At 70.2% G+C, this 40,854-nt stretch carries 36 protein-coding genes; 23 read left to right on the top strand and 13 right to left on the bottom strand.

The features are described from left to right. From FGD71_RS42835 to FGD71_RS42825, 3 genes are all read left to right on the top strand, one after another. The coding region (locus tag FGD71_RS42835) for a DUF5819 family protein (protein WP_240437045.1) at window positions 1-916 on the top strand (916 nt) is incomplete at its 5' end. Beyond that, window positions 913-2,214, top strand: a complete 1,302-nt coding sequence (locus tag FGD71_RS42830) for an HTTM domain-containing protein (RefSeq protein WP_119106003.1) — start codon at window positions 913-915, stop codon at window positions 2,212-2,214. The genes FGD71_RS42835 and FGD71_RS42830, both read left to right, overlap by 4 nt. Further along, entirely contained in the window at window positions 2,211-3,020 is an 810-nt protein-coding gene (locus FGD71_RS42825; protein WP_119106002.1) for a TrmH family RNA methyltransferase, read from the top strand. The genes FGD71_RS42830 and FGD71_RS42825 overlap by 4 nt, the downstream gene beginning before the upstream one ends. Before the next feature lie 16 nt (window positions 3,021-3,036). On the opposite strand, the gene paaN is transcribed toward FGD71_RS42825, so the two are convergent. Next, a complete protein-coding gene (gene paaN, locus FGD71_RS42820) occupies window positions 3,037-4,746 on the bottom strand; it encodes a phenylacetic acid degradation protein PaaN (protein WP_119106001.1) in 1,710 nt (569 codons plus the stop codon). A 169-nt stretch (window positions 4,747-4,915) separates the two neighbouring features. Between paaN and FGD71_RS42815 the strand changes: the two genes are divergently transcribed. Together FGD71_RS42815 and FGD71_RS42810 are read left to right on the top strand one after the other, a co-directional pair. Continuing rightward, the gene (locus FGD71_RS42815) at window positions 4,916-6,430 is read left to right on the top strand and encodes a 3-hydroxyacyl-CoA dehydrogenase (RefSeq protein ID WP_119106000.1); all 1,515 of its coding nucleotides are present in this window, start codon (window positions 4,916-4,918) and stop codon (window positions 6,428-6,430) included. Next, window positions 6,427-7,017, top strand: coding sequence for a TetR/AcrR family transcriptional regulator (locus FGD71_RS42810; protein ID WP_119105999.1), 591 nt, complete (start codon window positions 6,427-6,429; stop codon window positions 7,015-7,017). Before FGD71_RS42815 ends, FGD71_RS42810 begins: the two co-directional genes overlap by 4 nt. A gap of 66 nt (window positions 7,018-7,083) precedes the next feature. Here the strand turns inward: FGD71_RS42810 and FGD71_RS42805 are convergent, their stop codons facing one another. After that, complete coding sequence (locus FGD71_RS42805) at window positions 7,084-7,584, bottom strand: Lrp/AsnC family transcriptional regulator (protein ID WP_181359389.1); 501 nt, start codon at window positions 7,582-7,584, stop codon at window positions 7,084-7,086. A 173-nt stretch (window positions 7,585-7,757) separates the two neighbouring features. Here FGD71_RS42805 and pdhA (FGD71_RS42800) point away from each other — a divergent pair, with 173 nt between their 5' ends. From pdhA (FGD71_RS42800) to FGD71_RS42770, 7 genes are all read left to right on the top strand, one after another. Next, on the top strand, window positions 7,758-8,909 hold the full coding sequence (gene pdhA, locus FGD71_RS42800) for a pyruvate dehydrogenase (acetyl-transferring) E1 component subunit alpha (protein WP_119105997.1): 1,152 nt from the start codon (window positions 7,758-7,760) through the stop codon (window positions 8,907-8,909). Next, window positions 8,906-9,910: an alpha-ketoacid dehydrogenase subunit beta gene (locus tag FGD71_RS42795; protein WP_119105996.1), complete on the top strand. Its 1,005-nt coding sequence runs from the start codon at window positions 8,906-8,908 to the stop codon at window positions 9,908-9,910. Before pdhA (FGD71_RS42800) ends, FGD71_RS42795 begins: the two co-directional genes overlap by 4 nt. After that, window positions 9,910-11,427: a dihydrolipoamide acetyltransferase family protein gene (locus FGD71_RS42790; protein WP_119105995.1), complete on the top strand. Its 1,518-nt coding sequence runs from the start codon at window positions 9,910-9,912 to the stop codon at window positions 11,425-11,427. Before FGD71_RS42795 ends, FGD71_RS42790 begins: the two co-directional genes overlap by 1 nt. 25 nt (window positions 11,428-11,452) lie before the next feature. After that, a complete protein-coding gene (locus FGD71_RS42785) occupies window positions 11,453-12,412 on the top strand; it encodes an NTP transferase domain-containing protein (protein WP_119105994.1) in 960 nt (319 codons plus the stop codon). Then, window positions 12,409-13,791, top strand: coding sequence for a molybdopterin molybdotransferase MoeA (locus tag FGD71_RS42780; protein WP_119105993.1), 1,383 nt, complete (start codon window positions 12,409-12,411; stop codon window positions 13,789-13,791). The genes FGD71_RS42785 and FGD71_RS42780 overlap by 4 nt, the downstream gene beginning before the upstream one ends. Before the next feature lie 13 nt (window positions 13,792-13,804). Continuing rightward, window positions 13,805-14,908, top strand: a complete 1,104-nt coding sequence (locus tag FGD71_RS42775; protein WP_181359388.1) for a potassium channel family protein — start codon at window positions 13,805-13,807, stop codon at window positions 14,906-14,908. Window positions 14,909-15,024: 116 nt separating this feature from the next. Continuing rightward, window positions 15,025-16,005 (top strand): NAD(P)H-quinone oxidoreductase, encoded by a 981-nt coding sequence (locus FGD71_RS42770; protein ID WP_119105991.1) that lies wholly within the window; start codon window positions 15,025-15,027, stop codon window positions 16,003-16,005. Between the two features lie 58 nt (window positions 16,006-16,063). On the opposite strand, the gene FGD71_RS42765 is transcribed toward FGD71_RS42770, so the two are convergent. Continuing rightward, the gene (locus tag FGD71_RS42765; RefSeq protein WP_140936065.1) at window positions 16,064-16,576 is read right to left on the bottom strand and encodes a hypothetical protein; all 513 of its coding nucleotides are present in this window, start codon (window positions 16,574-16,576) and stop codon (window positions 16,064-16,066) included. Between the two features lie 201 nt (window positions 16,577-16,777). On the opposite strand from FGD71_RS42765, the gene FGD71_RS42760 reads away from it, so the two are divergent. Beyond that, entirely contained in the window at window positions 16,778-17,317 is a 540-nt protein-coding gene (locus FGD71_RS42760) for a bacterial proteasome activator family protein (protein WP_119105989.1), read from the top strand. 128 nt (window positions 17,318-17,445) lie between these two features. Here the strand turns inward: FGD71_RS42760 and FGD71_RS42755 are convergent, their stop codons facing one another. Then, a complete protein-coding gene (locus tag FGD71_RS42755) occupies window positions 17,446-19,077 on the bottom strand; it encodes a protein kinase domain-containing protein (protein ID WP_119105988.1) in 1,632 nt (543 codons plus the stop codon). A 325-nt stretch (window positions 19,078-19,402) separates the two neighbouring features. On the opposite strand from FGD71_RS42755, the gene FGD71_RS42750 reads away from it, so the two are divergent. Next, complete coding sequence (locus FGD71_RS42750; protein WP_420878399.1) at window positions 19,403-20,944, top strand: protein kinase domain-containing protein; 1,542 nt, start codon at window positions 19,403-19,405, stop codon at window positions 20,942-20,944. A 153-nt stretch (window positions 20,945-21,097) separates the two neighbouring features. On the opposite strand, the gene FGD71_RS42745 is transcribed toward FGD71_RS42750, so the two are convergent. Continuing rightward, window positions 21,098-22,123, bottom strand: coding sequence for a phosphotransferase (locus FGD71_RS42745; RefSeq protein ID WP_119105986.1), 1,026 nt, complete (start codon window positions 22,121-22,123; stop codon window positions 21,098-21,100). Between the two features lie 453 nt (window positions 22,124-22,576). On the opposite strand from FGD71_RS42745, the gene pdhA (FGD71_RS42740) reads away from it, so the two are divergent. The 3 genes from pdhA (FGD71_RS42740) to FGD71_RS42730 are packed head-to-tail and all read left to right on the top strand — an operon-like array spanning window position 22,577 to window position 26,176. After that, window positions 22,577-23,752, top strand: coding sequence for a pyruvate dehydrogenase (acetyl-transferring) E1 component subunit alpha (pdhA, locus tag FGD71_RS42740; RefSeq protein WP_119105985.1), 1,176 nt, complete (start codon window positions 22,577-22,579; stop codon window positions 23,750-23,752). Window positions 23,753-23,754: 2 nt separating this feature from the next. Further along, window positions 23,755-24,735, top strand: coding sequence for an alpha-ketoacid dehydrogenase subunit beta (locus tag FGD71_RS42735; RefSeq protein WP_119105984.1), 981 nt, complete (start codon window positions 23,755-23,757; stop codon window positions 24,733-24,735). 10 nt (window positions 24,736-24,745) lie between these two features. Then, complete coding sequence (locus tag FGD71_RS42730) at window positions 24,746-26,176, top strand: dihydrolipoamide acetyltransferase family protein (protein WP_119105983.1); 1,431 nt, start codon at window positions 24,746-24,748, stop codon at window positions 26,174-26,176. A gap of 112 nt (window positions 26,177-26,288) precedes the next feature. On the opposite strand, the gene FGD71_RS42725 is transcribed toward FGD71_RS42730, so the two are convergent. Both FGD71_RS42725 and FGD71_RS42720 read right to left on the bottom strand, forming a co-directional pair. Then, on the bottom strand, window positions 26,289-27,287 hold the full coding sequence (locus FGD71_RS42725) for a BRO-N domain-containing protein (protein ID WP_119105982.1): 999 nt from the start codon (window positions 27,285-27,287) through the stop codon (window positions 26,289-26,291). A 124-nt stretch (window positions 27,288-27,411) separates the two neighbouring features. After that, window positions 27,412-28,683 (bottom strand): MFS transporter, encoded by a 1,272-nt coding sequence (locus FGD71_RS42720; RefSeq protein WP_119105981.1) that lies wholly within the window; start codon window positions 28,681-28,683, stop codon window positions 27,412-27,414. An 82-nt stretch (window positions 28,684-28,765) separates the two neighbouring features. Here FGD71_RS42720 and FGD71_RS42715 point away from each other — a divergent pair, with 82 nt between their 5' ends. Then, window positions 28,766-29,242 (top strand): helix-turn-helix domain-containing protein, encoded by a 477-nt coding sequence (locus FGD71_RS42715; RefSeq protein ID WP_162931382.1) that lies wholly within the window; start codon window positions 28,766-28,768, stop codon window positions 29,240-29,242. Window positions 29,243-29,314: 72 nt separating this feature from the next. Here FGD71_RS42715 and FGD71_RS42710 read toward each other — a convergent pair whose 3' ends face one another. Then, a complete protein-coding gene (locus FGD71_RS42710) occupies window positions 29,315-30,214 on the bottom strand; it encodes a D-alanyl-D-alanine carboxypeptidase family protein (RefSeq protein WP_119105979.1) in 900 nt (299 codons plus the stop codon). Window positions 30,215-30,411: 197 nt separating this feature from the next. Here FGD71_RS42710 and FGD71_RS42705 point away from each other — a divergent pair, with 197 nt between their 5' ends. Together FGD71_RS42705 and FGD71_RS42700 are read left to right on the top strand one after the other, a co-directional pair. Further along, window positions 30,412-31,131, top strand: coding sequence for a GntR family transcriptional regulator (locus FGD71_RS42705; RefSeq protein ID WP_119105978.1), 720 nt, complete (start codon window positions 30,412-30,414; stop codon window positions 31,129-31,131). Continuing rightward, window positions 31,128-32,420: an MFS transporter gene (locus FGD71_RS42700; RefSeq protein ID WP_119105977.1), complete on the top strand. Its 1,293-nt coding sequence runs from the start codon at window positions 31,128-31,130 to the stop codon at window positions 32,418-32,420. Before FGD71_RS42705 ends, FGD71_RS42700 begins: the two co-directional genes overlap by 4 nt. 62 nt (window positions 32,421-32,482) lie before the next feature. On the opposite strand, the gene FGD71_RS42695 is transcribed toward FGD71_RS42700, so the two are convergent. Next, a complete protein-coding gene (locus tag FGD71_RS42695) occupies window positions 32,483-33,307 on the bottom strand; it encodes a maleylpyruvate isomerase family mycothiol-dependent enzyme (RefSeq protein ID WP_119105976.1) in 825 nt (274 codons plus the stop codon). 139 nt (window positions 33,308-33,446) lie between these two features. Here FGD71_RS42695 and FGD71_RS42690 point away from each other — a divergent pair, with 139 nt between their 5' ends. Then, window positions 33,447-34,217 (top strand): carbon-nitrogen family hydrolase, encoded by a 771-nt coding sequence (locus tag FGD71_RS42690; protein WP_119105975.1) that lies wholly within the window; start codon window positions 33,447-33,449, stop codon window positions 34,215-34,217. 63 nt (window positions 34,218-34,280) lie between these two features. Here the strand turns inward: FGD71_RS42690 and FGD71_RS42685 are convergent, their stop codons facing one another. The 4 genes from FGD71_RS42685 to FGD71_RS42665 all read right to left on the bottom strand — a co-directional run bounded on the left by FGD71_RS42685 (window position 34,281) and on the right by FGD71_RS42665 (window position 38,642). After that, complete coding sequence (locus FGD71_RS42685; RefSeq protein ID WP_119105974.1) at window positions 34,281-34,775, bottom strand: LURP-one-related/scramblase family protein; 495 nt, start codon at window positions 34,773-34,775, stop codon at window positions 34,281-34,283. Between the two features lie 212 nt (window positions 34,776-34,987). Beyond that, window positions 34,988-35,245, bottom strand: coding sequence for a DUF6458 family protein (locus FGD71_RS42675; RefSeq protein WP_119105973.1), 258 nt, complete (start codon window positions 35,243-35,245; stop codon window positions 34,988-34,990). Between the two features lie 152 nt (window positions 35,246-35,397). Further along, window positions 35,398-36,696 (bottom strand): M18 family aminopeptidase, encoded by a 1,299-nt coding sequence (locus FGD71_RS42670; protein ID WP_119105972.1) that lies wholly within the window; start codon window positions 36,694-36,696, stop codon window positions 35,398-35,400. A gap of 119 nt (window positions 36,697-36,815) precedes the next feature. Continuing rightward, entirely contained in the window at window positions 36,816-38,642 is a 1,827-nt protein-coding gene (locus FGD71_RS42665; protein WP_119105971.1) for an acyl-CoA dehydrogenase, read from the bottom strand. Between the two features lie 531 nt (window positions 38,643-39,173). Between FGD71_RS42665 and FGD71_RS42655 the strand changes: the two genes are divergently transcribed. Then, the gene (locus FGD71_RS42655; protein WP_119105970.1) at window positions 39,174-39,653 is read left to right on the top strand and encodes an SseB family protein; all 480 of its coding nucleotides are present in this window, start codon (window positions 39,174-39,176) and stop codon (window positions 39,651-39,653) included. Between the two features lie 111 nt (window positions 39,654-39,764). Next, entirely contained in the window at window positions 39,765-40,736 is a 972-nt protein-coding gene (locus FGD71_RS42650) for a pirin family protein (protein WP_119105969.1), read from the top strand. Window positions 40,737-40,854 lie beyond the last annotated feature (118 nt).

Genomic DNA, 40,854 nt, shown 5'->3' with positions numbered 1-40,854 from the left:
CGCGCCCGCGCCCGCGCCGGACAACGCGGGCCCCGCCGACTCCCCGCCCGACGACCGCGCGGTTCCCGCCGGGCCCGCGCCGAACAACCGCGCAGCTCCTGCGGCCTCCGCGGCATCTGCGGCTCCCGCAGATCCCGCGGCTCCGGCTCCCGCAACCCATGCGGCTCCGACTCCCCCAGATCCCGCTACCCCGCCGCCGGACACCCCCGCGCCCCCGCTCCTGCCTCCGCCTCCGCCTTCTCCGACCGGCATAGCGGCCCTTTCTCCCCGCTACCAAATCGTCGCCGCTCTCGCCTTCGCGGTCGTCGCGGTCGCCGCCTGTGTGCACCTCGGCACGGCGTTCCTGCACGTCGCGCCCTCGAACACGGTCACCAAGCAGCACGGGCAGGCGATCGACGAGTGGGTCTACCCCGAGTTCGAGCAGAACTGGAAGCTCTTCGCGCCCAACCCGCTGCAGCAGAACATCGCGGTCCAGGTCCGCGCCGAGGTGCGAGCCACGGACGGCGGCATCAGGACGACCCGCTGGTACGACCTCTCCGCCCTGGACGGCGCGGCCATCGACGGCAATCTGCTGCCCAGCCACACCCAGCAGAACGAACTGCGCAGGGCCTGGGACTTCTACGTGGCCACGCACGACAGCGAGAACCGTCCGGCCGGCCTGCGCGGCGCCCTCTCCGAGCGCTATCTGCGCCGCATCGTGGTGCTGCGCCTCGACCGGGAGCAGGCGGGCGGCCGTGGCGCGGTCGTCCAACAGGTCCAGGTCCGGTCCCGTACGACCAATGTGCCGCCTCCCAAGTGGAGCCAGGAGCAGGTGTCCGACAAGCCCGTCATCCGTGAGCTGCCCTGGTGGCTGTTGACCGAGGCCGACCGGGCGGCGGGGACGCGTGCCGTGGAGACGGGGGCGAGGGCCCGATGAGCGGTGGCTACGAGCGCGGGAGCCGCTTCGAGCGCGGGAGCCGCTTCGACCGGGGGACCCGCGTCGACGGGACGCTCGCGCGCGGCATCTCCCGGGTCACCGGTGTGGCCCTGGGCCCGTACCAGACCGCCGTGATCCGCATCGGCTTCGCGGTCACCTGGCTGCTGTTCCTGCTGCGCGAGTTCCCGCACCGGCAGGAGATGTACGGGCCCGACGGCCCGTGGAGCTGGGATCTCGCCCAGCAGCTCATCGCCGACAACCGGGCTTTCACGGCCCTGATGTGGTCCGACAGCCAGACCTGGTTCGAGATCGTCTACGCGCTGGCCGTGCTGTCGAGCGTCCTGCTGCTGCTCGGCTGGCGCACCCGCACCATGTCCGTGCTCTTCATGTTCGGCGTGCTCTCGCTGCAGAACCGCAGCGTCTTCATGGGGGACGGCGGCGACAACGTCATCCATCTGATGGCGATATACCTCGTGTTCACCCGTTGCGGTCAGGTGTGGTCACTGGACGAGCGGCGGGAACGTCGCGCGCGTGAGGCACGCGCGCGTGGCGTGTTGCCTGGACCCGACCGGGTCGGTCCCACCTTGTGGGGCCTGCTCGGAGTGATGCTGGTCGCGGCCACGCTCGCAGGCAAGATCACCAGCGGCTGGCTGGGCGGCTGGCTGACGCTCTTCTGGGGGCTCTGGGCGGTGCAGGGCCTGTGGTGGATCGTCGGACGCCGTGCGCGCACCCCGCAGCCGCGGGTCCTGCTCGACGTCATCGCGAACCTCGTCCACAACGCCGCCCTGTTCGTGATCATGGCCGAGGCGTGTCTGATCTACGCGACCGCCGGCTGGTACAAGATCCAGGGCTCGCGCTGGCAGGACGGCACCGCCGTCTACTACCCCCTGCACCTCGACTACTTCTCGCCCTGGCCGGCGCTCTCCGACGCGCTGACCGCGAACGGCACGCTGGTGATGCTGGTGACCTACGGGACGGTCATCGTGCAGGTCGCCTTCCCCTTCACGCTGTTCAACCGGCGGGTGAAGAACGTACTGCTGGCGGTCATGATCACCGAGCATGCCGTGATCGCCGTGGTGCTCGGTCTGCCGTTCTTCTCGCTGGCGATGATCGCGGCGGACGCGGTCTTCCTGCCGACGTCCTTCCTGCGACGCCTCGGCGGCGCGGTGGCACGGGTGCCGAGCCGATATGGAGGACGACTGTTCTCGCGCGGCGACCGCAGGCTGCCGGGGCCGCGCGAGGGCGATCCGCGCACCACGGAAACGGCCGAGCAGCCGCACGTAGGCTTCACGGCATGACGGCCACCCACGACCCCGTACGCGTCTGGCACCGGCTCGCCGACACCTCCGTGCTGCTCGACGGGTTCCACGCCCTCAAGCACGCCGTGCGTTTCCAGGCCCGGATCCCGGTGGCCGTCACCATCGACCGGGGGGCGGCCCTCGCGCTGGCCGAGGAGCTGGCCACGGACGTACGGGACGCGCTCGAGAAGCTGCTGGTGGAGGTCCCCGAGGCGACGTTCAAGGCCCTCGTCCCCCGCCCGCACCCCACCGCGGTCGCCGCTCTGGCGGTACGGCCCGCCCGTGCGGCCAACCTGGAGACGCTGGCCCGCACGCCCCGCCCCGCACCCGTCGTCGTCCTCGACAACCCCCGTAACCTGGGCAACGCCGGAGCCGTGATCCGTCTCGCCGCCGGCTTCGGGGCGACCGGTGTGGTCACGACGGGCACACTCGACCCCTGGCACCCCACGGTCGTACGCGGCGGAGCGGGCCTGCACTTCGCCACGGCCGTGGAGCGGCTGGCCGTGGCCGAACTGCCCCCGGGCCCGGTGTTCGCCCTCGACCCGGAGGGCGAGGACATCCGCGGCGTGAAGCTTCCGGACGAGGCCGTGCTGGCCTTCGGTTCCGAGCGCAGCGGCCTGTCCGCGGAACTGCGCGACCGCACCGACCACCTGGTGTCCCTGCCGATGCGCCCCCAGGTCTCCAGCTACAACCTCGCGACCAGTGTCGCCATGACGCTGTTCCACTGGAGCGCGACCGGGGGCGGGGCAGCGAGCGCCGAGGGGAGCGGGACCGTGCCGGGCGGCCCTGACATCCGCCCGGCATGACCGTGTGAACGCGGGCTCACGCCTCCCGTCGTACCTCCACCACCCGGAAGCGGTTGGCCACGAAGGCCCCGTCGCACAGGGCCGAGTTCGCCGCCGGGTTGCCGCCCGAGCCGTGGAAGTCGGAGAAGGCCGCCGTCTGGTTGACGTAGACACCGCCGGTCAGGTTCAGCGAGAGCTGGGCGCACTCCTCCAGGCAGGCCTCCTGCACGGCCTGCTCGACCTCCTGTGAGGTCGTGTACGCGCCGACCGTCATCGCGCCCTTGTCGCTGATCGTCCGGCGCAGGAGATCCACGGCGTCAGCGGCCGAGTCGACGGCGACCGCGAAGGAGACCGGCCCGAAGCACTCGCTGGTGTAGGCCGCCTCGGCGTCCGCCCCCTCCCAGTACTTCCGCGCGCCGTCCAGTTTCACGATCACCGGCGTCCGGACGACCGCGTCCGGGAACTCCGGGTTACTGATCTCCCGTGAGGCGAGGGCGACTTCGCCCAGCCCGGACGCGGCCTCCAGGCGCGCCTTCACATCCGGGTTCACGATCGCTCCGAGCAGGGCGCCCGCGCGGGCATCGTCCCCGAGGAGTCCGCCGACCGCCTTCGCCAGGTCGGCCACCACCTCGTCGTACGACTTGGGGCCCTCCTCCGTGCGGATGCCGTCGCGGGGGATCAGCAGATTCTGCGGGGTCGTGCACATCTGCCCGCTGTAGAGGGACAGGGAGAAGGCCAGGTTCGCCAGCATCCCCTTGTAGTTGTCGGTCGACTCCACGATCACCGAGTTGACGCCGGCCTTCTCCGTGTACACCTGCGCCTGGCGGGCGTTGGCCTCCAGCCAGTCGCCGAACGCCGTCGAGCCCGTGTAGTCGATGATCCGGATCTCCGGGCGTACGGCCAGGGTCTTGGCGATGCCCTCTCCGGGCCGCTCGGCGGCCAGCGCCACCAGGTTCGGGTCGAAGCCCGCTTCGGCGAGCACCTCGCGGGCCGCCTGGACCGTGAGCGCGAGCGGCAGCACCGCCCGCGGGTGGGGTTTCACCAGGACCGCGTTTCCCGTGGCGAGGGAGGCGAACAGGCCCGGGTAGCCGTTCCACGTCGGGAAGGTGTTGCAGCCGATCAGCAGCGCGATGCCGCGCGGTACGGGCGTGAACCGCTTGTCCAGCGCGAGCGGGTCGCGCTTGCCCTGAGGCTTGGTCCACTCGGCATGGCCCGGGGTACGGACCTGCTCCGCATACGCGTACGCCACCGCCTCCAGGGCGCGGTCCTGGGCGTGTGGGCCGCCCGCCTGGAACGCCATCATGAAGGCCTGGCCGCTGGTGTGCATGACCGCGTGCGCGAACTCGTGGGTGCGGTCGCTGATCCGCTTGAGGATCTCCAGACAGACCGCCGCGCGTGTCTCCGGGCCCGCGTCACGCCATGCGCGCCCGCCCGCGCGCATGGCGGGCAGCAGCACGTCGATGTCCGCGTGCGGATACGTGACGCCCAGCTCGATGCCGTACGGGGAGACCTCGCCGCCCACCCAGTCGTCGGTGCCGGGCTGGCCGAGGTCGAGGCGGCTGCCCAGCAGGGCGTCGAAGGCGGCCTTGCCCTCCGCCATACCCAGGCTGCCGTTCTCGCCGTATGCCTTCGGGTGCTCGGGGTGCGGTGACCAGTACGCGCGCGTGCGGATCGCTTCCAGCGCCTGATCGAGGGTGGGTCGGTGCTGGGCGATCAGCTGGGGCGCGGTGCGTTCGGCGGCGGCCATCAGGGACCAACTCCTCGTCTCAAGAGCTCTCCATTGAGCTCGCGACCTGGGCAGGATTACCGGTGGTGGGCGACGGATGGGCAGTCAGAGTTAGAGTAACCGAACGATCGGTCGGGACAAGGGGGGTCCGCCGAACCTGTGGAAAACCCTGTGCGGGAGGATCGCGAGCATGACAGCACTCGACCTCGCCGACCCGGTGGCCGTCGTCGGCACCGGCACCATGGGCCAGGGCATAGCTCAGGTCGCGCTGGTCGCGGGCCACCCCGTGCGGCTGTACGACGCCGTGCCGGGCCGCGCCCGGGACGCGTCGGAGGCCATCGGCGCACGCCTCGACCGGCTCGTCGAGAAGGACCGGCTGAGCGACGCCGAGCGGGACGCCGCGCGCGCCCGGCTCCACCCTGCCGAGAACCTGTCCGAACTCGCCGGCTCCGCCCTCGTCGTCGAGGCCGTTCTGGAGCGGCTCGACGTCAAGCAGCAGCTCTTCCGTGAGCTCGAGGAGGTCGTCTCGGCGGACTGTCTGCTCGCCACCAACACCTCCTCCTTGTCGGTGACCGCCGTCGGTGGCGCGCTGCGCCATCCGGGCCGCCTCGTCGGGCTGCATTTCTTCAACCCCGCGCCGCTGCTGCCCCTCGTGGAGGTGGTCTCCGGGTTCGCGACCGACGTCACGTCGGCCACGCTCGCGTACGAGACGGCACGCCTGTGGGGGAAGACTCCGGTGGCCTGCGCCGACACCCCCGGCTTCATCGTCAACCGCATCGCGCGGCCCTTCTACGCCGAGGCCTTCGCGGTGTACGAGGCGCAGGCCGCCGATCCGGCCACCATCGATGCCGTCCTGCGCGAATCGGGCGGCTTCAAAATGGGTGCCTTCGAGCTGACGGATCTCATCGGGCAGGACGTCAACGAGTCGGTCACGCGCTCCGTGTGGGAGGCCTTCTTCCAGGACGTGCGTTTCACGCCCTCGCTCGCCCAGCGGCGGCTCGTCGAGTCGGGCCGGCACGGCCGCAAGACGGGACAGGGCTGGTACGCGTACGGCAGCGACGCCGAACGACCCGAGCCGCACACCGCCGAAAAGGCCCGGCCGCCCGCGTACGTCGTCGCCGAGGGCGGTCTGGGCCCCGCGTCCGAGCTGCTCACGCTGATCCGTGAGGCGGGCATCCAGGTCCGCGAGGACGAGGAGGACCACGGCACCCGTCTCGTGCTGCCCAGCGGCGGTCAGCTGGCGCTCGCGGACGGACAGACCTCCGTGGAGTTCCGTGACGTCGTCTACTTCGATCTGGCGCTTGACTACAGGAAGGCGACCCGGATCGCCCTGTCAGCCTCGCAGGACACCAAGCCACAGACCCTCGCGGAGGCCACCGGACTCTTCCAGGCGCTCGGCAAGGACGTCAGCGTCCTCGGGGACGTCCCGGGGATGATCGTCGCCAGGACCGTGGCGCGCATCGTCGACCTGGCGCACGACGCCGTCTCCAAGGGAGTGGCCACCGAGGAGGACATCGACACCGCGATGCGGCTGGGCGTCAACTACCCGCTCGGGCCCTTCGAATGGAGCCGCAGGCTCGGCAAGACCTGGGCGCACGACCTCCTGGAGGAACTGCATCTGCGCGAACCCTCGGGCCGCTACGCGCCCTCTCTCGCGCTGTACCGCCACGGGCACGCCGCCGACAAGCGGGAGGGCACCTCATGACCACCGCCAAGCGTGACACCTACACCCCGGAGACGCTGCTCTCCGTCGCCGTGCGGGTCTTCAACGAGCGCGGCTACGACGGTACGTCCATGGAGCACCTCTCCAAGGCGGCCGGGATCTCCAAGTCGTCGATCTACCACCACGTGGCGGGCAAGGAGGAGCTGCTGCGCCGGGCGGTCAGACGGGCGCTCGATGAGCTTTTCGGGATCCTCGACGAGGAGCACGCGCGCGTGGGGCGTGCCGTGGAGCGGCTGGAGTACGTCACCCGGCGCATGGTCGAGGTGCTCACCGCCGAACTGCCGTATGTGACGCTCCTGCTGAGGGTGCGCGGCAACACCGACACCGAGCGGTGGGCCCTGGAGCGGCGCCGTGAGTTCGACCACCGGGTGGCCGAGCTTCTGAAGGCGGCCGCCGCGGACGGAGACGTCCGCGCGGATGTGGAGTTCGGGCTCGCCACCCGGCTGGTCTTCGGGATGATCAACTCGCTCGTCGAGTGGTACCGGCCCGACGGCCGGGGCGCGGGCGAGCGGGAAGTCGCGGACGCGGTCGTGCGGTTGGTCTTCGAGGGGCTGCGCAAGGAGGGCTGAGGCCTCCGGTTCCACGAAGGGTTCCCCCTGGCTCACGGAGGGCTCAGCCCCAGGCTCACGGAGGGCTCAGCCCTCCGGCTCCACGTCCTCCTCCTCGAAGACGAGGAGGGTCCGTGTGCTGAGCACTTCGGGGATGGACTGGAGCCGGGTCAGCACCAGTTCGCGCAGGTTCCGGTTGTCCGGTGTGTGCACCAGGAGCAGCACGTCGAAGTCGCCGCTGACCAGGGCGATATGGGCCACCTCGGGGAGCGCGCGGAGCTGTGCGCGCACGGCCCTCCAGGAGTTCTGCACGATCTTCAGGGTGATGTACGCGGCGGCGCCCTGACCGGCCCGTTCATGGTTGATCCGGGCGCCGAAGCCCCGGATCACGCCGTCCTCGATGAGCCGGTTGATGCGCGCGTACGCGTTGGCCCGTGACACATGGACCCGCTCGGCCACGGAACGTATCGAGGCGCGGCCGTCCGCGCGCAGCATCTGCAGGATGTCCTCGTCGATGGCGTCCAGTGGGCGCGGAGGAAGGTCGCCGCGGCCGCTCTCCGATCCCTCGGCCATTTGTTCAGGTGCCATGTCCCCCCGCCTCCCTACCATGGACGTACTGCGTCCATCCCAGGTTGTGGAGAACCGTTTGTCCACAGCCTGGAGGTGCCTGTAGCCAAAATGTGCCGACGACCGAACAATCGGTAGGTGAGGCGCATCACAACCGGTGCGCCGACGAACCACTCCCTCGAGGAGGTGCCGTCATGACGGTCATGGAGCAGCGGGGCGCCTACAAGCCCACCCCGCCGCCTGCCTGGCAGCCCCGCACCGACCCCGCTCCGCTGCTGCCCGACGCGCTGCCGTACCGCGTCCTCGGCACGGACGCGGCGGCCGAGGCCGACCCGGGTCTGCTGCGCCGCCTGTACGGGGAGCTGGTGCGCGGCCGTCGCTACAACGCGCAGGCCACGGCCCTCACCAAGCAGGGCCGACTCGCGGTCTATCCCTCCTCCACCGGCCAGGAGGCCTGCCAGGTCGCCGCCGCCCTCGTCCTCGAAGAGCGCGACTGGCTCTTCCCCAGTTACCGCGACACGCTCGCCGCCGTGGCCCGCGGCCTCGACCCCGTCCAGGCCCTGACCCTCCTGCGCGGCGACTGGCACACCGGATACGACCCCCGTGAGCACCGCATCGCGCCCCTGTGCACGCCCTTGGCGACCCAGCTTCCGCACGCCGTGGGCCTGGCGCACGCCGCGCACCTTCAGGGCGACGACGTGGTCGCGCTCGCCCTGGTCGGCGACGGCGGCACCAGCGAGGGCGACTTCCACGAGGCGCTGAACTTCGCCGCCGTCTGGCAGGCCCCGGTCGTCTTCCTGGTCCAGAACAACGGCTTCGCGATCTCCGTCCCGCTGGCCAAGCAGACCGCCGCGCCCTCCCTCGCCCACAAGGCGGTCGGCTACGGCATGCCGGGCCGCCTCGTCGACGGCAACGACGCCGCCGCCGTGCACGAGGTCCTGAGCGAAGCCGTGGCCCACGCGCGCGCGGGAGGCGGTCCGACGCTCGTGGAGGCGGTGACGTACCGCATCGACGCCCACACGAACGCCGACGACGACAAGCGCTACCGGGGCGACTCCGAAGTCGAGGCCTGGCGCGCGCACGACCCGATCGGCCTACTCGAGCACGAGCTGACCGAGCGCGGGCTCCTCGACGAGGACGGCATGCGGGCCGCGCGCGAGAAGGCCGAGGAAATGGCCGCCGACCTGCGCGAACGCATGAACCGGGACCCGGAGCTCGACCCCATGGACCTGTTCGCACACGTCTACGCCCGGCCGACGACCCAACTCCTGGAGCAGGAGGCGCAGTTGCGGGCCGAGCTGGACGCCGAGGAGCGGCACCACGAGTCGGAAGGAGCCGCGCGATGACCACTGTGGCGGTGAAGCCGGCCACCATGGCGCAGGCCCTGGGGCGTGCGCTGCGCGACGCGATGGCCGACGATCCGACCGTCCACGTCATGGGCGAGGACGTCGGCACGCTCGGCGGTGTCTTCCGGGTCACCGACGGGCTTGCCAAGGAGTTCGGCGAGGACCGCTGCACGGACACGCCGCTCGCCGAGGCGGGCATCCTGGGGACGGCCGTCGGCATGGCCATGTACGGGCTGCGGCCGGTCGTGGAGATGCAGTTCGACGCCTTCGCGTACCCGTCCTTCGAGCAACTGATCTCGCATGTGTCGCGGATGCGCAACCGCACGCGGGGCGCCATGCCCCTGCCGCTCACGATCCGTGTCCCCTACGGGGGAGGCATCGGTGGTGTCGAGCACCACAGCGACTCCTCCGAGGCGTACTACATGGCGACTCCGGGGCTCCACGTCGTCACGCCCGCGACGGTCGCCGACGCGTACGGGCTGCTGCGGGCCGCCATCGCCTCCGACGACCCGGTGGTCTTCCTCGAACCCAAGCGCCTGTACTGGTCGAAGGATTCCTGGAACCCCGACGAGCCGCCGGCCGTTGAACCGGTGGGCCGCGCGGTGGTGCGGCGCTCCGGCCGGAGCGCCACGCTCATCACGTACGGTCCGTCCCTGCCCGTCTGCCTGGAAGCGGCCGAGGCGGCACAGGCCGAGGGCTGGGACCTCGAGGTCGTCGATCTGCGCTCCCTGGTGCCGTTCGACGACGAGACGGTCTCCGCGTCCGTGCGGCACACGGGGCGGGCCGTCGTGGTGCACGAGTCCGGGAGCTTCGGCGGGCCCGGCGGGGAGATCGCCGCGCGGGTCACCGAGCGGTGTTTCCATTACCTGGAGGCACCGGTGCTGCGCGTGGCCGGGTTCGACATCCCGTACCCGCCACCCATGCTGGAGCGGCACCATCTGCCCGGCGTCGACCGCATCCTGGACGCGGTGGCGCGTCTGCAGTGGGAGGCGGAGAACTGATGGCCCAAGTCCTCGAATTCAGGCTGCCCGACCTCGGCGAAGGGCTGACCGAAGCCGAGATCGTCCGCTGGCTCGTCCAGGTCGGCGACGTCGTCGCCGTCGACCAGCCGGTCGTCGAGGTCGAGACGGCCAAGGCGCTGGTGGACGTTCCGTGCCCGTACGGCGGTGTGGTCACGGCCCGCTTCGGCGAGGAGGGAACGGAACTTCCCGTCGGAGCGCCGCTGTTGACGGTGGCGGTGGGCGCGCCCGCCTCCGATCACGAGGACGAAGGGTCCGGCAACGTACTGGTGGGGTACGGCACGGGAACGCCTCCTGCGCGGCGCGGGAGGGTGCGGCCGGCCGGCCCTGCGGACTCCCGGCGGCAGCCGCCGGAGGGGCCCGAGGCCGGGACCAAGGACGGACGCAAGAACGGTCCCACGGATACGCGCCAGGACGGGCCCGGCAGTGCGGAGGCGTCGTCACCCGGCGGCGAGGCGGACAGCGGCGCCGGCGTCGAGGACCGAAGCCGTATCGACGGTCCCGTGCCGGTGATCTCCCCGCTGGTGCGTCGGCTGGCTCGGGAGTACGGCCTGGACCTGCGGGAGTTGGGGGGCTCCGGCCCCGATGGACTGATCCTGCGCGCGGACGTGGAGTACGCGGCACGCGCCGCCGGCGCACGCGGCCGGGTGACGGAGACCAGGACGGCGCCGTACGCGCCCGTGGCGCCGGAGCCCTCGGCTGCCCCTGGCACGCGCGCGACCGACGTACCCGCGGCCGAGGTTCCCGCGGTCGGCGTTCCTGCGGCAGGCGTTCCTGCGGCAGGCGTTCCCGCCGCCGGCGCTGCTGTCCCTGGCACCCGCATCCCTCTGCGAGGCGTTCGTGGCGCCGTCGCCGACAAGCTCGCCCGCAGCCGTCGCGAGATCCCCGACGCGACCTGCTGGGTCGACGCGGACGCGACGGAGCTCATGCGCGCGCGGGGGGCGATGAACGAGGCCGCCGGCCCGAAGATCTCGGTCCTCGCGCTGCTGGCCCGGATCTGCACGGCCGCCCTCGCCCGCTTCCCCGAGCTCAACGCGACGGTCGACATGGAGGCCCGGGAGCTCGTCCGGCTCGAGGAGGTGCACCTCGGATTCGCGGCGCAGACCGAGCGGGGGCTCGTCGTTCCGGTGGTGAAGGACGCGCATGCCCGCGACGCGGAGTCGCTGAGCGCGGAGTTCGCACGGCTCACCGAGGCCGCGCGGACCGGAACGCTCACGCCCGGTGAACTCACCGGCGGGACATTCACTTTGAACAACTACGGCGTGTTCGGTGTGGACGGATCCACACCGATCATCAACCACCCCGAGGCGGCCATGCTCGGCGTGGGCCGGATCGTCCCCAAGCCCTGGGTGCACGAGGGCGAGCTGGCCGTGCGGCAGGTCGTGCAGCTCTCGCTCACCTTCGACCACCGGGTGTGCGACGGCGGCACGGCGGGCGGTTTCCTGAGGTATGTGGCGGACTGTGTGGAACAGCCTGTGATGCTCCTGCGTTCCCTGTGATCGCGGTGGCACGCATACTCGGAGGGTGACCGCGTTCGAGCCCCTCGGCGACCCCCGCGCCGACGTCTATGACGCCGTTGTGCTCGCCGGGGGTGCCGCCCGGCGGCTCGGCGGGGCGGACAAACCCGGTCTGCGTGTGGGCGGCCGCCCACTGCTCGACCGGGTCCTGGCCGCCTGCTCCGGTGCCGCCACCACCGTTGTCGTGGCCGGCCGCAGGACCACCGCGCGTCCGGTGGAGTGGGCGCGCGAGGACCCGCCCGGCGCGGGCCCGCTGGCCGCGCTCGACGCCGGGCTGCGGCGGACCACCGCGCGGTATGTCGTGGTGCTCTCGGCCGACCTGCCGTTCCTGGACGAGGGGACGGTACGACGGCTGCTCACTGCCCTTCGGACCACGGCCACCGAAGGCGCGCTGCTCACCGACCCCGGTGGCCGCGACCAGCCGCTCGTGGCCGCGTACCGGAGCACGGCGCTGCGCCGCGAGCTGGCCGCGCTCGTGGCCGAGCACGGCGGTCTCGCCGGGCTGCCGCTGCGGCGGCTCACCGGTGCGCTCGACCTCACCCGTATCGCCGACCCTGTCGCGTCCTTCGACTGCGACACCTGGGACGACGTCGCTGTCGCCCGGGCACGTATCAGGGAGCATGGGCACGTGTTGGACGAATGGATTTCCGCAGTCAAGGACGAACTGGGCATCGACCTCGACGTCGACACCGGCGCCCTGCTGGATCTTGCCCGGGACGCCGCACACGGTGTGGCCCGGCCCGCGGCGCCGCTGACGACGTTCCTCGTCGGGTACGCGGCGGCGCGGGCCGAGGGAGGGCCCGAGGCGGTCGCCGAGGCGGCTCGCAGGGCGACGGCGCTCGCGCTGCGCTGGGCTGCCGAGGACGCCACTGCTGCCGGGGAGACCACCGCTCCCGGGGAGATTCCCGGGGAGCCCACCGCTCCCGGGAACACCACGGCCCCCGATACCCGCCCGGACGCGGGATGACCGCCCGTCGGCAGCACGAGGACGTCGACCTCGACGTCGAGGAGGCCCTCGCCTTGGTCAGGGACGGCGACGCCCAGGTGCCCGACGGCTCCGGGGCCGCAGGCGGTGCCGGTTCCGGACCGCCGCCCTCGTCGCGGTCCGGGGGGCGGGAACACCGGGAGCAGGCGCGCGAGACGCACCGCCACAAGGCCACCCCCTGGCCGGAAGCCCGCGTCATCGCCGAGCGGTCCCCCCGCACAGCAGCCGCTCCCGTGTCCGTCCCCCTCGACGCCGCGCTGGGCCTCGTCCTCGCCGCTCCTCTCACCGCGCTCACGGACCTCCCGGCGTTCGACACGTCCGCGATGGACGGCTGGGCGGTGGCCGGACCCGGCCCGTGGGACGTCCGGCCGGAGGGCGTGCTCGCCGGGCATGCCGAGCCGGAGCGGCTGACCGACGGCGAGGCGGTCCGGATCGCGACCGGCGCGCGCATCCCACAGGACACCACCGCTGTCCTCCGCAGCGAGCACGGCCGCACCGACGACAGGAGCCGGCTGCAGGCGACCCGGGAGGTCGTGCACGGGCAGGACATCCGCCCGCGCGGCCAGGAGTGCCGCTCCGGTGACGCCCTCCTGCTGCCCGGGACGCTGGTCACCCCGGCCGTGCTCGGGCTCGCCGCGGCAGCCGGATACGACACTGTTGCCGCAGTCCCCCGCCCGCGCGTGGAAGTCCTCGTCCTGGGCGACGAGTTGCTCACCGAGGGCCTGCCCCACGAGGGCTTGATCCGGGACGCGCTCGGCCCGATGCTGCCGCCCTGGCTGCGTGCGCTCGGCGCGGACGTCGTCGCGGTGCGCAGGCTCGGCGACGACGCCAGGGCGCTGCACAAGGCGGTCACCGGCTCCGACGCCGACCTCGTCGTCACGACCGGCGGCACCGCCGCGGGCCCCGTCGACCACGTTCACCCCACCCTGCGCCGTATCGGCGCCCAACTGCTGGTGAACGGTGTCAAGGTGCGCCCCGGCCACCCCATGCTCCTGGCCCGCACCAAGGAGAAGCAGTATCTCGTCGGCCTGCCCGGTAACCCCCTCGCCGCCGTCTCCGGTCTGCTCACGCTCGCCGAACCTCTGCTGCGTACGCTCGCGGGACGTGCGGCCCCGGAGCGGTACACGTTGCCCGTTCATGAAGCGGTGCAGGGGCACCCGTACGACACTCGGCTGATCCCGGTCGTGCTCCGGGAGGACCGGGCCGTGCCAGTGCACTACAACGGCCCGGCCATGCTGCGCGGTGTCGCCGTGGCCGACGCGCTCGCGGTCGTCCCGCCCGGCGGCGGGCGCGCCGGTCAGGAGCTGGAGATCCTCGACCTGCCGTGGGCGACGTCAGGGATCGGGGCATGCCTCACATGAACCGGATCGGGGGGTGTTTCACGTGAAACTTCCGGGCCAGGACGCCATCGCACGCCAGGCGGACGAACGCATAGTGACCCATCGGGTGAAACTGCCTCGTCGAACAGTGCAGCGACCGTGGCGTCAGGTCGCCAGACGGGTCGTGATGGCGCTGCTGTGCCTGGTCGCGACCGCCCTCATCGTCTATTTCGACCATGACGGCTACACGGACAATTCCGACGGTGGCGCGGTCGACCTGCTCGACGCGTTCTACTACGCGACCGTCACCCTCTCCACCACCGGATACGGCGACATCACACCGGTCAGTGACGCCGCCCGGCTCACCAATATCTTCGTGATCACGCCGCTGCGCGTGCTCTTCCTGATCATCCTGGTCGGCACCACGCTCGAGGTCCTCACCGAACGGACCCGGGAGGAGTGGCGACTGAACCGCTGGAGGACGGCTTTGAGGGAGCACACCGTTGTCATCGGGTTCGGGACGAAGGGCCGGTCGGCGATTCAGACCGTGTGCGCGACGGGGCTGAAAAAGGAGCAGGTCGTTGTCGTCGACCCCAGCACGAAGGTGGTCGACGCGGCGACGGCGGACGGGTACGCGGGTGTGGTCGGTGACGCCACACGCAGCGACGTACTGCTGCGGGCCGAGGTGCAGAAGGCACGGCAGATCATCATCGCGACGCAGCGCGACGACACCGCCGTGCTCGTCGCCCTGACGGCCCGGCAGCTCAACCGCGGGGCGAAGATCGTGGCCGCGGTGCGCGAGGAGGAGAACGCTCCGCTGCTGCGCCAGTCGGGCGCCGACGTCGTCATCACCAGCGCGAGCGCGGCCGGACGGCTGCTCGGGCTCTCCGTGCTCAGCCCCAGCGCGGGCATGGTCCTGGAGGACCTCATCCAGCAGGGCAGCGGGCTCGACATCGTCGAACGGCCGGTCGTGAAGGCCGAGGTGGGGCGCGGGGTGCGGGAGACGGACGACCTGGTGGTCAGTGTCGTACGAGGGCATCGGGTGCTCGGATACGACGATCCGGCCATTGGGAAGCTCCAGTTGACCGACCGGTTGATCACGATCGTTCGCGCCACACCGAATACACAGGTCGCGCCGGACACCAAACGCCTGACCTAGGACAGACCCTGGGGCCTGTCCTAGGTGTGCTGTTCGGGGACGTCGGTGACGGGCCCTGGGCCCGCCGAAAGGCCCTGGGCCCTGACCTGCCGAACTCCCGGGAGTAGCCTCGCCGCATGCGTGCGATCACGATTCCTGAACCTGGCGGGCCCGAGGCACTGGTGTGGGACGAGGTCCCGGATCCCGTGCCCGGCGAGGGCGAAGCGCTGGTCGAGGTGGTGGCCGGGGCGGTCAACCGCGCCGATCTGCTCCAGCGGCAGGGGTTTTACGATCCGCCGCCCGGCGCATCCCCGTACCCCGGACTCGAATGCTCCGGACGGATCGCGGAGGTCGGGCCCGGTGTCTCGGGGTGGGCCGTCGGCGACGAGGTGTGCGCGCTGCTCGCGGGCGGCGGGTACGCCGAGAAGGTCGCCGTACCGGCCGGCCAGCTGCTGCCCGTGCCCAAGGGCATCGAGGTCCAGCAGGCTGCCGCGCTGCCCGAGGTGACGTGCACGGTCTGGTCCAACGTCTTCATGATCGCCCACCTTCGCCCCGGTGAGACCCTGCTGGTGCACGGCGGCGCGAGCGGCATCGGAACCATGGCGATCCAGCTGGCGAAGGCGGTCGGCGCGAAGATCGCCGTCACGGCGGGCAGCAAGGAGAAGCTGGCGTACTGCGCCGAGCTCGGCGCGGACGTCCTCATCGACTACCGCGAACAGGACTTCGTCGAGGAGATCAAGACCGCCACGAACGGTGCCGGCGCGGACGTCATCCTCGACATTATGGGCGCCAAGTATCTGGACCGGAACGTCAAGGCCCTGGCCACCAACGGCCGACTCGCGATCATCGGTATGCAGGGCGGCGTCAAGGGCGAGCTGAACATCGCCACGCTCCTCGCGAAGCGGGCCGCCGTCACCGCGACCTCACTGCGCGCCCGCCCCGCCACAGAGAAAGCGGCGATCGTCGCTGCCGTACGCGAGCATGTCTGGCCGCTGATCTCCGGCGGTCACGTACGCCCGGTCGTGGACCGTGAGCTGCCGATGGCCGAGGCGGCCGCGGCGCACCGTGTGCTGGAGGAGGGCGGCAACATCGGGAAGGTGCTGCTGACGCTCCCGTAGCCTCTCCCTTCGACCCTTCGGTCTCTGCGGCCCTTCGGGACTTACGTCGGACAGGGCCTCAGCCGCGCCGCACGCGCAGCGCGAGCAACGCGAGCCCGATGCCGAGTCCGATGAGGACCAGCCCGCTGCCCAGGGGCAGGATCCGCAACATGGGTTCCGTGGAGCCCACGGGGTGGGCGACGGCCGGTTTGTCGGACGCGGAGGACGACGGCGCGGCGTCCCGCGACGGCTCGGAGCCGACGTCCGAGCCGGTGTCGGAGCCGGTGTCTGAGTCGGAGCCGGTGTCGGAGTCGGCGGTCGCCTCTGGGCTGTCCGGGGTCACCGGCGCGTCCGGGACGCCGGGGTCGAGCTCCGGGCGGTGCGCGCCGGCGTCCTCGTCCCACCACGGCGCAGCCTCCCGCCCCGGCCTCTCCCGCCCCTCACCGGGACGGCTGCCCGCGCGGGAGTCGGCGGGACGGGGCTCGTCCGGTCGGGGCTCGTTGGCGTACGCAGCGTGGACCGGGGGCGTCGCCGTCAGGACCACCACCAGCAGCAGGCCGGCCGCATGCGGCGTGCGGAGCCTCGGAGTCACGTCGGTGACCTCCTCCCGGAGCTCGGGCGCCAAGATCGTCTGTGCGACGGAACAAGCCTCACATGCGCTACTGATTCCGGCATCTCGGTCACTTCCGGTGACCTTGGGTGCCCTTGCCTGCCTCCTGCGGCCCGCGGAGGTGGCGGCCACGGAACCGCCCCCTGCTTGAGGCCTCTCCGTGCGCCGCGAGAGAATGGCGGCATGGAGATGCCGAGGAACGACAGGTCGCCGGAGAACCCTCAGATCCTGGTCGTGGGCCAGGACGGAATGGCTCTCGGCGGCGGAGGAGACGATGACTCCCGCGAAGTTCCGGTGACGGAGATGGTGGAGCAGCCCGCCAAGGTCATGCGGATCGGAAGCATGATCAAGCAGTTGCTGGAGGAGGTGCGCGCGGCTCCTCTCGACGAGGCGAGCCGGGTTCGTCTCAAGGAGATCCATGCCAGCTCGGTGAAGGAGCTGGAAGACGGTCTCGCTCCCGATCTCGTCGAGGAACTGGAGCGGCTCTCCTTGCCGTTCACGGACGACGGGGTCCCCTCCGACGCCGAGCTGCGCATCGCGCAGGCCCAGTTGGTGGGCTGGCTGGAGGGTCTCTTCCACGGGATCCAGACGACGTTGTTCGCCCAGCAGATGGCGGCCCGGGCCCAGTTGGAGCAGATGCGCCGCGCCCTGCCGCCGGGTGTCGGCGGCGAGGGTGACGAGGAGCAGCGGTTGGGCGGCCGGTCGGGCGGGCCGTACCTCTAGGGCCAAAAACCCGTATCCCTGGGGCCGTACACCCCTAACTCCAGGGCCGGACAGACGAAAGGGGCCCGGCATCCGTGCCGGGCCCCTTCGCGTATGCGGCGGCGTATCCAGTCAGCGCGTCCGGAGGATCAGGCGGGGTCGCCCGTCGAGACGTAGAGCTGGATCTTGGGCATTTCCTTGGGGTCGACGTCCGTGTCGGCCGCCGGAATCTGCTGCATGACGGTGTCTTCGCCGTACGTGTTCTCGTTGACTTCCTTCTTCTCGTACTCCCAGCCCGCCGCCTGGAGGCACTTCTTCACCGAGTCGAGGTTCTTGTAGGTGAAGTCCGGGATCTTGACCTTTTCGGGGTCGTTGTACGACTCCTCCGGTTCCGAGCACTCCTCGGCCTCGATCGTCTTCGTCGTGTCCGGCCCCCTGTGGCCGGCCACCTCGGACGCCGACGCGGTGGCGTCGCCACCACCGCCACCCTCGGTGTTGCTGTCGTTATTCAGCGTCAGGGCCGCGATCAGACCACCGATGGCGGCGAGCGCGACGACGATCGAGCCGATGATCACCGGCGTGTTGCTCTTGCGGCCGCCGCCCGAGGCGGGCGTCGTGGGCTGCGGGGAGATCGTGTACGGCGGCGGGGTCGAGAGGCCCTGCTGCGGGGAGTACGCCGCGGTCTGGGGCGGCGTCTGGTAGCCGCCCTGCTGCGGATAGCCGTACGACGGGGACGGAGGCGGTGTGGAAGCCGGCGGGCCGTACGGACCCGGGGTGTACGGCGTCTGTACGTTCCCCGACGGTCCCGGGGGCGTCTGGTCGATCGGCGGGAACACCGCGGAGCCCACGCCGGCGCCGCTCGACGTCTGCGCGCCCGGGACGATGCTCGGCGCGGCCGCCTGGAACGACTGGGCCACGCGCAGGCATTCGTCGCGCATCGACTCGGCGCTCGGGAAACGCTCGTTCGGGTTCTTCTTCAGTGCGCGGGCCACCAGCGCGTCCACCGCCGGGGGCAGCGACCGGTTCACCGAGGAGGGCGCGACGGGCTCCTCCTGCACATGCGCGTAGGCGATGGCGAGCGGCGAATCCGCGTCGAACGGCAGCCGCCCCGTGACCAGTTGGAAGAGCATGATGCCGACGGAGTACAGGTCGGAGCGCGCGTCCACCCCCCTGCCGAGCGCCTGCTCCGGGGAGAGGTACTGCGGCGTGCCGACCACCATGCCGGTCTGCGTCATCGAGGTGACGCCGGACTGCATGGCGCGGGCGATGCCGAAGTCCATCACTTTGACGACGTTCCGCTTCGTCATCATCACGTTGCCCGGCTTGATGTCCCGGTGGACCAGGCCCATTTCGTGGCTGATCTCCAGGGCCGCCAGCACGTCCGCGGTGATCTTCAGGGCCTTGTCGGCGGGCATCGCGCCGTACTGCGCGACGTCCTGGTCGAGGACCGAGCCGAGCGGACGGCCTTCGACATACTCCATGACGATGTACGGAGTTGTCTGGCCTTCGAGATCGTCCTCGCCGGTGTCGAAGACCGAGACGATGTTCGTGTGAGTGAGCTTGGCCACCGCCTGGGCCTCGCGGCGGAAGCGCTCGCGGAAGGCCTGCTCCCGCCCGAGCTCGGTGTGCAGTGTCTTGATCGCGACCTGTCGGTCCAGCACCGAGTCGTACGCCAGGTGCACTGATGCCATGCCGCCTTCGCCGAGCAAGTCGCGCAGCTGATAGCGCCCGCCGGCGACCGAACGCCCTGCGTATCGGCCCTGTGCGCCGTCCTGGCTCATGTGTCTGCGTCCCCCATCGGCGCGGGCGAAAGCTGCTGGCGCGCTCGCGCGATCGCTGATCCTTTGACTTATTCCCGGCCAAGTCTGCCCGAGGGCACTGACACGTCAAGTTCGGTGCCCGATCCGTGACCGTACGCGAAAGAAGCGTCGCGGAAGCGTTACAGCCGACGTGCGATCGGCACACATAATTTGCACCCGAAGACCTGCTCCGGGTTTCATGGCCGGTCCATCTCGGACCGGTGCCTCACGCGGAGGCTGTAGCGTGGCCCGACGGAGACCGTAACAACCACCGCGCGGACGCGGGCAGAAACGACGGCGAGGACTGATGGCACAGCAGCGCGCTCAGGGCCCGTCCGACCCCGAGGCGACTGGCGGCGGTATGTCAGACGCGCCGGACATGTGGGGTAACGGCGGACTGGTCGGTGACGGCCGATACCGATTGACCCGCAGACTCGGCAGGGGCGGCATGGCCGAGGTGTTCGCGGCCGAGGACGTCCGTCTCGGACGTACGGTCGCGGTCAAGCTGCTCCGATCCGACCTGGCCGAGGATCCGGTCTCCAAGGCGCGTTTCACACGCGAGGCGCAGTCGGTCGCGGGCCTCAACCACCATGCCGTGGTGGCGGTCTACGACTCCGGCGAGGACGTGGTCGGTCACCAGACCGTCCCCTACATCGTGATGGAGCTCGTCGAGGGCCGGACGATCCGCGACCTGCTGATCAACGCCGAGGCTCCCGGGCCGGAGCAGGCGCTGATCATCGTCTCCGGCGTGCTGGAAGCGCTCGCGTACTCGCACCAGCACGGCATCGTGCACCGCGACATCAAGCCCGCGAACGTCATCATCACCCAGACCGGCGCGGTGAAGGTGATGGACTTCGGCATCGCGCGCGCCCTGCACGGAGCACAGTCGACGATGACCCAGACCGGCATGGTCATGGGCACGCCCCAGTACCTGTCGCCCGAGCAGGCGCTCGGCAAAGCGGTCGACCACCGCAGCGACCTGTACGCGACGGGCTGTCTGCTGTACGAGCTCCTCGCACTGCGGCCGCCGTTCACGGGCGAGACCCCGTTGTCCGTGGTCTACCAGCACGTTCAGGACATCCCGGTGCCGCCCTCCGAGGCCTCGGACGCGTCGCCGCCGGAGCTGGACGGCCTGGTCATGCGCTCGCTGGCGAAGGAGCCGGACGACCGGTTCCAGACCGCCGAGGAGATGCGCGGGCTCGTCCAGTACGGGCTGCAGATGCTGTACGACCAGGGCGGCCACACCGGCACCTGGAACACCGGTCCCGTGGAGATGCACGAGGGCGGGAGCACCCCGGCGATGGGCGTCGCGGGCACCACCGCGCTGCCGCACCCGGGCGACTCCGGCACCACGCAGATCCCGTCACCGATCCTGCCGAACCGCGGCGGTGGGGACGACGGAGGCTTCGACGGCAGCGGAAACCGGGGCAGCGGCCGCGGCAAGCTTTGGGTCCTGGCCGTTCTCGCGGTGATCGCCATCGCGGCGGGTGTCGCGCTGGCGCTGCAGGGCAAGGACGACGGCGGCGGTGGGAGCAGTACCACGCAGTCGCCGACGGCCTCGCAGACCGAGAAGGACCCGAAGCCGACCAAGAGCGCCTCGGAGGAGCCGTCGGACGAGGCCACGGACGACGGCACCAGCACGGGCGACGACCCGGACTACTCGCCGTCGTACACGCCGTCGCCGAGCTACACCGACGAGCCGACGCAACAGCCGACCCAGCCCACGAACCAGCCGACGACCACGGAGCCCACCGAGACGCAGCCCACGGAGGAGCCGTCGGACGAACCGACCGACGACACGTCGGCGGAGCCGACTCAGACGAACAACACGGGCGACGAAGAAGGCTGACCGCGACTCAGCCCACCCACGCGCGCGTGTGGCCCGAAAACGGGCTCCACGTGCGCGTGCTGCTTTTGCCGGCCTCGTGGTGCGGGCCTCGAGGCAGGGCCCAGAAGCGCCGGATGCACGGGGACGGCGGCCTCAGGCCGTCCTGAGGCGGCATCACCCCACGAACGCCCGGCACACCGCGCCGTACTGCCGTGTCCACCACACCGCCAGCGCGGAAGCGGCGGGGAACTGCGGGTCGGCGCGGGTGTCCCCGCGCTCGTAGTGCCAGCGCAGTATCCAGAAGTCGTTGAGCCGCTCCCACCACACGCGGTGCACGGCGGCGGAGAGTTCGGCGGGAGTGGCATGTGCGGAACGCCGGTACGCGCGCGCGTAGGCCCGCACTTTCGGCAGGTCCAGCGTGCCGGCGGGACGTACGAAGAAGATCACCGCGGCGCGTACCGCCTCCTCGGCCCGCGGCTGGACGCCGAGGCGGTCCCAGTCGACGATCGCGGCGGGAGCGTGCCCCTTGTAGAGCACGTTGAAGGGGTGGAAGTCCCCGTGCACCCAGCCCACCGAGCCGCCCTGCGGGGGCTGCCGGTCGGCGTGCAGCTCCAGGAGCGCACGGCGTTCCAGAAGCCGGTGGTGGGCCAGCTCGTCGAAGGCGTCCGGCGGGCGGTGGCGGCGTACCCGGGCGAGCAGGTCGTCGATGAGCGCGAAGGTGTCGGCGGGATCGGCGCTCTCCGCCCGCCCCTCGGACTGCCGTGACGGCATCACCCGCGCCAGGGACGCGTGTACGACGCCCAGGAGCGCCCCGAGGCGCCGGCACTGCCCCGTGGTCAGCTGGGCGCCGCCGCGGTGGCGCCCGTCGATCCACGGGTGCAGCGCGTAGGCGTGACCGCCGATGACGGCGACCGTGCGGCCATCGGTGCCGGTCAGGGCCGGGGCCACGGGGACGCCGAGGTCGGCGAGGCGCTGGGTGGCGTGGTGCTGGCGGGTGATCGCGGCAGGGTCGGCGGTCTCGGGGTCGAAGTGGTGCTTGAGGAAGTACCGGCCGCGGGTCGTGGCTAGCCGGTAGCCGCGGTTGAGCAGCCCCTGGTCGACGGGTTCACAGGCGAGCGGTCTCCCGGCGGCGTACCGCCGCAGGAGAGCGCCCAGAGGGGGCACCGGGGAGGGGGCGGCGAGTACGGATGAGCGCGGCACGCGCAGATGCTAGGGCACCGGCGACCTCCTTGACCTCGCGCTTGTCACAGACAGTGCGCGCGTGAACGTGTCTGGTATATGGCCGACACTCGTGTGAGCGTGTCGGTCACCGTGCCGACCCTTCCCGTTCCCGGGGTGACCGGGATAACGTGCCGGTGTTCCGGCCCCCTGCAAGGCTGTAACCAGTGCTGTGACCTGGGACTGTTCCCGACTTTCGTGATCTGTTCGGAAATCCGAGTAGAAAATACTTGGATATCCAAGCAAAAACGCAGGTCAGGAGGGGTTTCCCAGAAATGTGGGGCACTGGGTAACGTGCCTACTGCGGGGCGCTCGCCGGGGCACCCACCACGCCTGTTCCCGGCCGAGGGCACCCACCCCGTGCACGGGTACGGATCAGGCGAGCCGCACTGGCCACCCGGCAACCCTGGGGGCCGGACCGACGGAGGAGCACACGTGACCGTGGAGAGCACTGCCGCGCGCAAGCCGCGACGCAGCGCCGGTACGAAGCGCACCAGCGCCAAGAAGTCACCGGGCCAGGACGCCGAACTCATTCAGCTGCTGACGCCGCAGGGCAAGCGCGTCAAGCACGCCAAGTCCGCCGAATACGCGGCGTACGTCGCCGACATCACCCCCGATGAGCTGCGCGGTCTGTACCGCGACATGGTGCTCACCCGCCGCTTCGACGCCGAGGCGACCTCGCTGCAGCGCCAGGGCGAGCTGGGCCTGTGGGCCTCGCTGCTCGGCCAGGAGGCCGCCCAGATCGGCTCCGGCCGGGCCACCCGCGAGGACGACTACGTCTTCCCGACCTATCGCGAGCACGGCGTCGCCTGGTGCCGCGGGGTCGACCCGACCAACCTCCTCGGCATGTTCCGCGGCGTGAACAACGGCGGCTGGGACCCGAACGGCAACAACTTCCACCTCTACACGATCGTCATCGGCTCGCAGGCCCTGCACGCCACCGGCTATGCGATGGGCGTGGCCAAGGACGGCGCGGACTCGGCCGTGATCGCGTACTTCGGGGACGGCGCGTCCAGCCAGGGCGACGTCGCCGAAGCGTTCACGTTCTCCGCGGTCTACAACGCTCCCGTGGTGTTCTTCTGCCAGAACAACCAGTGGGCGATCTCCGAACCCACCGAGAAGCAGACGCGCGTTCCGCTCTACCAGCGGGCGCAGGGCTACGGCTTCCCGGGCGTGCGGGTGGACGGCAACGACGTACTGGCGTGCCTGGCCGTCACGAAGTGGGCGCTGGAGCGGGCCCGCCGGGGCGAGGGACCCACGCTCGTCGAGGCGTACACATACCGCATGGGTGCCCACACCACCTCTGACGACCCCACGCGCTACCGGCACGACGACGAGCGGCTGGCGTGGGAGGCGAAGGACCCGATCCAGCGCCTGCGCACCTATCTCGAGTCCGAAACCGACACGAACGAGAGTTTTTTCGCGGAACTCGAAGCCGAGAGCGAGGCGTTGGGAAGGCGAGTGCGCGAAGTGGTACGAGCCATGCCGGACCCGGACCACTTCGCCATCTTCGAGAACGTGTACGCGGACGGGCACGCGCTCGTCGACGAGGAGCGGGCCCAGTTCGCCGCCTACCAGGCGTCGTTCGCTGAGGAAGGGGAGGGCAAGTAGCGATGGCGGCAGAAAAGATGGCGCTGGCCAAGGCGATCAACGAGTCGCTGCGCACGGCCCTCGAAGCCGATCCCAAGGTCCTGGTCATGGGCGAGGACGTCGGCAAGCTCGGCGGCGTCTTCCGGGTCACGGACGGGCTGCAGAAGGACTTCGGCGAGGGCCGGGTCATCGACACCCCGCTGGCCGAGTCGGGCATCGTCGGCACCGCGATCGGACTCGCGCTGCGCGGCTACCGCCCGGTGGTGGAGATCCAGTTCGACGGATTCGTCTTCCCCGCCTACGACCAGATCGTCACGCAGCTCGCGAAGATGCACGCGCGGGCACTCGGGAAGATCAAACTGCCGGTCGTCATCCGCATCCCCTACGGCGGCGGCATCGGCGCGGTCGAGCACCACTCCGAGTCCCCGGAGGCGTTGTTCGCGCACGTGGCCGGGCTGAAGGTGGTGTCACCGTCGAACGCGTCGGACGCGTACTGGATGATGCAGCAGGCCATCCACAGCGACGACCCGGTGATCTTCTTCGAGCCCAAGCGGCGCTACTGGGACAAGGCCGAGGTCGACCCCGAGGCGATCCCCGCCCCGCTGCACAAGGCTCATGTGGTGCGCGCGGGCAGCGATCTGACGCTGGCCGCGTACGGGCCGATGGTGAAGGTCTGCCAGGACGTCGCGGCCGCCGCCCAGGAGGAGGGCAGATCCCTCGAGGTCCTGGATCTGCGCTCCCTCTCGCCGATCGACTTCGACACCGTGCAGGCCTCGGTGGAGCGGACCGGCCGGCTGGTGGTGGTGCACGAGGCGCCGGTGTTCTTCGGCTCCGGTGCGGAGATCGCGGCCCGGATCACCGAGCGGTGCTTCTACCACCTGGAGGCGCCCGTGCTGAGGGTGGGCGGCTACCACGCCCCGTATCCACCGGCGCGCCTTGAGGACGAGTACCTGCCTGGTCTGGACCGGGTGCTGGACGCCGTCGACCGCGCGCTGGCGTACTGAGGAGAGGGTCGTGACGACTATGACTGAGACTGCCTCCGGCCTTCGCGAGTTCAAGATGCCCGACGTGGGCGAGGGGCTGACCGAGGCGGAGATCCTCAAGTGGTACGTCCAGCCCGGTGACCCGGTCACCGACGGTCAGGTGGTCTGCGAGGTGGAGACCGCCAAGGCGGCCGTCGAACTGCCGATCCCGTACGACGGGGTGGTGCGCGAGCTCCGCTTCCCCGAGGGGACGACGGTCGACGTGGGCACGGCGATCATCACGGTGGATCTGTCGGGAGGCGCCGACGGGGGCGGTGGGGGCGCTGAGACCGCTCCGGCCGCGGAGCCCGGGACGCCTGCCGAAGCCCAGACCCAGCCCCAGGCCCCGGTTTCGCCGGAGGAGCCGCCCAAGCCCGAGGGCCGCAAGCCGGTCCTCGTCGGGTACGGCGTCGCCGAGGCGTCGACGAAGCGGCGTGCCCGTAAGGGAGTTCCGGCCCCGCAGGCCGAGGCGACGGCCGCGGTCCAGGGCGAGCTGAACGGGCACACGCCCCCGCCGGCCCGCCCACTGGCGAAGCCACCGGTGCGCAAACTCGCCAAGGACCTCGGCGTGGACCTGGCGACGGTCACGCCGTCCGGGCCGGACGGGATCATCACGCGCGAGGACGTGCACGCGGCGGTGGCTCCCCCGACGCCCGAGCCCGAGCCCGTGGCAGCTCCCGCTGCCGTCCCGGCCCCGGCGCCTGTGGTGTCGTACGGGGGCGACCGGGAGACCCGTATCCCCGTCAAGGGCGTCCGCAAGGCGACGGCGGCGGCGATGGTCGGTTCGGCGTTCACGGCGCCGCATGTCACCGAGTTCATCACGCTCGACGTGACGCGCACCATGAAGCTGGTCGAGGAGCTCAAGCAGGACAAGGACCTCGCCGGCCTCCGGGTCAACCCGCTCCTGCTGATCGCCAAGGCGCTGCTGGTGGCCATCAAGCGGAACCCTGAGGTGAACGCGTCCTGGGACGAGGCGAACCAGGAGATCGTGGTCAAGCACTACGTGAACCTGGGCATCGCCGCGGCCACCCCGCGCGGCCTGATCGTCCCGAACATCAAGGACGCCCACACCAAGACCCTGCCCGAACTGGCGGCGGCTCTCGGCGAGCTGGTGGCCACGGCCCGCGAGGGCAAGACGTCCCCGGCGGCGATGCAGGGCGGCACGGTCACCATCACCAACGTCGGCGTCTTCGGCGTCGACACCGGTACGCCCATCCTCAACCCCGGCGAGTCCGCGATCCTCGCCGTCGGCGCCATCAAGCTCCAGCCCTGGGTCCACAAGGGCAAGGTCAAGCCCCGTCAGGTCACCACACTGGCGCTGAGCTTCGACCACCGCCTGGTGGACGGCGAGTTGGGATCCAAGGTGCTGGCGGATGTGGCGGCGATCCTGGAACAGCCGAAACGGCTGATTACTTGGGCGTGAGGCCGTCGGCCGGATAGATTCAACGCGAAGGGGGCGCCGCAAGCTTGGGATGCGGCGCCCCCTTTGTTGCTGTTGCCGGTTCCCGCTGTCGCGGTGTCGGTGTCGGTATCGGTCAGGACCGGTTGAGCACGTACACCGGTGCTCCGTCCTCCGCTCCGCCCTTGGAGTGGATGCAGGCGTGCTTGCGCAGCAGGCGCAGGCATTCGTTCACCCGGTGCACCGAGAGTCCGGTACGGGCCGCGATCGACTCGAGCGGCTGGCGCAGCTCGCCCTCCTCGACCAGGACCGGGGCGATCACCACCGCCACCGCCCAGACGTCCGCCGTCACGGACAACCGCTGCCGCCAGTCGGCCAGTACGGACTCCGTGGTCGGATGCGCGGACAAGGCGGCGGTGGGCGTCGCACGGTCGAGGGCCAGGACGTCGAGCCGGTTCGCGATGCGTTCCATGGCCTGGGCGATGGCTTGCTGGGCGGTGAGCGTCTCACGCTGCATCGCCAGCATCTCCCGTTGCATCGTCAGCATCTCCCGCTGGGTCTCCACCGTCTCCCGTTGCAGAGCGAGCGACTCATGCTGAGCGACGGCGAGTTGCTCATCCGCCTGAAGGTTGCGCTCCTCGAGCCGGACGATGGCTTCGGCGACCTGCTCGGGCATGGCGTACGCGATGGGGGCGGCCGGGTCCGCGGGTTGCACTTCGGCTTCCTCAAGCGTGTAGGAGCCCTCTCGCTGGACGGTCTCGATCACCTCGGCGACCCACTGCTTGAAGGGCGCGCAGGCGGGCTTCGTGCAGCCGTTGACGAGAAGGATCAGGCCCTGGAGATCGATGAGATTCAGATCTCGGCGCCACTCTCTACCAGCAGGAATGCTGAGACAGTGACTTCCAGTCACTGTCTCGAGAAAGTCTCGATGCTCCTCTGGAACATGGTCGAGGAGCGCCTTTCGAGGGGTGGTGTACCCCAAGTGCTTGCACACATCCACCGCCGGGAACCAGTGGGTCCCGTCCGGCATGGTCAGCCTGCGGACCCGGGCTCCCGTGGCCGCGTAGACGAAGTCACCGACGTCGATCGCATTGCGCTGCTCAGCCGCGTCGGGCTGCTTACTGGGTTCGATCATCTGAACCACCTCCGCTGCGGAACGTAAAGCGGAGAAGTCCGCATATGCCAGCCAGGGCAACGATGTTCACGATTGCGAGCGAAGAACGCTGATTCGCCTGTGTGCGGGCATCGGTGTGTGTATGTCAGGGGCGGCGGACAGTCCTCTTCGAGATCGAGACGGGTACCGCGAGGAGCGCGAGTGCGCTGATGGCGTTGAGTGCGGGGGTGAGGCCGAGGATCGCGACCAATGCCGGTGCGCAGAGTGCGCCGACGACGGCGGCGAGGGAGTCCACGGCGAAGAACAGGGCGCTGACGCGGCCGAGCATGGCGGGTGGGGCGGTGCGTTGGACGTGGGTTTCCACCGCGATGAGCAGGATGCTGCCTGGTAGGCCGAGCAGGGCCGCGGCCGCGATGGCGAGCGGCAGGTTCGGCGCGTTGAACAGGGCGAAGTACGCCGCGCCGTTGGCCAGTTGAGTCGCACCGAGGATGTGCCGGGTGCGGAACCTGGTGAGGATCCGGCGGCTGATCACTGAGCCCGCGATGAAACCGGCGCCCAGCCCCGAGATCAGGTAGCCGACGGCGTATCCGGGTGCATTGAGATGTCCGGTGACGAACGGGACGAGGAGCACGGTAAGGGCCGCGTTCGCGGTCAGGAACACTCCGTTTGCGGCCAGCGGGCCGCGCAGGGCAGGGGCCCGGATGACGTGCCTGAGGCCGGTGCGAAGGTCGGCGCGCACCCCGGCCAGGGTGCCCCGTTCGCTCTCGGGCACTTTCGCTTTGGCCGCGGTGGCGTGGCGGCGATGTCCCACCCTGGTGATCAGGAGGGCCGACAACAGATAGCTTCCGATGTCGACGAGCAGAACCGAGGTGATGCCGGGACCCGCCAGGAGCAAGGCGCCGAGCGGAGGCACGGCCAGGCGGAGCACGCTGCCGGTGAGTGCGTTGAGGGAGTTCGCCGCGACGAGCTCGGGCCCGGTGCCGAGGACGGCCGGCGTCAGCGCACGGGCGGCGGGCCGGAAGACCGTGGTGGCCAGGTTCTCGCCGAGTGCGGCCACATAGATCAGCCAGACGTCTGCCGCACTGTCGGCCAGCAGGATCAGGGCCACGGCGGCCGCGCTCGCGAGGTCGGCCAGCCACATGGCGCGGGTCAGGTCCCAGCGGTCGAGCAGAGCGCCGATCCAGGGGCCGAGCAGCAGTGCGGGCAGTGCCTCAAGGGCCAGGGTGAGTCCTGTCGCGGCCGGTGAACCGGTGAGCTGGAAGACATGGAAGGGCAGGGCGACCACGAGCAGCCAGGAGCCGAGCCCGGAGATGGTGCTGCTGGTCCACAGGAGGCGGAAGCTGCTGTTTCTCAGTGCGGGCTTGGAGGTGGGTGTGGAAGCGGGCGTGGAGGCGGGCGTGGAGGCGGACGCGGTCATGCCGAGCAATGTATTCCTGTAGAATAACGAACGGCAAGAGTGTTCTACTGAGATAGTTCAGACGGTGGGTGGGGTGGTCGGGTTGGACAAGGCTGAACTCGGGCGGACGCTGCGAACCCGACGGCAGGAAGCCGGGCGGACGATCGCGTCCGTGGCCGTGGACGCCGGCTTGTCGGTGCCCTACATCGCGAACCTGGAGAACGGCCGGGGCAATCCGACAGTGGCCGCGCTGCAACAGCTGGCGGCCGCGCTCGGCTTTCGGCTGGAGATCGGCCTGCGCGGCGAGGACGAGGGTGCGGGCGAGGGCGCGGCGGAGCCCGAAGTGCCGGACGCGGTGCGCGGGCTCATGGCCTCACCGCGCGTGCGCGCGGTGGCTCGGCGGCTGGCCCACGATCGTCGGGCGCATGTGTCGCTCGTGGCGGAGCGTCTGCAGGACGCGCTGCTCGCCCTGGGTGCGGTGACCGGTCGGGACGTCGGTGAGCGGGACCTGGAGCGGCTCCTGGACCTGCTTCTGCTGTCCGGGGCGGGGCTCGAGGATCAGGGGAGGGCTGAGAGCTGACGGGGAAACAGGAGCAACGAAAAGGGAGTTGGACGGGGATGGCGGTCCCGTCCAACTCCCTTGGACATACGCCTACTTCTTGAAGCCGTAGTCCATCAGTTTCTTCGCGTCCGTCGTGCGCTGGGTCGCGGACGTGGACGCCAGGACCGTACCGATCACGGTCTTGCCGTTGCGGGTCGCGGCGAAGACCAGGCAGTACTTGGCCTCCGGACCGGAGCCGGTCTTCACGCCGATGGCGCCGCTGTAGGTGCCGAGCAGCGAGTTCGTGTTCTCCCACGGCGCCATCGTCCGGGTGCCGCCGGACTTCGTGGTGGTCTTCGCCGTGTACTTCTTCGTCTTGACGATCGTGCGGAACGTCGAGTTCTTCATCGCGCTGCTGGCGATCTTCGTCAGGTCGCGCGGCGTCGAGTAGTTGGCGCCCTTGCCGATGCCGTCGAACGAGTCGAAGTGGGTGTTCGTCAGACCGAGGTCCTTGGCCTGCTTGTTCATCTTGCCGATGAACGACTTCACGCGCGCCGCCCGCGTCGAGCCGGAGCCGAACTTGTCGGCGAGCGCGTACGCGGCGTCGCAGCCGGACGGCAGCATCAGGCCGTACAGCAGCTGGCGGACGGTGACCTTGTCGCCGACGATCAACTTGGCGTTCGAGGCCCAGTTGTTGTCGACGATGTAGTCGCTGTACGCCTTCTGGATGGTGACCTTGGCGTCCAGGTTGACGTTCGGCTGGGACAGCACGACCTTCGCGGTCATGATCTTGGTGGTCGAACCGGTGGAGCGCCGCGTGTCCGCGGCCTTGGTGTAGAGGGTCTTGGCGGTGCCGTTGTTCATCACGTAGCCGCCCTTGGCGGCGATCGTGGGCTTCGTGAGCGCCTGCGCGGGCGCAGCGGTGAGGGCCCCGGTCGCGAGCACGGCTCCGGTGGTGATGACCACTGCGGCAGCTCTGCGAACCCGGATGCGCTTAATGCCGGTTATCAAGTCGAGTACCCCGATTACGTTAAATGCCCCTGGGGGGTGGCCACTTGAGAGAGCGGCCAACTCATGAGACACGTGGATAGCACAAAGGGGTGTGCTGTTGCGCGGCGGGGTGCCCCTGGTGTCACACCTCTGGTGTCACGCGTCCGCATCCTGGATGGTCCGTGCTCATGCGTACGTGTTGTATCTAAGGTGTGTGCATGGCTTCCGCTCCCTCTGCGTCCCCGACCCCGACCTCGGCCTCAGTTCCGCCCGCAACTCCCGCACTCGCACCCGAACCCGTCAAACAACCCCCCGCTGCCGAGCGCGTCTACGCCCACGTCAAGCAGGGAGTTCTGGAGCGCCGTTACGAGGGCGGGACGCTGCTCACCGAGGGCGAGCTGGCCGAGGCGGTCGGGGTCTCGCGCACCCCCGTACGCGAGGCGCTGCTGAAGCTCGAGGTCGAGGGGCTGATCAAGCTCTACCCGAAGAAGGGCGCGCTCGTCCTGCCCGTCTCCGCGCAGGAGATCGCGGACGTCGTGGAGACCCGGCAGCTCGTCGAGGAGCACGCGATCCGCAAGGCGGTGCCGGCCTCCCCGCGGCTCATCGCGCGCCTCACGGAGCTCCTGGAGAAGCAGAAGGAGCAGGCCACGGCCGGAGATCTGGCGGGGGCCGCCGTCACCGACCGCTGCTTCCACGCCGAGATCGTGCGCAGCGGCGGCAACGAGATCCTCTCCCGCCTCTACGACCAGCTCCGCGACCGCCAGCTGCGGATGGGTGTCGCCGTGATGCACGCCCACCCCGACCGGATCACCAAGACGCTCACCGAGCACCGGGAGATCCTCGAGGCGCTGCGCTCCGGAGACGCGGAGGCGGCCGTCGCGCTGGTCCACGGGCATGTCAGCTGGTTCTCCGCCCTGGCGCGGGGTGACGTTCGATGACCGCGTCCCTCCCGGGCGATCCGCCGGGCGGCCGCCGGGCCGTCGTCGTCTGGTCCGTCGGCGTCGCCGTCTACTTCGTGGCCGTCATCTTCCGTACGTCGCTGGGGGTGGCCGGACTCGACGCCGCCGACCGCTTCCACGTGGGTGCCTCGGCCCTCTCGACCTTCTCGATCCTCCAGCTCCTCGTCTACGCGGGCATGCAGATACCCGTAGGCCTGATGGTCGACCGGCTGGGCACCAAGAAGGTGCTGACGATCGGCGTGCTCCTGTTCACGGCGGGGCAGTTGGGCTTCGCGTTCTCTCCCTCGTACGGGATGGCGCTGGCGTCGCGCGCGCTGCTCGGGTGCGGTGACGCGATGACCTTCATCAGCGTGCTGCGGTTGGGCACGCGCTGGTTCCCGGCCCGGCGCGGGCCGATGGTCGCGCAGTTCGCGGGCCTGGTGGGCATGGCGGGCAACCTCGTCTCGACGCTCGTCCTGGCCCGGCTGCTGCACGGCGTCGGCTGGACAGCGGCCTTCGCGGGCAGCGCGCTCGCGGGTGTCGTCGTCCTCGTCCTGATGCTGCTGTTCCTGAAGGACCACCCCGAGGGACACGAGCCGGAGCCGTTCCCGCACCAGGGCGCCGCGTATGTGCGCCGGCAGATCGTCGCGTCCTGGCGGGAGCCCGGGACGCGGCTCGGGCTGTGGGTGCACTTCACCACGCAGTTCCCGGCGATGGTGTTCCTGCTGCTGTGGGGCCTGCCGTTCCTCGTCGAGGCGCAGGGGCTCTCACGGGCGACGGCCGGCGAGCTGCTGACCCTGGTCGTGCTCTCCAACATGACCGTCGGCCTGGTGTACGGACAGATCGTCGCCCGGCACCACGCGGCGCGGCTTCCGCTGGCTCTCGGCACGGTGCTGTCTACGGCGGTCGTCTGGGGCGCCACGCTCGCGTATCCCGCCGACCACGCGCCGATGTGGCTGTTGATCGTGCTCTGCGCGGTGCTCGGTGCCTGTGGGCCCGCTTCGATGATCGGCTTCGACTTCGCCCGCCCCGCGAACCCGCCCGAGCGTCAGGGCACGGCCTCCGGAATCACGAACATGGGGGGTTTCGTCGCCTCGATGACGACGCTGTTCGCGATCGGGGTGCTGCTGGACGCCACCGGGGACGACTACGTCGTCGCGTTCTCCGCGGTGTTCGTGCTTCAGGCGCTCGGCCTCAGCCAGATCCTCCGCCTGCGCCGCCAGGCGGCCCGTCGCGAGCGCGAACGGCTCGTGGCCAGCAGGGTGGAGACGGTCCACGTACCGGCGTAAGGGACGGCCGAGGGCGGTGGAGCAGGGCCGAGCCTTACGGCTTACGGCTTACGGCTTACGGCTTACAGCGTGACGACGAACGACCTCAGGATCGCCGCCGCCAGGTCCTGGTCACCCTCCGACTTGATGCGGTCCGCCACGGCCGCCGGCGACACGCGCCCGCAGGCCAGCCGTACGAACGTCTCCCAGTCCGTGCTGAGCGAGACGAGCGGCCCCAGCGACGGCGAACCGTCCACCGACCCGCGCCCCTCGGCGTCCACCCGCACCGTGCGCAGGAACTCGACCGGCCCGTGCACGTCGATGACGATGGCGGAGTTCGCGGGAGCCTGGGCGTCCTTGGCGACGATCTTCGGCAGGACGTCCAGCAGCATGTCGCGCGTGACGTACGCGCCGGGGGAGTCCAGATTCCCCGGCTTGTTCAGGGCGGTCCGCAGATCCTGTTCGTGCACCCAGATGTCGAATGCCCGCCTGCGCATGGCGTAGTCGAGGGTCTCGTCGATGCCGCGCGGGCCGCGCACGATCGTGTCGGGGGCGCGGTTCTCGTTCCGCAGCTGCCGGGAACGGCGGATGATCGTGTACTCCAGCTCGGAGACCATCTCGGGTCCCGTGTGGTGGCGGCGTACGTCGACCTGAATCTCCTGGTAGCGCTGGGCCTCGGTCTTCACGTGGTACAGGTCGCGCGGCAGCGTGTGGATCGGGCGCGGATCGCCCAGCATCTCGCAGTCGACACCGATGACATGGGAGACGATGTCGCGCACCGACCAATAGGGGCACGGTGTCGGGCGGTTCCACTCACCCTCCACGAGCGGTTGCACCAGCTCGGCTATCGCTTCGACGGAGTGGGTCCAGGCGTCGGCGGAGGTTTGCAGGCTGGGATGGAGACTCACGGGACCCCTCGGGCGGTTGGTGCGCGGGCATGGGTGTCTTGGAGCGCTAAGTTACGCTGCTCCAAGGCACCCCGGCAGTGCTTTCGTGTGACGATCGTAGGCCCGTCTGCGGCGGGTCGAATGCCAGGACGGTGGTAGTGTGCGCGCCTCCCTCATCCAGATCGGTGTGAACGAGGACGAATCGGTCGAAGCGCGCCGACGGCGTGTGGCGTCCCTCGTCCGTGAGCAGGCCGGTGCCGATCTTGTCGTCCTTCCCGAACTGTGGACGACGGGCGCGTTCGCGTACGAGTCCTTCGAGGCGGAGGCCGAGCCGCTCGAAGGGCCGACGTACGAGGCGATGGCCAAGGCGGCGAGCGACGCGGGCGTGTGGCTGCACGCGGGCTCCATTCCCGAACTCGACCCGGCCGGCCTCTACAACACCTCGCTGGTCTTCTCACCCTCCGGTGAGCTGGCCGCCGCGTATCGCAAGATCCACCGCTTTGGCTTCGACAAGGGCGAGGCGGTGCTGATGAGCGCGGGCACCGAAGTCGTCACCGCACGGCTGCCGTCGACCACGCTCGGCCTCGCGACCTGCTACGACCTCCGCTTCCCCGAGCTGTTCCGGCGGCTGGTCGACGCGGACGCCGAGATGTTCGTCGTCCCGGCCGGCTGGCCCGAGCGCCGCCGATCCCACTGGACGCTGCTCGCCCAGGCCCGGGCCATCGAGAACCAGTCGTACGTCGTCGCCTGCGGGACCGCCGGTACGCATGCGCGCGTCCCGCAGGCTGGGCACTCGATCGTGGTGGATCCGTGGGGCGAGGTGCTCGCGGAAGCGGGCGCGGACGAGGAGATCCTGACCGTCGACCTCGACCCCGCGAAGGTGGCGACGACGCGGGAACAGTTCCCGGCGCTGAAGGACCGAGTGCTCTGAGCCTGAGTGCTCTGAACCCGTGCGCCCCGAAACCGAGTGCTCCGAAGGGGCGGGAGCGACGGCTCAGTCCACCCCCCGCTCCTTCTCCGCCAGGTGAATGACGCACACCGCCACGGCGATCAGCAGCGCCGGGTCCGCGTCCTCCCGTACGACCTCCACGCCGTACGTGTCCCGCAGACGCAGCCAGCGCCGCGAGATGTGGGCCAGCATCTCCCCGTCGTACTCGACGACGAACTCACGGTCGAGGATCTTGCCGCTGACGTCGAGTTCGGTGCTGTCGGCGAGGGTCACTTTGTAGTGGTCGCGCAGGAGCGACAGGCGTTTGCGCCGGACGGTGGCCAGCGGCTCGCCGTCCCGCTCGATCACCATCGCCTCCCGCAGGGCGAACATCTTCTGGTGGATGTCGATCAGGACGCGCCCCTGCGTGTCCTTCAACTCGAAGGTGTCCCGCAGGCGCATCGCCTTGCCGTCGACGAGGAAGGCCTTGCGGCCGTGCTCGTCCTCGATCCAGTAGTCGTCGCCGATGCCCAGGATCCGGTCGCGTACGAGGAATTTCATGCCCTTAGCGGTTCCCCGGCCTCCGGTCCGAAACGCCGCCGGTAGGCCGATGGGCTGAGCCTCGTCACCGGCCGAGCACACCGGGGCGGGGCCTCGATCCTGGTGTTCGAGCCCACGGGCACGTGGTCCGTGGGCGACCGCCAGGACGAGGCCCCGGCCCATGTGGACGCCACTACCGGGCACGCCCTCCACTGGACGGAGCACGCCGGGGCTCAGTACTCGCCGTATCCCTCGCGGTACCCGCTCCCGTGATGGTGGTGGTGGCGCTCCTCGTCTATCACCGGTGTCGCGGGCGGCACCACCACGCGCCTGCGCTTGGCGATACTGCTGAACGTCGCGACGCCGATCAGTCCGACCGCCATCAGAATGAGCCCGACCAGGTCGAGGTTGACCCCCTTCATGTCCCAGTCGGTCGCGAACGTGAGGATGGCTCCCGCCGCGATGAGAATGATGCATCCACCCAGACCCATGAGTCTGGCCTCCCTGTCCTGTCCGTATGCACGGCTGTTGCGGACCTGGGCCGAGTACCCGGCGTCGGGCCGGCCATGCGGAGACGGACTTTCCTCACCTCACGGACAGGGCGCCCCACACACGGACAGCCGTGGGGCCGGGGCGGGAGGCGCTACCCCTCGAGGAACGCCACCAGCGCGTTCGCCAGGAGGAACGGGTCGTCCGCGCCGCACAGTTCGCGGGCGCTGTGCATGGAGAGGATGGCCACACCGATGTCGACCGTCTTGATGCCGTGGCGGGCCGCGGTGATGGGGCCGATGGTGGTGCCGCAGGGCATCGAGTTGTTGGAGACGAAGGACTGGAAGGGGACGCCGGCCTTGTCGCAGGCGTCGGCGAAGAGCGCGCGGCCCGAACCGTCCGTGGCATAGCGGTTGTTGACGTTGACCTTGAGGATGGGGCCGCCGCCGGCCCGCGGGTGGTGCGTCGGGTCGTGCCGCTCGGCGTAGTTCGGGTGGACGGCGTGCCCCGTGTCGGAGGAGAGGCAGACCGTGCCGGCGAAGGCGCGCGCCTTGTCCTCGTAGGAACCTCCGCGCGCGAACACCGAACGCTCCAGCACGCTGCCGAGCAGCGGCCCGTCCGCCCCGGTGTCCGACTGCGAACCGTTCTCCTCGTGGTCGAACGCCGCGAGCACCGGGATGTACGAGAGGGCACGGCCGGAGGTCGCGACCGCCGACAGCGACGCCGTGCCGGCGTGCACGGACAGGAGGTTGTCCATGCGCGGGCCCGCGACCAGCTCCTTGTCCCGGCCCAGGTACGACGGCGGCTCGATCGAGTGCACCATCAGGTCCCAGCCGGTGACCTCGCCCTCCGGCAGCCCCGACTCCCGCTCCAGGAAACGGATCAGGTCCCCGTCGCGTACGTCGTTGCCCAGGCCCCAGATCGGCTGGAGATGGCGCTGCTTGTCGAGCTTGAGGCCCTCGGAGGTGACCGAGCGGTCCAGATGGATGGCGAGTTGGGGGACTCTGAGCAGTGCGCGGTCGATGTTCACCAGGTGGGTCGTGCCGTCGCGCAGCGACAGCCGGCCGGCCAGCCCGAGGTCGCGGTCCAGCCAGGAGTTGAGCAAGGGGCCGCCGTAGACCTCGACCGCGATCTGGCGCCAGCCGTGCGCACCGCTGTCGGGCAGCGGCTTCACCCGCAGGTTGGGGGAGTCGGTGTGCGCCCCGACGACCCGGAAGGGCGTGTGGGGATCGGCCCCCTCGGGCACGTACCACGCCACGATCGCGCCGCCACGCAGCACGTACTTCCCGCCGTACGTGCCGTCCCATGCGTCGGTCTCCGCCACCTGGCGGAAGCCGGCTTTCTCCAGCCGCTCGGCCGCGTTCGCCACCGCGTGATACGGGGACGGGCTGGTCGCCAGGAAGGACATGAGGTCGTCGGTGTGGCCGCGATCAAAGCGTGGGGGTGTGCTCATGGGTTCACCTTAACGACGTACGAGGGCCCGCTCCCGGCGATCGGGAACGGGCCCTCGCAAGGGGCTGTGAGTGACGTGGACTGACCGGAGGAACAGGACCCGGTTGCCGGCCGAGGGACCTAGAAGGCCGCCTCGTCCAGCTCCATCAGGTCCAGGTCGACGCCCTCGGCGAGCTTGCGCGCGCCGGTGACGCTTGGCAGGACGTTGGCCGCGAAGAACTTCGCCGCCGCGATCTTGCCGCTGTAGAACGCCTTGTCCTTGGCCGACGCCGTCGGAAGCTTCTCGGCGGCGACGACGGCACCCTTCAGCAGCAGGTAGCCGACGACCACGTCACCCGAGGCCATCAGCAGGCGGGTGGTGTTGAGCCCGACCTTGTAGATGTTCTTGACGTCCTGCTCGGTCGCGGCGAGGTCGGTGAGCATGAGGCCGACGATGGCCTCCAGCTCGACAGCGGCCTTGGCGAGCTGCTCGCGGGCGGCCGCCAGCTCCTCACCGCCCGAATCGACAGCCAGGAACTTCTTGATGTCCTCGGCGAGGGAGTTGAGGGCCGCGCCCTGGTTGCGGACGATCTTCCGGAAGAAGAAGTCCTGGCCCTGGATCGCGGTCGTGCCCTCGTAGAGGGTGTCGATCTTGGCGTCCCGGATGTACTGCTCGATCGGGTACTCCTGCAGGAAGCCGGAGCCGCCGAAGGTCTGCAGCGACTGGGCGAGCTGCTCGTAGCCCTTCTCGGAGCCGTAGCCCTTCACGATCGGCAGGAGCAGGTCGTTCAGGGCCTCCAGGGCGGCGGCGTCCTCGCCCGCGGCCTCCTTGACGGTGATCTCGTCCTGGATCGACGCGGTGTAGAGGACCAGGGCGCGCATGCCCTCCGCGTACGCCTTCTGCGTCATCAGCGAGCGGCGCACGTCCGGGTGGTGCGTGATGGTGACCTTGGGGGCGGTCTTGTCCATGAAGTTCGCGAGGTCCGGACCCTGGACGCGCTCCTTGGCGTACTCGAGCGCGTTGAGGTAGCCGGTCGACAGGGTCGAGATCGCCTTCGTACCGACCATCATCCGCGCGAACTCGATGATGCGGAACATCTGGCGGATGCCGTCGTGCTTGTCGCCGATCAGCCAGCCCTTGGCGGGGTGGCGGTCGCCGAACGTCATCTCGCACGTGTTGGAGGCCTTGAGGCCCATCTTGTGCTCGACGTTCGTGGCGTACACGCCGTTGCGCTCGCCCAGCTCGCCGGTCTCGAAGTCGAAGAGGTACTTCGGTACGAGGAAGAGGGAGAGTCCCTTGGTGCCGGGGCCGGCGCCCTCGGGCCTGGCCAGCACGTAGTGGAGGATGTTCTCCTCCATGTCGTGCTCACCGGACGTGATGAAGCGCTTCACGCCCTCGATGTGCCAGGAGCCGTCCTCCTGCTGAACGGCCTTGGTGCGACCGGCGCCGACGTCCGAACCCGCGTCGGGCTCGGTGAGCACCATGGTCGAGCCCCAGGTCTTGTCCACTGCTATCTGGGCGATCTTCTGCTGGACCTCGTTGCCCTCCTCGAAGAGGATGCGGGCGAACGCCGGGCCGGAGGAGTACATCCAGATCGCCGGGTTCGCGCCCAGGATCAGCTCCGCGTACGACCAGATCAGGGACGGTGGGGCGGTCGTGCCGCCGATCCCCTCGGGCAGGCCGAGCCGCCAGTACTCGGACTCCATGAAGGCCTTGTAGCTCTTCTTGAAGCCGGCCGGGACCGGGGCGGTGTTGGTCTCCGGGTCGAAGACCGGGGGGTTGCGGTCGGCGTCCGTGAAGGACTCCGCGAGCTCGTTCTCCGCGAGGCGGGTGAGCTCTTCGAGGATGCTTTTGGCGGTCTCGGCGTCCATCTCCGCGAACGGGCCGGTGCCGTACAGCGTGTCGCGCCCGAGCACCTCGAAGAGGTTGAACTCGATGTCGCGGAGATTCGACTTGTAGTGCCCCATGGCGACGGCTCCGTTAAGGGATCGGGGAGGTGGTGATTCCTCGGACCTAGTTCACGTACCAGCAAGTAGCTCCGATGATGCTACCCGTCGGTAATAAGAATCAACCCCTAGCGGCCCAAGTGTGAGCAGGGTCTAACATTCGGCCCTCCGCAGGGGTCCCGCCACCGGTTCGGCCAAATCGGGTTCCTTCCCCGACCCCACCCCTTCCCGAAACAGGGGGCTGCGCCCCCAGACCCCCCTATATCCACGGTCGCCCTCGGGCGGGAGGGGATGAGGGTGGGGGGCGTACTTCGGCTGCGGTCCGGTGGTGGCTGGTCGCGCAGTTCCCCGCGCCCCTAAGGGGCGCGTCCCCAACCCTCAGTCACCTAGCGCCACTAAAGGGGCGCGCCCCCAACCGTCCCGCAGTCGCCCGACCCCGACCCACCCACCGGCAGCAGGCGCCCCCACCCACGCGCCAACCCCAAGGCGCCCCCACCCACCGGCAGCGCAACCCCGGTCAAACCGCCGGAGGCCACCGGTACTCTTGCCCCCATGTACGGCTACGACCAGACCGCGGGGCCAGGCCAGCAGTACGCCCAGCAGCAGCCCCCGCCGCAGCAGCAGATGCCCGGCGGGTACGGCCAGCAGGGCGGCCCGCTGTACCCCGAGCCGTCACCGCCCTCGCTCGCGGACGCGGTGCGCGCGTTCACGACGGGGTCGATCTCCGCCGAGGACTTCCAGCAGGTCTTCGCCACCTCCAAGGTGTACTGCCCGCGCGGCGACAACCCCGGTTTCCTCGCGCTGCACAACACCCAGCAGCCCGTGATCCCGATGTTCACCTCGCTCAAGGAGCTGCGCCGGTACGCCGGCAAGGAGTCGAAGTACTTCGTGATCACCGGCGCCGAGGTGATCGACCTGCTCCCCACCGGCTACGGCTTCGTCCTCGACATGGAGGGCGAACACCGCATGGTCTTCGACGCGAAGGCGGTCGAGCAGATGGTCGACTTCGCGATGCGCCGGATGTACGGCTGACGTGCCTCGACACCGAGTGACGCCCGGAGGGAATTCCCTCCGGGCGTTCTCTGTTCCGGGTGGCAGGAAGTTCAATAGTCAACTAAACTCGGAGCACAAGGAGGTACCGACATGCCTGCAGTGACCGTCGAGAACCCGCTGACCCTGCCCCGCGTGGTCGCGTCGACCGAGGCCGTGGCCCGTCCCGTGCTGGCGGTGAGCACCGCGCCGAGCGGATTCGAGGGCGAGGGTTTCCCGGTCCGCCGTGCGTTCGCCGGGATCAACTACCGCCACCTCGACCCGTTCATCATGATGGACCAGATGGGCGAGGTGGAGTACGCGCCGGGCGAGCCCAAGGGCACCCCCTGGCACCCCCACCGTGGCTTCGAGACCGTGACGTACATCATCGACGGGATCTTCGACCACCAGGACTCCAACGGTGGTGGCGGCACCATCACCAACGGCGACACCCAGTGGATGACCGCCGGCTCGGGCCTCCTGCACATCGAGGCCCCGCCGGAGTCGCTCGTCGTGTCGGGCGGTCTTTTCCACGGCCTCCAGCTGTGGGTGAACCTCCCGGCCAAGGACAAGATGATGGCGCCGCGCTACCAGGACATCCGCGGCGGCCATGTGCAGCTCCTCACCACCCCCGACGGCGGCGCGCTCCTGCGCGTCATCGCCGGTGAGCTGGACGGCCACCAGGGCCCCGGCATCACACACACGCCGATCACCATGATCCACGCGACCGTGGCGCCCGGTGCCGAGCTCACCCTGCCGTGGCGCGAGGACTTCAACGGTCTCGCGTACGTCCTCGCCGGCCGCGGCAGCGTCGGTGCGGAACGCCGGCCTGTCCACACCGGGCAGACGGCCGTCTTCGGTACGGGCTCCTCGCTGACCGTCCGCGCGGACGAGCAGCAGGACTCCAACACCCCGGACCTGGAAGTCGTCCTCCTGGGCGGGCAGCCGATCCGTGAGCCGATGGCCCACTACGGGCCCTTCGTGATGAACACCCGCGAAGAGCTTCAGCAGGCGTTCGAGGACTTCCAGAAGGGACGGCTGGGGACGATCCCCGCCGTGCACGGGATGACCGAGGGCGGGCTGTAGGTCTTCCGGCGGAGACGCGGAGACGCGGAGAGGCGGAGACGCGGAGACGCGGAGAGGCGCAGACAGAGACTGACACTCCGTCACCCGGGCGGGCCGTCCAGCAGGACGGCCCGCCCGG

The organism is Streptomyces sporangiiformans, from assembly GCF_005768555.2.
Classification (GTDB): domain Bacteria; phylum Actinomycetota; class Actinomycetes; order Streptomycetales; family Streptomycetaceae; genus Streptomyces; species Streptomyces sporangiiformans.
This window is presented reverse-complemented; position numbering and strand designations above follow the sequence as displayed.

Bases quoted from the DNA above. Each gene is read 5' to 3' on its own strand.
- FGD71_RS42770 (WP_119105991.1), top strand. From the start codon at position 15,025: ATGCGTGCGATCACGATTCCTGAACCTGGCGGGCCCGAGGCACTGGTG.
- FGD71_RS42805 (WP_181359389.1), bottom strand. From the start codon at position 7,584: ATGGCACCTGAACAAATGGCCGAGGGATCGGAGAGCGGCCGCGGCGAC.
- pdhA (WP_119105997.1), top strand. From the start codon at position 7,758: ATGACGGTCATGGAGCAGCGGGGCGCCTACAAGCCCACCCCGCCGCCT.
- FGD71_RS42810 (WP_119105999.1), top strand. From the start codon at position 6,427: ATGACCACCGCCAAGCGTGACACCTACACCCCGGAGACGCTGCTCTCC.
- FGD71_RS42700 (WP_119105977.1), top strand. From the start codon at position 31,128: ATGACCGCGTCCCTCCCGGGCGATCCGCCGGGCGGCCGCCGGGCCGTC.
- FGD71_RS42750 (WP_420878399.1), top strand. From the start codon at position 19,403: ATGGCACAGCAGCGCGCTCAGGGCCCGTCCGACCCCGAGGCGACTGGC.
- FGD71_RS42670 (WP_119105972.1), bottom strand. From the start codon at position 36,696: ATGAGCACACCCCCACGCTTTGATCGCGGCCACACCGACGACCTCATG.
- FGD71_RS42720 (WP_119105981.1), bottom strand. From the start codon at position 28,683: ATGACCGCGTCCGCCTCCACGCCCGCCTCCACGCCCGCTTCCACACCC.
- FGD71_RS42825 (WP_119106002.1), top strand. From the start codon at position 2,211: ATGACGGCCACCCACGACCCCGTACGCGTCTGGCACCGGCTCGCCGAC.
- FGD71_RS42665 (WP_119105971.1), bottom strand. From the start codon at position 38,642: ATGGGGCACTACAAGTCGAATCTCCGCGACATCGAGTTCAACCTCTTC.
- paaN (WP_119106001.1), bottom strand. From the start codon at position 4,746: ATGGCCGCCGCCGAACGCACCGCGCCCCAGCTGATCGCCCAGCACCGA.
- FGD71_RS42725 (WP_119105982.1), bottom strand. From the start codon at position 27,287: ATGATCGAACCCAGTAAGCAGCCCGACGCGGCTGAGCAGCGCAATGCG.
- FGD71_RS42705 (WP_119105978.1), top strand. From the start codon at position 30,412: ATGGCTTCCGCTCCCTCTGCGTCCCCGACCCCGACCTCGGCCTCAGTT.
- FGD71_RS42655 (WP_119105970.1), top strand. From the start codon at position 39,174: ATGTACGGCTACGACCAGACCGCGGGGCCAGGCCAGCAGTACGCCCAG.
- FGD71_RS42815 (WP_119106000.1), top strand. From the start codon at position 4,916: ATGACAGCACTCGACCTCGCCGACCCGGTGGCCGTCGTCGGCACCGGC.
- FGD71_RS42795 (WP_119105996.1), top strand. From the start codon at position 8,906: ATGACCACTGTGGCGGTGAAGCCGGCCACCATGGCGCAGGCCCTGGGG.
- FGD71_RS42755 (WP_119105988.1), bottom strand. From the start codon at position 19,077: ATGAGCCAGGACGGCGCACAGGGCCGATACGCAGGGCGTTCGGTCGCC.
- FGD71_RS42830 (WP_119106003.1), top strand. From the start codon at position 913: ATGAGCGGTGGCTACGAGCGCGGGAGCCGCTTCGAGCGCGGGAGCCGC.
- FGD71_RS42790 (WP_119105995.1), top strand. From the start codon at position 9,910: ATGGCCCAAGTCCTCGAATTCAGGCTGCCCGACCTCGGCGAAGGGCTG.
- FGD71_RS42780 (WP_119105993.1), top strand. From the start codon at position 12,409: ATGACCGCCCGTCGGCAGCACGAGGACGTCGACCTCGACGTCGAGGAG.
- FGD71_RS42735 (WP_119105984.1), top strand. From the start codon at position 23,755: ATGGCGGCAGAAAAGATGGCGCTGGCCAAGGCGATCAACGAGTCGCTG.
- FGD71_RS42760 (WP_119105989.1), top strand. From the start codon at position 16,778: ATGGAGATGCCGAGGAACGACAGGTCGCCGGAGAACCCTCAGATCCTG.
- FGD71_RS42685 (WP_119105974.1), bottom strand. From the start codon at position 34,775: ATGAAATTCCTCGTACGCGACCGGATCCTGGGCATCGGCGACGACTAC.
- FGD71_RS42650 (WP_119105969.1), top strand. From the start codon at position 39,765: ATGCCTGCAGTGACCGTCGAGAACCCGCTGACCCTGCCCCGCGTGGTC.
- FGD71_RS42675 (WP_119105973.1), bottom strand. From the start codon at position 35,245: ATGGGTCTGGGTGGATGCATCATTCTCATCGCGGCGGGAGCCATCCTC.